We start from the raw sequence: 57,504 nt of genomic DNA on the forward strand, positions 1-57,504 counted from the left end.
AGGGGTTAAAAAAATTATGGAAGCTAAAAGAGTGATACTTTTAGCTTGGGGCGAAAGAAAATCCAATATTATAAAAGCATCTACCGAAGGCGAAGTAACAAGTAACGTGCCCGCATCTTATTTGCAAGAGCATAATAATGCAACTTTCGTATTAGATCAAGCGGCAGCTTCAAAACTAACAAGAGTCAACACACCTTGGTTGGTTGAAAAAATTGTTTGGACTGATAAATTAATCAGAAAAGCGGTTTTAAGTCTGGCACTTCATCTAAAGAAACCGATTTTAATGCTTACCGATGCTGATTATATTGAAAACGGCATGAGCGATTTATTGGCAGATTCTGGCCCCGCCTATGATATTAACATCAAAATATTTAACAAATTACAAAATACCATTACGGGGTGGCCAGGGGGCAAACCCAATGCAGATGATAGTAAAAGACCAGAACGTGCAGAGCCTGCCAAAAAGCGTGTTATTATCTTTAGCCCACATCCTGATGATGACATCATTAGTATGGGTGGCACATTTAAAAGGTTGCACGAACAAGGGCATGAAGTTCATGTAGGCTATCAAACATCGGGTAACATTGCGGTTGCTGATGACGAGGCCTTACGGTTTGCAAGTTTTGTTCGCGATTATAACGATAAATTCGGTATCGATAACAAGGAAGCCGAAATCATCTACAAAAGAGCTGCTAAATTCTTAAAGAACAAAAAATCCAGTGAAATAGATACCCCAGAGGTTAGGTACATAAAAGGATTGATAAGAAAAGGGGAAGCAAGGGCTACTTGTCATTTCGTGGGCATTCCAGATGAACAAATCCACTTTATGGAATTGCCGTTTTATGAGACAGGTACTATAGAGAAAAATCCTTTAGAAGAAAAGGATATTAAAATAACCATGGACTTGATAGAAAAAGTGAAACCACATCAAATATATGCTGCGGGCGATCTGGCAGATCCGCATGGAACCCATAAAGTATGTTTAGATTCTGTTTTTGCCGCAGTTAAAGAGCTAAAACCTAAAAAATTTATGAAAGATTGCTGGGTTTGGTTGTACAGAGGGGCTTGGCAAGAATGGGGAATTGACGAGATTGAAATGGCGGTTCCCATGGGTCCAGATCAAGTAATGGAAAAGCGTAAAGGTATCTTTAAACATCAATCGCAAAAAGACGGTGTGGTTTTTCAAGGTTCTGATAGCAGGGAGTTTTGGCAACGTGCTGAGGACAGGAACAAAGAAACAGCTGATTTATATGACGCTCTAGGTTTGTCCCATTATGCAGCTATGGAAGCTTTTGTCAGATACCATTTTTAATAGATTGTTTTTTGGTGTTATATTCAATAAACAATTTGACCGTATATTAATTTAGCGTTAAAATTGCAAATATTATTAGCTGAAGAATTTAATGCTGACAATAAACTCTATCAATTGGCAGAGACACTAGTGATCAAGAAAGTATTGAGCATAGCTTAAATAACAATATTGGGGTCGGTTTGGTTGAATTTTGCTATCTTCACGTTATCTATAAATCCAATGAATGGAATCAACTATTTTAACCGAAATATACAAACATCCTCTTATTAGTCCCGAAGAATTAAAAACTATCTGCTTAGCACACAAAAAGATAACTTTAAGCAAAGGAATAGACTGGCTAAAAGAAAATCAAATTTCCAATAGTTACCTAATTCTCGGCAAAGGACTAATGCGTTCGTATGTTTATAATTACGAGGGTGACGAAATAACAACCAATTTTTTTTCTAATACAGAAATTGTTATTGAAGTAGCCTCACTTTTTCAGCGAATTCCTTCACAAGAAAATATTGAGGCTATTACAGATTGTGATTGTTGGCAAATTGATTTTGATGTTTTTCAGCAATTATTTCATTCCATAGAAGGTTTTAGAGAGTGGGGCAGATCGTGGATGGCTCAAAGTTTATTCGAACTCAAACTACGCTCAATTTCTACCCTTACGGATGATGCCACTACTCGCTATCAAAAACTGACAACAGAAAAACCCCTTGTGTTACAACACGCACCCTTAAAACAAATTGCTTCTTTTTTAGGGATTACCAATTCCTCACTTAGTAGAATTCGGAAAGAAATACTCTCCAAATAAAATTAATTGTCATAAGGCATTTTTATTTTTTACTGTTAACTTGCATTCATAATTTTAAAACTAGAATAATTATGAAAAATTTTAATTCAGTCGTATGGTTTGAAATCTATGTTAACAATATGGACAGGGCCACAAAATTTTATGAAACGGTATTTGATATTAAACTTGAATCTTTACCCAATCCCACCGATGATCCAATGGAAATGAAAACCTTTCCGGGCGATATGGAAAATCATGGGTCGAACGGAGCATTAGTTAAAATGGAAGGTTTTGAAGCGGGCGGAAACGGTACACTGGTTTATTTTGGAAGCAAAGATTGTACTACCGAAGAAAGTAGAGTTGAAAAAGCTGGAGGTAAAATTGTTAAGCCTAAAATGTCTATTGGGGAATATGGATTTATCACCTTGTTTTTCGATACCGAAGGGAATATGGTAGGGTTGCATTCTATGGAATAATGCCTGAATAATCAAAAAAAGTAAATTCCAAATCCCAAAAATTTCAGCAATAATAAAGTTTTATCTCATATTTTATACAACCGCGAAGGTACCCTTAATTTTTGTGGCGAATTTTGTATCAATTGTATGGTGAATTTTAATGAAAATCAATAAAAAATGAAACAAAATTTTAAACCCGAAGGTTACAATTCCGTATCACCCTATTTTGTAGTTGATGGTGCAAACAAACTTATTGATCTGTTAACTAAAATATTTGATGCCATACCATTAAGAAAATACGATATGCCCGATGGCACTATTTTGCATGCGGAAATTAAAATTGACGATTCCGTTTTGATGTTCGGAAATTCCTCTGACCAATTTCCGCCCAATAAATTATTGACCCATATTTACGTAAATGATGTCGATTCCATTTTTAAAAAAGCAATTGATCTTGGCTGTAAACCTTTAGAAAAACCAAAAGAAAGAGAAGGTGACCCAGATAGGAGGGGTAGTTTTAAGGATTTTGCAGGAAATATTTGGTCAATTGGAACACAAATTAAACCAGAGGAATGATATGACAAAAATTAAGGTACAAACCGATTGCGGCAATTCTCCAAAAATGGAATTTTTAAAGGATTTTAATACCGCGTTTGGAACTGGAAACACCAAATTTCTAATAGATAATGTAACGGATGATATTGTTTGGAATATGATTGGTGATAAAACTATAAAAGGTAAAGAAAACTATGCCAAAACCATCAATGGAATGAAAGATAAAGATGTTTCTGAATTTATCATTGACAACGTGCTAACACATGGTACATTAGGTGCTGCAAATGGAGTGGTAAAAATGAAAAACGGTAAAAACTACGCTTTTTCAGATATTTATGAATTTAAGAGTGCTAGTTCAAAAATATTAAAGACTATCACGTCTTATGTGATTGAAATTTAGAAAAGTGTTACTTCCTTATATAAACATTCTTAACAAAAGGACACCAGGTTTTGCCTTTATCTTTTGTGTAACCTACCACCAATTCGTTTTCTGAAGCTGATAACGCTTTGTATATCAATTTAAACGAAACTTCTTCGCCAGATTTGCTTTTAGCTTTAGTATCGGAATCTAAATTTGTAAAAATCAACGTGTCATTTTCAATTTTACCTTTGTAAACGTCTATACTTCCTAACGGAATATCTAAAGACAACAAACGAAAGCTATCATCGAGTAAGTCGCAACCAATAGTATTGCTTAGGTTAACAATGCAATTCTCTTTGTTCAATTTTACCTTTTCTGTAATAAAAGTATCCTTAATCAGACATTCGGAACTGCCTTCTCCAGATTTAACCCAACCTTCGGCAAGTGAGTAACTATAAACTTCAATAGTATAGCTACCAACTAAAAAACTGATTTTGCTAAAACGATTGGAGATTTCGTCATCGGTAAAGGTTGGCATGTACGATAGCATATTTTGGGCTTTGGTTTTTTTTAGTACAGAAACTGTCCTATTATTAAAAGACGACAACAATTATAATGTGTTACAAACTTTAACATTTATAATTATACTTATTTCAACTATAAATTAATTATGAAAAAATTCATACGCATTTATTGGCAAATGAAAATTATTAAAGCAGTTGATAAGTTAATACTGATAAGAATTTACCCTGAAATGAATGAATTAACAATCCTTTAACCTTTTAAACAAGAATCTAAATCTTCCCAAAAGCTGATATAAGATTTAGTAACCACATCGGCATCTTGAACCGTGAAAGGAACTTTTAATGCTAACGGTGCAAATGCCATTGCCATTCTATGGTCGTTGTAAGTTTTTACGGTTACATTTTTGGCAAACGTAGTATTTGAAGTTTTTAAATGCAAACTTTTATCTGTTATTTCAATGTTGGCACCAAATTTTTGAAGTTCATTTTGTAGAGCTACCAACCTGTCCGTTTCTTTAATTTTTAGCGTGTGTAAACCTGTTAAATCACAGCCAATTCCCAATCCGAAACAGGTTACGACTATGGTTTGAGCAATGTCGGGAGCGGATTTTAAGTTAAGAGTTATGCCCGCCTCCACCAACTGTCGTTGGTTACGGACGGGTAAAAGTTTAGAGTTATGAGTTTTTGCCTTCGTTATGGTTATTGAATTATTATTAAATTCGGTTATTACACCAAAATTTTCGTAAATGCTAACCAAACAACTATCTCCTTGCAAACTTTCTTTATAGTAAGAGGATAACGTGATACTTTTACCTACTTTACTTAACGCTACTAAACTATAAAAATACGAAGCGGAACTCCAATCAGATTCAACAGTTATAGTTTTGTCTTTTATAGATTTTTGAGGTTGTATCTTTATGATATTTTCTTCCCAACTTGTTGAAATTCCCAATTGATTTAGCAAATTCAACGTCATTTCTAAATAAGGACGCGAGGTAATTTCTTCTAACAATTCTATTTCCAATCCTTTTTCCAAACTTGTGGCAATCAATACCAATGCAGAAATATATTGGCTACTAACATTCCCGTTTATAGAAACTTTTTGTTTGGTAATTTTTTTCCCTTTTATCCTAAGCGGTGGATAACCTTCCTTCTCAACATATTCAATATCAGCACCTAGCATTCGCAACGCATCAACCAAAATTTTAATGGGTCTGTTTTGCATCCGTTCAGAGCCAGTTAAAATCACTTCCCTACTCTCTTTTACAGCAAAATAAGCGGTTAAAAAACGCATTGCTGTTCCGGCGTGACCGATATCAATCAATTCTTTAGTCGATTCTAAAGCGTGTGTTAAATGTACAGAATCATCAGAATCCGATACGTTTTTCAGTTTTAAATTAGGATAAAACTGTTGTAAAATTAAAAGACGGTTCGATTCACTTTTAGATCCAGAAATTTTAATGTCAGAAGTAACTATTTGTTTATCAGTATAATCTAAAAATAAATCCATTCAATGCGTTTATTAATTAACTTTTTATCCTTAATTTTAGCTACTTCAACAAACCTTAATTATGAAAAAAATTCTCTTCCTAGTAATTTGTTTACTATTTGCAACTGCCGACAAAGTTAACGCACAAAAAAGACAAAAAAAACAAAAAACGCAACAACCTCAATTTGCCGAAAAATATTACGATGCTATGCAATGGCGAAATATTGGTCCATTTCGTGGTGGCAGAAGTGCAGCAGTAACAGGTGTGCCAGGTAAAGCAAACCTCTATTATTTTGGTGCTACGGGCGGTGGTGTTTGGCGTACTACCGATGCGGGCAATACTTATGAAAATATTTCTGACGGATTTTTTGGAGGCTCGGTGGGTGCCGTAGCAGTTTCCGAATGGGACAACAACGTTATATATGTAGGTATGGGCGAAAAAACGGTCCGTGGCAATGTTTCTTCGGGTGATGGAATTTGGAAAAGTGTAGATGCCGGAAAAACTTGGGAGCATATTGGCCTAAAAAACTCAAGACATATTTCTCGGGTTAGAATTCATCCTAAAAATCCTGACATTGTCTACGTTGCCGTTATGGGCGATTTGTATAAATCTTCCGAAGAACGCGGTGTTTATAAATCTACTGATGGCGGTAAAAACTGGAAAAAAGTATTGTATGCGAATGCAGATGCTGGAGCGGTTGATTTAATCCTCGACCCTAATAATCCGCGTATAATGTATGTAACCACCTGGAATATAAGAAGAACGCCGTACAGTTTATCTAGTGGTGGAGAGGGCTCAGGATTATATAAAAGTACAGATGAAGGCGAAACTTGGGCGAACATTAGTACTAACGAAGGTTTACCCAAAGGCATTTGGGGCATTAGTGGTGTTACGGTTTCACCTGTAAATTCTGATATTGTTTATGCTTTAATAGAAAATAAAGATGGAGGCATTTATAAATCAACCGATGCAGGTAAAACTTGGAAGCTAATTAATAATGAACGGAAATTGCGTCAACGGGCTTGGTATTATACACGACTGTACGCTGATACCCAAGACGAAAATGGTTTGTATGTTTTAAATGTAAGTTACCATCAATCTAAAGATGGTGGAAAAACGTTTAAATCTTTTAACGCCCCTCATGGCGATCATCACGATTTATGGATTGACCCCAATGACAATCAACGCATGGCTATTGCCGATGATGGCGGTGCTCAAATCAGTTTTGATGCTGGTGAAAATTGGTCAACCTACCATAACCAGCCAACTTCACAGTTTTACAGAGTAGTAACGGACAACCATTTTCCTTATCGGATTTATGGTGCCCAACAGGATAATTCTACCGTTAGAATTTCCCACAGAACCGATGGCAGGTATATTACCGAAAGCGATTGGGAAAGTACTGCAGGTGGCGAAAGTGCACACATAGCTGTTGATCCCAATAATAACGACATTGTTTATGGAGGAAGTTACGGTGCTTTTTTAACACGGATTAATCACAAAACCAATGAGCGGAGAGCTATAAATGTTTGGCCAGATGACCCGATGGGGCATGGTGCAGAAGATATGAAATATCGTTTTCAATGGAATTTCCCAGTTCTGTTTTCACCAAATAATCCTAAAAAATTATATGCGGCTTCCAATCATTTACATGTAACTACGAATGAAGGTCAAACTTGGGAAGTTATAAGTCCCGACTTAACTAGAAACGATCCTAAAACTTTAGGACCATCTGGTGGGCCTATCACCAAAGACAATACGGGTGTTGAATATTACGCCACCATTTTTGCCATTGCGGAATCGCCTACTGAAAACGGATTGATTTGGACTGGTTCTGATGATGGATTGGTTCATATCACCAAAGATGGTGGTAAAACTTGGAACAACGTTACGCCAAAAATAATGCCCGAATGGATGATGATAAACTGCATAGAAATTGACCCGTTCAACAAAGGTGGTGCCTATATTGTAGGTACGAAATATAAGACAGGCGACTACAACCCTTACATTTATAAAACCACAGATTACGGTGCAACTTGGAAAAAAATAACCAACGGTATTCCAAACGAATATTTTACCAGAGCCTTACGTGCCGACCCAAAACGTAAAGGTTTATTATATGCTGGTACGGAACTTGGCATGTACATCAGTTTTGATGATGGTGCTAACTGGACAAAATTTCAGTTGAATTTACCCATTGTTCCCATAACTGATTTAACTATTATAAATAATAATCTAATTGCCGCCACACAAGGGCGTTCTTTTTGGATCATTGATGATTTAACCCCTTTACACCAATTAAATAATGACATTACGAGTAAAGATTTTTATTTGTACAAACCTATGGACAGTTACAAAATGGGTGGTGGCAGAGGAGCAACGTCTAAAACCAGTGGGCAAAATCATTATGGTGGTGTCGCCGTAAACTTTTATGTAAAAGATACCGCAAAAACGGATACGATATCACTTTCATTTTTGGATAAAAATAAAAAAGTAATCAAAAAATACAGTACACATCCGGACAAGGAAAAAAAGGAAGAGCAATTAAAAGTTAAACCCGGAAACAATATATTTAATTGGAATATGATGTACGCTGATGCCGAAAAAGTAGAAGGAATGATTTTATGGTGGGCATCTTTAAGCGGACCGCAAGCTATCCCAGGCAATTATTCTGTGGTGTTGACAAAAAACAACCAAAGCGAATCCAAGGATTTTGCCATTTTAAAAGACCCAAGAAGCGAATCGACACAAGAAGATTTACAAGCCCAATTTGATTTTATTATGGAAGTTAGGGATAAACTGACCGAAATACATAAAGCCCTAAAAAATGTTAAAAAAGTAAAAGACCAAATAGGTGTTTTAAAAAAATCGATTACGGATAAAGATAAGCACAAAGGACTGCTAGAATTTGCGGATAAAATATCGAAAGATGTTACCAAAATTGAAAATAATCTCTACCAGACCAAAAGCAAGAGCAACCAAGACCCATTAAACTTTCCTATTAAGTTGAACAATAAATTGGCCCACGTTAACGCCTTAACTTCAATGGGAGATTATAGACCAACGGATGCTGAAGTGGAGTTTAAAAACGAAATTACAGCTGAAATAGACAAGGAGTTATCAGCACTTTACAAGATTTTTAAAAGTGATGTTTCCCAACTCAACAACAAAGTAAAGGCAAGTGGAATTGATTTGATACAACTAGCCCCATCCCAACCATCCCCTCAGGGGAAGGAGTAAATCCGCTCGAAAATTATGAAATTCTGTCGATAATAATATCCTTTGACGGTATTTATTTTTAAACTCCTCAATTTTTACGCACAACGAACTCCCTCCCTTCGGGAGGGCTGGGGTGGGCTTCTATTTCACGTTCCTGCTCGTTATCCAAACACCGTATAATACACTTACCAATATTTTTGTTAAGAAGAAACGTTTCCATTTTCCTTGGGTAAAATTTTGCTCCATTACGGTTGCCATATCTGCTTCTATAATAGCGGAAAAACTATTAAACAATAAAGAAATAATTACCAATACTATAAAAAAAGGAATTATAATCATCAATGCCCTTTTCCAAAAGAATGCAGATTTTATTTTTTCTAAGAATGTCATTATTTTAATTTTTTATTATTATGATGGCGGTCATGGTCGCGTTCGGTCTTGATCTTCATCTTTTTGTCGAATGACTTTTGCAAATCGACTCCTGTTTGATTTGCCAAACACAAAACCACAAATAACACATCTGCTAGTTCTTCGCCTAAATCTTTGTCTTTATCCGATTCTTTTTCACTTTGTTCACCGTAACGCCTTGCAATAATCCGTGCAACTTCACCAACCTCTTCTGTAAGTTGTGCCATATTGGTCAACTCATTAAAATAGCGTACCCCATGTTCGTTTATCCAGTTATCGACCTCTTGTTGTGCGTTTTGAATATTCATAATAACTTACTAAGATTTATATCAAAGATACTTCAAAAATTCGGCTCTCGAAATTTCTTTTGCCCCGAAACTTTCCAAATGCTTATTATAGACCTGACAATCAATTAACTTATATTTTTCCTGTTGCAATTTTTCTACCAATTTAATTAAAGCAATCTTCGAAGTATTTGAAACCTTGCTAAACATACTTTCGCCACAAAAAACAGTTCCTAGGTCTATGCCGTAAAGACCACCGACCAGCTTGTCGTCTAACCAAACCTCAACCGATTTTGCATAGCCCAGTTCATGTAATTTAATGTAGGCTTCCTCCATTTCATCTGTTATCCATGTGCCACCCTGCCCTTCTCTATAAATGGTTTTGCAAGCTCTAATTACTTCTTTAAAATTCTGATTAAACGTAACCTTAAAGTTGTCCTTTTTAAGAACCTGTTGCATGCTTTTTGAAACTTTTAACTCGTCTGGAAACAACACCATTCTTTCACTAGGACTATACCATATTACTGGCTCACCTTGGTTAAACCACGGGAAAATCCCACTTTTGTAGGCTAACAGCAAACGTTCAGTTGACAAATCGCCACCAATAGCAACAATACCTTCTGGCGAAGCAGTTTCAACTGGTGGGAACCATAATTTGTCGGATAATAGTATCATTTTGGTAAAATAAAAAACCTTTTAGCAAGATACTAAAAGGTTGTTAAAATTGTAACTTTTTATTAATATGTCATTAAGAGCGAAGTAAAACGTAGCGAAGAATCTATTAAATAAAAGAATATTTCAAAAGATTCCTCGTACCTCGGAATAACAACAACAATTAAAACGGTAAATCATCTGGTTCTTCGTCAGAAACATTATCTGCCGGTTGAAAAGCATCAACTGCCTCAACTGGTGGAACCGCATTAGGTGCTTCAGACTGTAATTTTTCAATTCTCCAGCCTACAATAGAGTTAAAATATTTGGCTTCCCCTTCCGGATTTATCCACTCTCTACCACGTAAATTAATGTTAATTTTCACTTGATCGCCTTCATTATAAGCATCTAACAAATTAGTCTTATCTTGAACAAATTCTATCAGTATCATTTGAGGGTACTGCTCATCAGTAGTAACTACTACTTCACGTTTCCTAAAGCCACTTGCCCCATATGTTTTTGTTTCGTCAATTTTTTTGATTTTTCCTGTTACTTCCATTTTATTTTAATTATTTAATTAATAGCACTTTCCAAGCACTTAGCACATCGTTGTTCTCTAAAAATTCTTGTGCAAATTTATGTTTTTCTTCTGTTTTTAAACCTATATAATTCGGATTATCCTTTGCAAAGTTATCAACATCTTGAGTGTTGGGCATAGCTTCTACATTCGCTAACATCCCTAAATTATTTCCCGTAAGGATATTGCTTTTTTTAATTTCGTCAGGAATTTTATCTACCCCAATTCCCAATTTTTGCAAGGGTTTTGGTATTTCAAAAAAACCTTTTTTGGCTCTAGAATAATAACTACCTCCTGCCCTAGCTATTAAATCTAATTTTTCTTGATTTATAGTTCCATCTTCATCTAAAATGTTTTCATCTATGTGCATTTTCAATACTTCACAAATAATTAAATTCCCAGCTCCACCTTCCGTGCCCAGTTCAATGATTTCATTTACTTTGCACTCAAATTGTATTGGCGATTCCGCTACCCTAAAAGGTTTGATTTCTTCAGATGGCAACATGGTAAATCCCGCTTTTTCAAATTCGTTAATACCTTTTGCATATTCAGTACTTGATAAAGACATTTGTTGTGCAATGGCATAATTCACCACATTAATAACTACTTCTTTCACTTCTTTTATATTCTCAAAAGTATGTTTTGTGGTATTGTCCCTACCGCGTCTGGCCGGTGAAAAGATAAGGATTGGCGGATTGGCACTAAAAACATTAAAGAAACTGAATGGAGATAGATTCGGGTTACCATCTTTATCCATAGTGCTTGCAAAAGCAATAGGTCTTGGTGCTACCGCACTCAACAAATAAGAGTGCAATTTGGCTGTCGGTATATTTTTAGGATTAATCGTTATCATTACATTGTTAATAAAAAAACAAAAATACTCAATTCACAAACATAATATCGGATATTTTTTTTAGTTATATCGGCAGATAATTTTATCTTTGTTATAATGAATCTCCCCTTCAACAAGAATATCATTAGATGGATATTAATAACAGCAGCCTTTTTACTGGTTGCTCTTATTTTATGGAATACCAATACCTTCTTCAAAAATTTTAAACAAGAAGAACGTACCAAGATGGAGATTCTGGCTACTGCCCTTAAAAACATGAATTCTTTAGATTTAGATGATTTGGATGCAGACATCTCTTTGGAAGATCAAATAATTAAGAGCAATAAAAATATCCCAATGATTTTTACCACAGAAGATAATGTGATAAAAGGTTGGGCAAATTTAGATGTTGAGGATAAAAACACACAGTACAATGACCTGCCTGATAAAGATAGGATGTACCTAGCCAATCAATTGGCAGAAATGCGAAAAGAAAACAATCAATTGATAGTGCCAAGGGTCTCTAAAGATGGACCTACCACCGATTATATTTATTACAGAAATTCAGATCTTTTATATAAATTAAGATACTACCCGTTAGCTCTTTTGCTTATTTTATGCCTTTTTGCCATTGTAATTTATTTGGTTTTTAAATCTACCAAAGTAGCTGAACAGAACAAACTTTGGGCAGGTATGGCCAAAGAAACCGCCCATCAAATCGGCACGCCGTTATCCTCTTTATTGGGTTGGGTAGAAATACTCCGCATGGACAATACCGATGAAAATACGGTAATGGAAATTGAAAAAGACATTGAGCGTTTAAACACCATTGCCAACAGATTTTCTAAAATTGGCTCTGTGCCTAAATTAACCAGGCATAATATAGTTTTAGAAACTAAAAAATCTTTTGATTATTACTCTTCGAGAAGCTCAAAACTTATTGATTATCATTTTGATACGGATGAAGACGAGAAAATATATGCGATGATTAATCAACAATTATTCTCATGGGTAATTGAAAATTTAGTTAAAAATGCCATAGATGCTATGGAAGGAAAAGGGACTTTGAGAATTAAAGTTTTTTCCAAAGATGGCAAATTTGTTCAGGTTCAAGTTACTGATACGGGTAAGGGAATACCGAAAAACTTATATCGTAAAATATTTGAACCGGGTTATACTACCAAAAGACGTGGTTGGGGATTAGGGTTATCGCTCACCAAAAGAATTATGGAAGATTACCATGATGGAAAAATTCTAGTAGAAAAATCTGAAATTGGTGTAGGTACTACTATGAGTGTGTTGTTAAAAGAATTGTAAAATACTAGCCTAAATTCTTAGCTATTTTTGCCGCCACTTCTTCAAATTCCTCTTTACTTAAACTCACTTTTTGCTGAAAAGTAGCATCTTTCATTGAATTTAACGGGATCAAATGCACGTGTACATGTGGAACTTCCAATCCGATTACGGACATTCCAATTCGCTCACATGGAATAGCTTTCTCCATGGCAATGGCAATCTTTCTAGAAAATTGCATGAGTCCGTTGTAGGTTTTCTCGTCTAAATCGAAAATTTTATTCACTTCTTTTTTAGGTACAACCAAAGTATGTCCCTTAGCATTGGGATTGATGTCTAAAAAAGCAAAAAAATCATCATTTTCTGCTATTTTATAACTTGGTATTTCCCCATTGATTATTTTAGTGAATATAGACATTTTTGAAAGTTTGTTATTTTTCTGTTTGTAGTTTTTCTATTTTTTACCCTATGCAAAAGCTTCAGACAACGCAACGGCATTCATTTTTTCACTTCTCATACTAGATTCATTACTTTTTTCTCGTACTTTTCACCTCGTACCTCGTACTTTTTTTACCTTGTAATTTCTAAAATTTCAAATTTCATTATACCATTTGGTGCGTTTACTTCGGCAATTTCACCAACTTTTTTACCCAATAATCCTTTACCAATTGGAGAATCAACAGAAATTTTTGCTGCTTTGAAATCAGCTTCAGAATTTGCCACCAACGTATAACTCACCACCATATTATTAGCGGTATTTTTAATTTTAACGGTTGACAATGCCAACACTTTCGAAGTATCTAATTGCGATTCATCTATTAATCGGGCCGATGCCACCACATTTTTTAATTGTGCAATTTTATATTCCAACAAAGACTGCTCCTCTTTTGCCGCATGGTATTCCGCATTTTCACTTAAATCACCCTTGTCCCTTGCTTCAGAAATAGCATTGGTAACCCTTGGTCTTTCAACGTGCTCTAAATGCTCTAGTTCTTCTCTTAATTTTTTTAACCCCTCAGCTGTGTAATAAGAAACTTTACTCATAACTTCATCATTTTTATATAAATACAAAAATCCCAGCTCTATGTATATGGAGTTGAGATTCGGTCACAAAGATATGAAATATTTATTATTTCAACATAGTATGCCTTATATTTGTAACCTATAAAGAAAATGAAATGAAGAATATTGTTGTAGCTTTTTTAGCACTTTTTATCTTGGCAAACTGTTCTGACCCTGATGATAATAATCCGAATTTACCTAACGTAGCGGTTAATCAAACTGTATATTTGAACAACCCGTCCAATAACAATCTTTTATTTGTAAATGGTTATGTAGAAATTTCCGGAGGAATTAAAGGGATAGTTGTTTACCATGGTGCCAGCGATATTTATTATGCTTATGATTTGGCATGCCCCAATTCGCCACCGAGCGAATGCAGCAAAATGACCGTTGATGGGTTGAATATGATATGCTCTTGCGATGATTACAAATACGCATTATCTTTGGGTGGTGCCCCTCAAAACGGCGGAAAATATGCGGCTAAGAGTTATAAAGTTGTAAATAATGGTCAATCTTTACTAATCACAAATAATTAAATGCAAAATTACTTTTCTTCAGATTTTAAATTAGGTATTCTTGGCGGAGGGCAATTGGGTAAAATGTTATTGACCGAAACTCAAAAATTCGATATTTACACCTGTGTTTTAGATGCCGCAAAAGATGCACCCTGTGCCAATATCTGTGATGAATTTCATGTTGGGAGTTTACTTGATTTCGATACCGTATATAATTTCGGAAAAAAAGTAAACACACTGACTATAGAAATTGAAAATGTTAATGTTGACGCCTTAGAAAAATTAGAAGATGAAGACGTAAAAGTTTACCCAGCGTCAAAAACAATTAGAACTATTCAGAACAAAGCAAAGCAAAAGTTATTTTATGTGGACCATAATATTCCAACTGCTGAGTTTTCCCGTTTTGCTTATACTGATGAAATTAAAACTGCTCTAAAGCATGAAACTATAAACTTTCCGTTTGTTTGGAAAAGTGCAAGATTTGGTTATGATGGCACGGGCGTAAAAGTTGTAAAAAACCATGCCGATCTGGACACATTACCAAATGTGGAATGTATTACCGAAAAACTGATTCCTTTTAAAAATGAATTGGCGGTAATTGTAGCCAGAAATGTTAATGGTGACTTAAAAACATATCCGGTTGTTGAAATGGAGTTCCACCCAGAAGCCAATCAAGTGGAATATGTAATTTGCCCAGCAAGAATTCCTACTCAAATTGCCAAAAATGCCGAATTCATAGCTTTAAAAGTTGCACAGGCTTTTAAGCATGTTGGATTATTGGCAGTAGAATTATTTTTAACAAATGATGATAAAATTTTGGTCAACGAAGTGGCTCCAAGACCTCATAACAGCGGACATTACAGTATAGAAGCCGCTTACACGAGTCAATTTGAGCAACATATCAGAGCCATTTTAAATCTACCTTTGGGCGATACTTCTAGTAAAGTTGGTGGGGTAATGGTAAATTTAGTCGGAGAAGAAGACCATACAGGAAATGTGGTTTATGAAAATATGGAAAAAATTCTAAAGATGGATGGTGTTACGCCACATATTTATGGTAAAAAAGTAACAAAACCTTTTAGAAAAATGGGTCATGTAACTATTGTACATCAAGATTTAGATGAAGCGAGAAAAGTTGCTGAAAAAGTGAAGAAAACGATACGGGTAATTAGTGAAGAAGCATAACTAGCAAAAAGCAAATACCAAATTCCAAGATTGTCTATTTAGAATTTGGTTCTATAAAATTATGATTTACACAGGTGTTTTACAGAAAATGATAACCGAACTGACATCACCAGTTCAGTATTATATGCAATTGGAAAATGATTTTATAAATGTAAACCAACTGTTAAACAAAACATTGGAAATTACCTTTGTAAAATATGAATGTTTAAATTGCCATTTGGACAAACCTATCTACCGACAAGGATTTTGTAAAAGCTGTTTTTTTGACATTCCCCAAGCTGCAGATTGGATTATGCGTCCCGAGCTAAGTACAGCCCATTTAGATAAAGAAGACCGTGATCTGGAATACGAAAAAAAAGTACAACTGCAACCGCACATAGTTTACTTGGCAAATTCAAGCAATGTGAAAGTTGGGGTTACACGCAAGGCTCAAATTCCAACGCGATGGATAGACCAAGGAGCACACGAAGCCATTGAAATTGTTGAAGTGCCAAACAGATATTTAGCAGGTATTACAGAAATAGCCCTTAAGGAGCATGTTTCCGATAAAACCAATTGGCGTAAAATGCTGACCAATGATATTTTAGATCTTGATCTCCTTAAAGAAAAAGAAAAATTGGCACCGTTTATTCCCGAAGAGGCTAAACCTTATTATTTAGAAAATCACAGCAAAGAGACCAATATTGAATTTCCAGTATTGCAATATCCCACTAAGGTTAAAAGCTTAAGTTTAGATAAAACCCCAAACTACAAGGGTGTTTTAAAAGGCATCAAAGGTCAATATGTAATTTTCGAAGACAATACGGTTTTTAATATTAGAGGTAGCGAAGGGTATTATATACAGCTTAGCTTAAGTTAGTTATAAAACCAGAATCAATAATGAATTATTCTAACCAAAATGGAGCTTTTATTGAACTGCATAAAATAACTTCTAACAATTGCAATGTTTTAAAAGCTTCAAAAACCAGTGAACTATCCCTACTATGGTTTACCTCAGATAATAATCAGCTTATTATTGATGCTATACATTACACGTTTAACAAAAACGATATTATTAGCCTCACAGAGTTTCACAAAATTGAAGTCATAAAAATAAACGCACTTCAGCTTATTAGGTGGAACAGGTCTTTTTACTGTATTGTAGATCACGATAGTGAAGTTGGTTGTAAAGGAATATTATATTACGGAGCCTCTAACCTGCCCATTATAAAGCCCAACAATGAAGATATAGATATTTTGCAAACCGTTTTAAAAATGCTTAGAATAGAGTTTAAATCTAAAGACAATTTGCAATTGGAAATGTTACAAATGATGCTAAAAAGATTGCTGATTTTGTGCACGCGTATTTACAAAACTCAAGAAAGCTTTTCGCAACATGAAGATAGCGATATAGAAATTGTAAGAGAATATAATTATTTGGTTGAAACACATTTTAAAGAAAAGCACTCCGTTTCTCACTATGCAGATATGCTCAATAAATCTCCTAAAACATTAGCCAATCTTTTTAAAAAAGCCGGAAACAATACTCCTTCACATTACATAAAAAACAGAATTATGTTAGAAGCGAGACGCTTACTGACCTATACCGATAAAACAATATCAGAAATTGGTTACGAATTGGGTTTTACGGATGTACAAGTTTTTAGTCGCTTTTTTAAGAATATTGAATACATTTCACCCTCTGAATTTAGAAATAAACCTTAAAAAGGAAAAATTGCCAACTCATTAGGAATTATAGGTAATGCCATAGCCCCAACCTCGCCATACATTTGTACTGTTAAAATAATATAAATATAAAAAACAGTATAAAATGGAAACAAAAACAAATTACACAGTACCAACAAGAGAAGAAGTATCTTCTAACAATCAAGAAATTTTTGATACGCTTAAAAGCAATTTAGGCTTTGTCCCTAACCTTTATGCGTATTACGCTAAAAACGAAACAGCACTGCCCGATTATCTTGCTTTGCAAAACAGAAAATCTACATTAAAAGCAAAAGAGCGTGAGGTTATCAATTTAGTAGTAAGCCAATATAATGGTTGTAAATATTGTCAATCTGCACATACTGCTTTAGGAAAAATGAACGGTTTTAACGATGACCAAATTATCGAATTAAGAAAAGGATCTGCTTCGTTTGATGAAAAATTGAATGTATTAGCTGAATTTACTTTGGCTGCGGTATCCAACAAAGGCAATGTATCAGAAGAAGTTAAAAGTAATTTCTTTAATGCAGGTTACACTGAAGCAAACATGATAGATGTGGTTATTATTATCGGTGATAAAATTATCAGTAATTACATTCACAATTTAGCAGGATTTGAAATTGATTTCCCGTTAGCAAAAGAAATATAATATTAATTAAAAAAAGGTTATGAACACAGGTAATTTAGTTATTAGGATAGGAATCGCTCTTTTATTTATTTGGGGCGGGGTAGAAAAATTTATTGAAGGTTTTCTTGGCGGAGTTGGCTTGCAAAATATGGCAGACTTTCTAAAAAGCAGCGGACTTGCATTTTTAGGAGATGGCGGAACATATGCATTGGGAGCTTTATTAGCGGCTTTAGAATTAGTAGCTGGGATTTTGGTTTTACTAAATAAACAACTATTATATTCTTACGCTTTTTTAGCGTTTATTATGCTAATGGCCTTGGTTTTAGTACATATACCTTCGGGCAATTGGATGAATATAATGATTCACATTATGTTATTAACCACATTGGCTGGTTTAGCCATTAACGAAAGAAAAACTGCTTAAAAACAATGTTCTTTTATAAATGTAAAACTTGCATTCCCTTTTAAATTAAAGGACAATGCAAGTTTTTTTATATTTAGTAATTTGATGCTTCACTTAAAAAATAAAAAATTCTTAGACTGCAAATTATCTCTCTCCCGGTGCAAAATAATTCTAACCTACTAAACTTAGCCCAATTTTGCTGTTGTTAACTCAAATAATGTCAAACAATGGTTTTCATAGCAATTTTCCCATTCTAACATTTTCATAGCTCCTATCTTCATAGCAACTATTTTCATAGCAAGGAGAAAGATATATTTACTTTGTCTAAGAATTTTTCTTTCAACTATTTTTCTGTTACAAATGTGGGGCAATACTTAAAATGATACAAGAGGAAAAACCCTAAATTTATTAGGGGATTTTACCCCGATCAAAAAAGGGGAAAAATCCCCTTTTTACCGAATCATATTTATTTGTAATTTGCAGAAACATAATCTTAAACCACTAATTATGAAGTATCTCAAATTTTCAAACCTCAAAATCAAGTATTCTTTGTTGCTCTTTATAATCGTAGCAACATTATTAATTTCATGTAACGATAAAAAACCTCATCATGAAAATGAAGAGCCTACCAAAGAAATGTTGGCTCACATTATTAAAACAGAAAAAGCTGTTGAAATATATAAAAATTATGAAAAGGAGCGTCTTTCCATCCTAAAGGACACACTAAGCAGTTTGTATGGAGGCGATTTTAACGATACACGCCGTGTTTGGTTCGATCTGAAAACCTTAAAAAATTATATTTCCTATGTAGAAAAAAAATCTAAAGAAAATAAAATAACCCCAGAAGGGCTTCAATTTTACTTTAGTGTTTATGGAAATAACGAAGAAGGAGATGAAAAAAATCATCAAACCTTTTTTATTGCACCAACAACAAAGCAAGATGGTAAGCAATCGGGTTATACTTTACACGAAGTAGATGGAGAAACTCAACCACTATATTTAAAAACAATTTTAGGTGGTGGAAGATATACCCCTTCTCAGAACCAGCAAATGCAAAAAGCAGGGTTCTTCTCCTTAACCGCAGTTCAAGATGAAGTTGGATTGTTGTATAATGATGGATCTAGCTCTCCTCCAATGGATAACAATTAATTCGAAAAAGCAAATAAACTGATAAATCTTTATGTCTGACACCACCATATCGTTAATTAAAAACTCCATCAGGTACTTTGAGTTAATTTCTGCTATTGCGGGTACTGTCTATTTTTATAAATACAAACACACAGACTTAAAATATTTCCTCTATCTTTTATGGTATATCACAATTACTGAATTTTTAGGTTGGTATATTTGGCTTACAGGAAATATGGCACATATTGATGAAAATGGGTGGATATATAATTTATGGTTATATAATATTCTGAATTTGGTTATGTTTAATACAGTTTATTTTATTTATTATAATTATTTAAAAACACAATTATTTAAAAAGTGGACAAAACTGTTCATTATTATATTTACAATTGTTTATGCTTTAAACTGGATTTTTATTCAAAATTTTATAACCGAAAATGCTGTACTGCCCAGAATTATTGGTTCAATTTTCTTAATAATTACCATTATTTTCTTTTTCATTGAATTGCTTAGGTCTGAAAAAATAGTGGTATTTCATAAACTTCTATTGTTTTGGATTAGCGTGGGCCTACTTTTATTTTATACGGGAACAATTCCTTTTATGTTAAAATGGAACGGATATATGTTAATACCTGGTATTCACGAATTATTTTTAATCGTCTACATTTTAGCCATAATTATGTATTCAATTTTTACTTTCGGTTTTATATGGAGCAAGAAAGAATAATCATATTGGCAAGTACACTTGTGGTATTAATAGCTATAATAGCTATGATATTGCTATTCAGTATTTTTCAGCATAAAAAAAATAAATTACTGGAAGATAATGACACGTTGCGAAATGTAATTAAAAATAAATTGTCCATTTACAAAGAAGAACCGTAAATTTATACGATAAGAGAATGGAATTATTATGGATGGCGATTCAACAACATTAATATTAATAGCAAGCCTTACGGTGGTTTTATTAGTAGTCGTTATCATTATTATTTTTAGCATTTTTCAGAATAGAAAAATTAAGTTTTTGTTCGAGCAAAAGGAAACCAAACAACGATTTGACGAGGAATTAATAAAATCAAAATTAGAAACTCAAGAACAAACCTTACAAAATATCAGTTGGGAATTGCACGACAACATTGGTCAATTGTTATCGGTAGCTAGAATGCAATTAAATATTGTACAGCCCAATTTAACAGAAGAACAAAAATCAGTTGTACAAGAAACTGGTGAGATTATTTCGAAAAGTTTGCAGGAAATAAGATCATTGTCAAAATTATTGAATCCTGAGGTTGTAAAAAACATTGGCTTACATGAAGCCATACAATTGGAAATTGATCGGTTCAATAGGCTTAATTTTATAAATGCGGAATTTAATATTGAGGGTAAAGTTGTTCCTATTAATCAAAAAGATGAAATAATTTTATTTAGAATTATTCAAGAATTTTTGTCAAATTCAGTAAAGCATTCCAAGACCAACAGCATGGAGATTAGTGCAAATTATAACAAAGATACTTTGGCAATTAAAATACAGGATTTTGGTATTGGTTTTGACGGTGCATCTGTTGAAAAGGGTTCTGGATTACTTAATATGAAAAGCCGAGCAAAATTAATTAATACGGAATTTGACTTAAAATCTGGAAAAGATAAAGGAGTTTCACTAACTTTAACCTATCCGATAAGAAAAAAAGATGCCTAAACATACCATAGCCATAATTGACGATCACCTTCTTTTTGCACAATCGTTAAAAAGTTTAATCAACACTTTTGAAGATTTTGAGGTAACGCAACACGCTTTAAACGGAAAGATTTTTATCGACGATCTTAAGAAAAAATCTAAACTACCGGATATAGCTTTAATGGATTTGAATATGCCCATAATGGATGGTTTGGAAACTACACTCTTTTTAAGGGAGAATTATCCCAGTATAAAAGTATTGGCATTATCTATGGATGACGAGGAGCGTTCTATCCTAAAAATGATTAAAAATGGGGCTAAGGGATATCTACTTAAAGATATCCATCCTAACATTTTAAAAGAAGCTTTGAACAGTTTAATTAATGAAGGTTATTATCATTCAAAAAGGGTTTCTGACAGCTTAGTGCATTCCTTACATCCAGATACTGAAAAAGAAATAAAACTTCTTGAAAGAGAATTGGAATTCCTGAAACTAGCCAGTACTGAAATGACCTATAAAGAAATTGCCGATGTTATGAATTTAAGCCCCAAAACTATTGACGGATACCGTGAACAACTCTTTAAAAAGTTAGAAGTAAAAAATAGAATTGGATTGGTAGTTTATGCCCTCAAAAATGGTTTTGCCTAAGTATCCAAATCAATTTCCTCATCAACTTTTAAATTAAATAATTTTCTAAAATAATGTACCGCTATATATAAAATTGGTGTGTCTAAAAACGCAACCATTACTTTAAAGAGAAAGCCATTAAGCAATAATTTCCCAAATAAATCCCATTCAATAATACCAAAAGAACACAATAAAAATAAAACCGAAAAAGTATCTAAAAATTGAGAAGTTACGGTCGAAAAATTATTACGCAGCCACAAATGTCTTCCTTTGGTCAATTTTTTCCAATAATGATAAATCCGAATATCAACGAATTGAGCTAACAAATAAGCTATCATTGAAGAAAACACCGCTAGTACAGACAAACCAAAGACGTTGGTAAATACAGTATTGTCCACAGGAGACCAAGAAGTGGCGGGTACAACATCAGCAACATAAATAATAAGCAACGAAAAAAACGAGGCGAATATACCGGCAATTACTACTTGATTGGCTTTTTTCTTTCCGTATATTTCTGAAATTAAATCAGTTACTAAAAAAGTTATTGGATAAGGTAATATACCTACCGAAATTTCAAAAGTATAAACGCCAAGGAAATCCCAAGAGAAAAACTTTTGAAAAATTAAATTGGAAACTACTAAAGAAGTAATAAATAGTGCGGCCAGCACCATATAAATTTTATACGCCAGTAATTTTTTTGAGTTTTGCATAGTGTATTTTACGAAAGTATAAAATATTTGTCAATACTTTTAGGTTCAAATTTTCTATTTTTGTAGAACAACTTTTAAAACCAACTTATGCACGCATATATCTTTCCAGGGCAAGGAGCACAGTTTTCAGGAATGGGATTGGACATTTATGAAAAATCTAACATCGCTCAAGAACTTTTTGAACAAGCCAATGACATATTAGGGTTTTCATTAACCGACGTTATGTTTGAAGGGACAGACGAACAACTCAAAGAAACCAAAGTTACCCAACCCGCCATTTTTTTACATTCGGCTGCTTTAGCTAAAACCTTGGGAGATAAATTCAAACCTCAAATGGTAGCTGGACATTCGCTTGGCGAATTTTCCGCTCTGGTTGCCAATGGTGTTTTATCTTTTGAAGATGGACTAAAACTGTTGTCACAACGTGCATTAGCCATGCAAAAGGCTTGTGAATTACAACCCTCAACCATGGCGGCCGTATTAGGTTTAGAGGATGAAATTGTTGAAAATATTTGTGCCAAAACCGAAGGTGTTGTCGTTGCGGCAAATTACAATTGCCCAGGGCAATTGGTTATTTCTGGTGAAGTTGCAGCTATAAATTTAGCCTGTGAAGCCTTAACAGCAGCTGGGGCAAGAAGAGCATTGGTTTTGCCAGTTGGCGGTGCTTTTCACTCCCCATTAATGGAACCCGCCCGCGAAGAATTGGCCGCTGCAATCGAAAATACAACATTTAGTGAACCTAACTGTCCTATTTATCAAAATGTAACCGCTTCTGCGGTTAACAATGCCAATGATATTAAGAAAAACTTGATGGTTCAGTTGACAGCACCTGTGCGTTGGACACAGTCCATCCAGCAAATGATTAAAGATGGTGCCACTGAATTTACCGAAGTTGGACCAGGCAGTGTTTTACAAGGTTTAATGCGAAAAATTGACAGATCTGTTACTACAAACGGTGCAAAACTAGAAGAAGATAACTAATGGAAGGTACTGTACTTACAAGCATTAGAGAAAATATTGCCACCATAACTTTTGGCCACCCGGCAAGTAATTCTTTTCCGTCTGAATTATTAAAACGACTAATTGAAAATATTAACAATATAAGTGATGATGATACTATTCAGGTAATTATTTTACAAAGTGAAGGTGATAAAGCTTTTTGTGCTGGTGCATCTTTTGATGAATTGGTAGCCATAAGAAATTTAGAAGAAGGTAAACAATTCTTTTCAGGATTTGCCAATTTGATTAACGCAATGCGAACCTGTAACAAACTGATAATTGGTCGCGTTCAAGGAAAAGCTGTGGGTGGAGGAGTTGGTATCATTGCCGCCACCGACTACTGTTTTGCCACAGAAAAAGCCGACATTAAGTTATCAGAACTGACTATAGGTATTGGTCCTTTCGTAATTGAACCTGCCATTACCCGTAAAGCAGGAATTACAGCGTTTAGCAAACTTTCATTAGATGCCACGGAATGGCACTCTGCCTATTGGGCAAAAGATAATAATTTATATTCCAGGGTTTTTACAACTACCAGAGATATGGACGAATTTGTAGAAAGTCTTTCAAAAAAATTAGCTAGTTACAATCCTGATGCGTTAAAAGCCATGAAAAAAGTATTATGGCAAGGCACAGAAAACTGGAATACATTATTAATTGAAAGAGCAGAAACAAGCGGACAATTGGTGTTGTCAGATTTTACGAAAAAGGCACTTCATAAATTTAAACAGAGATAGACAATTAAATAATTATAAAATTGAAAATATGAATTATTTATTTTTACAATCTAGTGCTGAAAAAGTCGGCGAATCAGTAGGTCAATACATATGGTATGTAGTTCTAATAGTGGCAATCTATTTTTTAGTTCGAAGATTCAGAAAGAAAAAATAAAATGAACTTTCTAGCACTTTTACAACAAGTTGACATTGAACAAAAAATCAAGGAAGCACCCAATAGCGGTTATGAAATTGGTGTTTTTATTGGTACGTTTTTACCTTTTGTTGTCTTAATTGCAATTGCTTATTATATGTATTATAGGGCTAAGAAAAGGAAGGAGTGAGTTCTAAGTTTAGAATTTAGATAACCCATTAATTGCTTAAAATTTAATAACTTGTGCAACTAAATAAAAATTATGCTAAAAGAAAGAATTGATATAGAAAACATTGACGGACAACTATTTGAAATAAAAGTAGTTGCTCCTGATGATTCTAAACCTGCTTCTTTTACACACTATTTACACAATTATAAAAACGGAGTTTCTCAATTTTACAAAAAGGATGCACTTTCTTATGTGAAAGAAATTTTGGAAAAGGAATATCCAACAGAAAAAGTAACTAATAAAGTTGCAGAAGAAGCTCTACAATATCTAATATTCGACCTTAATAAATCAGTTCCATTTCCCGCACCTGAAAAACCAAAATTCAAATTCATAGACCTTTTTGCTGGTATTGGTGGATTTCGCTTAGCTTTGCAAAACTTAAAAGGCAAATGCGTATTCACAAGCGAATGGGACAAATATTCAAAACAAACTTACAAAGCGAACTTTGGCGAAATACCATTTGGAGATATTACAAAACCCAAAACAAAAAATTATATTCCTGACAATTTTGATGTGCTTTGTGCAGGTTTTCCCTGTCAAGCATTTTCGATAGCTGGGAGACGTGGTGGATTTGAAGACACAAGAGGAACATTGTTTTTTGATGTTGCAGAAATCATAAAAAAGAAACAGCCAAAGGCAATTTTTCTTGAAAACGTAAAAGGATTAAGAAATCACGACAAAGGAAAAACCTTAGCCACAATTTTAAATGTACTTCGAGAAGATTTAAACTATGATGTTCCCGAACCTCAAATTTTAAATGCTAAAGAATTTGGAGTTCCTCAAAATCGCGAAAGGATTTTCATTGTAGGTTTCAGAAAAGATTTAGGAATTAGTGACTTTCAGTATCCAGAACCAACAAACAAAGATTCGATTTTAGAAGATATTTTGGAAAAAAATGAAGTCTCTGTAAAATACTACCTTTCAACAACTTACGTTCAAACCTTAAAAAATCACAGAGAGAGACACGAAAGTAAAGGTAACGGTTTTGGCTATGAAATAATCCCAAATGACGGAACTGCAAATGCCGTAGTTTGTGGAGGAATGGGAAGAGAAAGGAATTTAGTATTGGATGATAGATTGACAAATTTTGTTCCTGTTACCCATATTACAGGAGAAGTAAACAGAGATGGAATAAGAAAAATGACACCAAGAGAATGGGCAAGACTTCAAGGCTTTCCTGACAATTTTAAAATTGTAGTTTCAGACACACAAGCATATAAACAATTTGGAAATTCGGTGGCAGTTCCAGCAATTCAGGCAACAGCGGAAAAAATAATAGAAAAACTTTACCGCAAATGATTACAGGAAATAAAGGTGAATGGAGTGAAATTTATGCTCTTTTCAAATTATTGGGAGATAAAGAATTATTTCTAGGGGACAAAGACATTGAAAAGTTAGAAGGTTTAGTTTATCCAATAATCAAAATACTTCGTACAGAAAACAATGGAAATTTTGAATATTCTATCAAAGATGAAATAATTTTAGTTTCTGGGAATGAAAAAGTCTTAAAAATTCCTATTTCAGATTTTAAGCAGAAAGCCATTTTTTTATTAAATGCGATAAAAGCAAATAATGAAAGAACATTTTCTGTCCCTTTAATTGAAGAATTTATGAAGTCCATAAATTGCTTTTCTCTAAAGGCAAGTTCCTCTGCAAAAACTGATATTACTATTATAGTTCACGACCAAAGAACAAATCAGGAACCAGTTCTTGGGTTTAGCATAAAATCCCAACTTGGCAGTCCCTCTACACTACTTAATGCGGGAAAAACGACAAACTTCATTTACAAAATTATTGGTGTTAATTTAGCAGAAAATGACATTAAGCAAATTAATTCAATAGATTCGAGAAGTAAAATAATGGACCGAATCGTTAAAATTCAAAGCAAAAGTGGAAAATTTGAATTTGTGAAAACCGAAAGACAAATATTTTCAAATAATCTAGTTTTAATAGATAGTTTACTTCCTGAAATTCTATCACAAATCGTGTTTGGTTTTTATTCAAGTCAATTTTCAAATTTAACTGATTTAGTCAACATAGTGGCGGATAAAAATCCTTTGAATTTCGATATTGAAAACGAACATAAATTTTACGAATACAAAATCAAACGATTTTTAACTGATGTAGCACTTGGAATGATGCCATCCAAAGTTTGGACTGGGAAATATGATGCGACTGGTGGATATTTGATTGTAAAAGAAAATGGTGGTGTTCTGTGTTACCACATTTATAACCGAAATGAATTTGAAGATTACCTGTTAAATAACACGAAACTCGATACGGCTAGTTCCTCTCGACACGGGTTTGGAATAATTTACAAAGAGAATGGAGAATTATATTTTAATCTTAATTTACAAATAAGATTTACGAAATAAGTAATACCAAAAAATTTCTGGAAAAAAGGGGTAGTAATTACCAAGTAACCAACTTAAGAAAGTATAAACAAATCAGGGATATATTTCACCTAACTCAACTTCATATCCATCAAAATAGAAAAGGTTTGTTTTATATCCGTTTCTTTAACTACAATAGTAATTTCATGCGTAGTGGAAATCACTTCTTGCACAGGTATATTTGCCCAAGCTAATTGTTTTAAAATAAAGTAATAAATTCCAGATTGTTCTATGTTTGATTTGGGCAATTTTATGGTTAAAGATGCCAAATTTGAAGCAGACCACAGCAGTTCTTCATCTTTAAAATTATTCTCTATTTTGGATTCTATTTTTTTACTGATAACAATACTGGTTTCAAACACACCTTGTGAAATGGTAAAGAAATTATCACTGTCATTACCTATATCATTTAATAATTTTGTGATTTTAGAAACCAACGTTGGTGTGTTTTTATAGGTATAATCGCAAAGGTCTGAACGCATAATAAAATCTCCAGAAGACAAGGCAATTTTCTTTATATTTTTTCTAACTTTCAACACACTTGAGGGCGATAATCTGTTAATTGCCATCATAATAGCTCCTTCTTTTATGTCCTTTCTTAGTAATTTCTCAACCTCTGGTTTAATAACTCTTGCCAAAGAGGATACGTTTATTAATTTATCGTAAAGGGCTTCTTCAATAAAAGGTGTTTTATTAATAATTGCCGTTACAGCCTCTTGAATGGTCTTCATTTGTTTAAAATTGAACTATTTGTTATAATTTGTAAAAATAAATGAAAAAGTTGCATAACAAAACGAACTAGGCAATTTTTGTAAAAAATTTTAAATTTATGATCGTTTTTAAATTTGGTGGAACATCCGTTGGTAGTGCAGAGAATATAAAGAAGGTATCTGCAATAATAAATGGTTGCAACGAAAGGAAAATAGTTGTGTTGTCAGCAGTTTCTGGAACCACAAATACTCTTGTTCAAATCAATGAAAGCTTAGCTCTTGGCAAAAGGGAAGAAGCAATGGCATTAATAAACCAACTTGAATCTAGTTACCATCAACTAATAAAGGAACTTTATAGCGTTGAAAAGTATCATTCAGAAGCTCAAACTTTTATCAATGATAAATTTGAGGCATTAAGGTCTTTTACCAACGAACCTACTAAAAATGAAAAGATATTTTTGGCTCAAGGGGAAATAATATCTACCAACTTATTTCAAATCTATCAGGCGGAGTTAGGTAATGATACTTTGCTGATTTCTGCATTGGATTTTATGTCTATTGATACAAATGAAGAACCTGAACCCGAGAAAATCAGAACAAAATTAAATGCAATTTTATCCAAAAACACTAATCAAAAAACCTTTATTACACAAGGTTTTATCTGCTTAAATTCTGAAAATGAAATTGTCAACTTAAAAAGAGGTGGTAGCGATTATAGTGCATCATTAATAGGTGCTGCGGTGGGAGCTGCAGAAATCCAAATCTGGACGGATATTGACGGTATGCACAATAGCGACCCTAGGTTTGTAGAAAACACCTTCCCAATTGGTGAAATTACTTTTGACGAAGCTGCGGAGCTGGCCTATTTCGGTGCAAAAATTTTACATCCGCAAAGTATAATTCCCGCTCAAAGAAATAATATTCCCGTTTTATTAAAAAACACCTTTAATCCTAACGCGAAAGGCACATTGATTAAAAATTGTAAAAACAGTACTGGTGTTAGGGCCATTGCGGCCAAAGACGGTATTATTGCTATTAAAATAAAATCGTATAGAATGTTAATGGCATATGGTTTTCTGAAAAATGTATTTGAGGTATTTGAAAAATACCATACTCCTATAGACATGATTACCACTTCTGAAATTGCCGTTTCTCTAACTATTGACAATCCGAAATATCTAAAGGAAATTATTGAGGAACTAAATACTTTTGGAAAAGTAGAATATGATACAGATATGAGTATTATTTGTTTGGCAGGTAATTTTTCCCATAGCGGAAAAGGTATTAGTGCTTCCGTTTTAAATTGCGTAACGGATGTACCCATTAGAATGATTTCTTATGGAGGTAGTCAATATAATATGTCGCTGTTGGTTGAAAAGGGCGATAAGGTTAAAGCGTTGAATCTGTTGAACGAAGGTCTGTTCGTTGAGAATAGTGTTAAGTATTAAAATAAATTTGATTGTTAAAACCCCGAACGGGCTTGAGGCTCTTTCGGGTTAATTGGAATTTCCAATATGCTAGTCTAAAATATCGGTCAGTTTAACAAATTCCTTTTTTGGATCTTTGTTCTCATAAAGAATTCTATAAACGGTATCAATTATTGGTGTTTTAGCCCCGTTTTCGTCTTTAATTTTATAAGCACTTTTAGTAGCATAATAACCTTCGGCGATCATACTCATTTCTAACATCGCCGATTTTACGGTGTAACCTTTGCCAATCATGTTACCAAACATTCTATTTCTACTGAATACCGAATAGCCGGTAACCAACAAATCGCCCAAATAAGCTGAATTATTGATGTTTCGTTTCATTTTATGTACTTTTTTAATGAAGCGTTTCATTTCCCTAATAGCATTGGACATTAAAACCGCTTGAAAATTATCTCCATAGCCAACACCGTGGGCAATACCAGCGGCAATGGCATAAATATTTTTTAAAACAGCAGCGTATTCTGTACCCACAATATCATCTGAAGTTTTCGTTTTTATATACCTGCTAGCCACTAAGTTGCTCATTACCCCGGCTTTTTTCTCATCACTACAGGCTAAAGTTAAATAGGATAAACGTTCTAAAGCAACCTCTTCGGCATGGCAAGGCCCCGTAATTACACCAATATTTTCGTAAGGAATTTGATACTTTTCGTGAAAATGTTCTCCAACAATCAAACCTGATTCTGGAATTATCCCTTTTATTGCGGAAAAAATAATTTTACCCTCTAACGGAGTTGTTAGCTTTTCTAATTCTTCATTTAGAAATGCAGAAGGAATGGCAAAAATTAAATAGTCCGCATAATTGACCATTTCGTTAATATCATTGCTCAATATCAATTGATCGATATCAAATTCAACAGAACTAATATATTTGGGGTTGTGATAATTTAGCCTAAGGTGCTCTACGATATATGCACTACGCATATACCAGCCTATTTCATCAACATTTTCGCTCAGCATTTTTACGATAGCGGTTGCCCAACTACCTCCGCCAAAAACCGCTATTTTTAAGTTGTTCTTTTTCATTTATAAATGATTCTCGTTCTCGGAAAGTTTTCTTTCTAACTCTGCTTGAAACTCTTCCATTACGGGTTTTACCGTACTTTCCGGTAAATCTGCTATTCTAATATACATTAAACCGTCAATAGCATTATTAAATTTAGGGTCAACATTAAACGCCACCAATTTTGCATTTTGTTTTACGTATTTTTTCAATAATACAGGTAAACGTAAGGCTCCAGGTTCCAACTCATCAATAATTTTATCAAATTTCTGCATGTCTGATTTGCTTTCGTCAAAAACAAAATCTTTATCAACATCGTTTAATTTTACCTTGTATTCCTTTTTAGGGTGGATATATTGGGCCAAATATGGATCATAATAATTAGATTTCATAAACTCGATCATTAAAGATTTAGAGAAATTTGAAAACTGATTGCTGATACTAACACCACCCATCAAATATTTATGCTCTGGAAATCTCAAGGTAACATGCACAATACCTTTCCATAATAAGAATAGAGGCATAGGTTTCTGTTGGTAATCTTTTATGATAAAAGCCCTGCCCATTTCAATAGTTTGTTCCATCATATTAAACAACTCCGGCTCCATTCTAAATAACGTGCTGATGTAAAACCCTTTTATACCATGCTTTTTATAAATTTCTTTTCCCAAACCCATTCTGTAAGCCCCAACGACCATATCTATGGAATTGTCCCACAAAAACATATGTTGGTAGTATTTATCATAAATATCAACATCAATCGCATTGTTTGTGCCTTCGCCCACTTCTCTAAAAGTAATTTCTCTTAACCTGCCTATTTCGCGTAAAATATTAGGTATTCTATCGCTTTCAGCCAAAAAAACTTCATAATTTTTACTTTCTAATAATCGAGCATCAACAGATCTTAAATTTTCAATTTCTTTATTAATTTTCTCCTTAGAAACTGGTGGAATTACCTCTTTAGGCTGTTTGGGTATTTTTAAAGATGGTGTTTTTATCAACCTATTGTTCACCTCAAAAGGGTTTGCCAGCATATAGGTTTTCTTACGCAAAAAGTTGTGAAAATCACTAATATCTTCGTGCTCTTTTTGGTCTTGTACTGAAATTACTTTACCTATTCTGACCTTAATTGTTCTGCTTTTTTGAGTCAACAATTCCGAAGGTAATTTAGCTGTTCTTAATGTATCGTTTATTTTAGACAGAAAATAGAACAATCGGCTATTTTTAGCATGAAAATAAATTGGAATAACAGGAACATTGGCTTTATGGATTAATTTTATAGCACCTTCTTCCCAAGGCTTATCTACAATTAATTTACCGTCCTTATACGTTGATACTTCACCAGCTGGGAAAATCCCTAATGGATATCCATCCTTTAAATGTTGTAAAGCGTTTTTTATACCCGTAACGCTAGATTTGGCGTCCTTTCTATCCTCAAAAGGATTTACAGGCATCACATATGGTTTTAGCGGTTCAATTCTGTGCAATAAAAAATTGGCAACAATTTTATAGTCAGGTCTTTTTTCTACCAAAAGTTTTAACAATAAAATGCCATCAATACCGCCTAATGGATGATTGGAAACACTTATAAATGCTCCTTCTTTTGGAATGCGTTTTAAATCTTCTTCCGGTATTTCAAATTTAATTTGAACCTCATCTAAAATCGCATTTAGAAATTCAACATCGTTTTTGTCCTTATGTTTATTATAAATCCTATTGAGCTTTGATATGCGGAGTGTTTTTAGTAAAATCCAACCCATAAAAGTACCCACAAAACCATACTTGTCTAGGTGTACTACTTTGGCAATTTCTTTAGAAGATACTAATTCCATTGTGGGTTTTTGTCAGCCTTCAAAGATAGAAAATTTATTGAACTACTATCTGTGTAGTTTCTTTAGTTGATTGTTTTAACAATACTTTATTGTTTAGTTCCATTTCCTTAATAGCTTCTTCGTTAAAATGTCTAATGGTATATAAAGAAACACCTTTTAAATAAACTACTTTATATTTATTGCTCAATTCAGTTAACAACTCTTGAAACATATTATAATTATCTTCCATACAAATTGAAAAACTAATGGCCGAGTTTTGAATCAAATTTACCTTTATTTTATATAGATGAAGTAGACCGAATATTTCGCTAATATTTTGCTCTACGACAAAAGAAAAATCTATAGAAGAAATTGAAAGCAATAACTGATTTTTCTTAACGATAAAACATGGTATTTCAGGTACAATGTGTTTCCCCCTACTTACATACGTACCCTTATTTTTTGGATTGAAAAATGACTTTACATACAAAGGAATTTCCTTTTTTTGCAAAGGTTGTAATGTTTTAGGGTGAATTACCGAGGCTCCGTAAAAAGCTAATTCTATAGCTTCGGTATATGATATTTGTTCAAGTAATTGTGTTTTCTTAAAATAACGAGGATCTGCATTTAACACACCGTCAACATCTTTCCAAATGGTTAAACTCTTAGCGTTTAGACAATACGCAAAAATACCCGCCGTATAGTCTGAACCTTCTCTGCCCAATGTGGTAGTATTGCCATAACTATCTTGCGATATAAACCCTTGTGTAACATAAAGTTTTTTGGGATTAATTTTCTTAGCAATTATTTGTTCCGTTAGCTGCCAATTTACTTTAGCGTCTCTATAATCACTATTTGTTTTGATGAGTTCTCTAACATCAACCCAAGTATTTTCAATTTGCAATTCATTTAAATAATTGCTTACAATTTTTGTAGAAATCAGTTCTGCAACGCTCACAATTTGGTCATAAACAAAATTACGATCCGTTGATTTATTTTGAATCATAAAACCGGACATCCTTATAAAAAGCATTTCTATTTCGGAAAAAACAGTATGATTTCTATTTTTAAATAACTCGTTTGCAATTGAATAATGGTAATCTCTTACCTCTTTTATCAATAAGGGTAATTCTTCTTTTTTATAAAAATAAGCATCTGCTATTTTTTCAAAAGCATTGGTCATTTTACCCATGGCAGAAATTACTATTAGCACATTTTGGTAACCGACCTGATTTAATACCCGAACTAAATTTTTAACCCCTGCTGTGTCTTTAATTGATGCCCCTCCAAATTTAAATATCTTCATTTAATAAAAGTGATATGCTATTTCAATAAATATTCTTCAATCTTTTTTCGTGGCATTTGGCAGATGTTCCACTCTTCAAATACGGTAGCACCAGTACTTTTATAAAAATCTACAGCTGGTGTGTTCCAATCTAAAACCACCCACTCTACTCTATTAATATCGTTTTCAACTGCAAAATTCAATACCTTGTCATATAAGGCTTTTCCAATTCCTTTTTGTCTGTATTGTTGCGTTACGATTAAATCTTCAAGGTGAAGTGAAATGCCCGCCCAAGTCGAAAATCTGTAATAAAAAAGAGCCATCCCCACAATTTCGCCGTCCATTTCCGCCACATATATGTAAAAAGCGGGATTTTCCTTAAAACCGTTTTCCAGCAAATCTTCTACTGATATTTCTACGGCATCTGGTTCTTTTTCAAAAACCGCCAATTCGGTAATCAGTTTTAGTACCGATTCCATGTCTTTTGGTTGTGCTTCTCTAATTTTAAAACTCATAATTTGATAATGTTTGCACAAATTTAACGTTATTTGTATATATTCTGACCAAATCAATTAAAATGCAACAACACAGCACCTTAGGAGAGTTTATTATTGAAAACCAAAAACAGTTTAAATATTCTTCCGGTGAGCTTTCTAGGCTCATAAATTCACTGCGTTTAGCTGCAAAGGTTGTCAATCACGAAGTAAATAAAGCGGGGTTGGTAGATATTTTGGGAGCCGCAGGTGATACCAATATTCAGGGGGAAGACCAACAGAAATTGGATGTTTATGCCAATACCATTTTTATGGAAACCCTTACCAACCGACAAATTGTTTGTGGCATTGCCAGTGAAGAGGAAGATGATTTTGTAACAATTTCAGGCAATGATAAAGCCAATAATAATAAATATGTTGTACTTATAGACCCACTTGACGGTTCTTCAAATGTTGATGTAAACGTATCGGTAGGAACTATTTTTTCGATTTATAGAAGAGTTACCCCAGAAGGAACTCCTGTTCAGTTAGAAGATTTTTTACAAGAAGGCCACAAGCAAGTTGCCGCTGGTTATATTGTTTATGGCACCTCAACCATGTTGGTATATACCTCTGGCCATGGCGTAAACGGATTTACGTTGAATCCCGCAATCGGTACTTTTTATTTATCGCATCCTAATTTGACATTTCCAAAAAACGGCATTATTTATTCGATAAATGAAGGCAACTATGTTCATTTTCCACAAGGTGTAAAAGATTATCTAAAATATTGTCAAATGGAGGAGGGTGATAGACCATATACTTCGCGTTATATTGGTTCTTTAGTTTCTGATTTTCACAGAAATATGATTAAAGGTGGAATTTACATCTACCCCACAAGTTCTAAAGCACCAAAAGGAAAATTGCGTTTGTTGTACGAATGTAACCCCATGGCATTTTTAGCAGAACAAGCGGGTGGTAAAGCCTCTGATGGCTATAGGCGAATCATGGATATTAAACCTACTGAGCTGCACCAACGTGTACCCTTTTTCTGTGGCAGTATAAACATGGTTGAAACGGCAGAAAAATTTATGAATAATTATCCTGAGGATGCTAACTATTCATAGTTACATTATCCTAGTCAGCTCAAAAAACTTTTTATAACTTTCCGGTACGGTATCGAAATTGAGCAAACATCCTTCTTCAATAGGTGGATATATCTCATCGTACGTCAATACGTTATACATCCCTACACGTTTGTTTATATGCTTTCGTTCCAGATCATAAGGCCCGTCTAAACCAGCTGCGGCAATTAATTCTAAAAAACTGTGAATGGTCGTTTCATGATAATTTTTAGCTCTAATGGCTTTGTCATCAACAACCAACCCCTTGACTAAAGATTTATTTTGTGTTGCTACACCGACCGGACAAGTATTATTGTTACACTGCAAGGCTTGAATACAGCCAATCGATAACATCATGGCCCTGGCACTATTGCATCCGTCTGCTCCCAGAGCAATAGCTCTCGCTATATGAAAACCAGTTATAATTTTACCCGCAACAATGACTTTGATATCTTTTCGTAATCCAAAACCCCTTAAGGTGTCATGCACAAAAACCAATCCTTCACGCAAAGGCATTCCGATGGAATTTGCAAATTCGACCGGAGCTGCACCTGTACCACCTTCGCCACCATCAACAGTAATAAAGTCGGGTTTTATTCCAGTACAGATCATAGCTTCGCAAAAATCCATAAACTCCTGTTTTCTACCAAGACATAATTTGAATCCGATTGGTTTACCATCGGATAAATCACGCAACTTTTTAATCCAGTGCATAAACGCTATTGGGTTCCCAAAAGCAGAATGCGATGGTGGTGAATGGACAGCTACCCCTGGTTTTACATGTCTTATTGCCGCAATTTCTGGTGTGTTTTTTGAAGCTGGCAATATACCTCCATGACCTGGTTTTGCACCTTGAGATAATTTGATCTCAATCATTTTTACCTCGGGTTTTAGAGCATTTTCTCTAAAGGTATTTTCGTTAAAAGTGCCATCATCGTTTCTACAACCAAAATATCCTGTACCGACTTGCCAAATTAAATCGCCTCCATGTTTTAAATGATAAGGACTTATACCGCCCTCACCCGTATTATGTGCAAAATTGCCCATTTTCGCTCCCTTGTTCAATGCCATGACTGCATTGGTGCTCAAAGAACCAAAACTCATTGCCGAAATATTCAATAAGCTTGAACTATAAGGTTGTTTACATTCTGATCCGCCAATTGTAAGCCTTGGAAATTTTCCTATCTCTTTCGGGTTGTTTTTGGCATACATGGAATGTTCCATCCACTCATATCCCGAGTGGTACAAATTCATTTGTGTACCGAAAGGTTCGGTATCGTTTACTTTTTTTGCCCGTCTATATACCAATGATCTTAAAATTCTATTCAAAGGTCTTCCTTCTGTATCTGTCTCAACAAAATATTGCATTATTTCAGGTCTGATAGATTCCAGAACATATCTAAATCTGCCAATTAATGGAAAATTTCTTCTTATGGTATGATGCTTTTGCAGCATATCAAAAACTCCCATTAAAATTAATGGCCCTATAAGGATAAAACTCCATAAAATTGGTGTCCAAAAAAACGAAATACCTACAACAGTAATTACCACTATTGTACTTATTGTTATAAAGAGTTCACGAGCTTTCATAGATAGTTGATTTTACTATTGAACAAGAAACAATAATAATTTATATTTACCAAAATATTTTAAATATGGGAATCATAAAAATAAGGAGTATCAGATTATATGCTTACCACGGTTGTTTAGATGAAGAAGGAAAAATAGGTTCTGAATACAGGGTTGATCTGGCCGTTAAAACGGACCTCTCTAAATCCGCCAAAAGCGACAATCTTACTGATACTGTTGATTATGTGCATCTTAATAAGATTATAAAAGAAGAAATGGCAATCAGAACCAAGCTACTGGAAACCGTTGCCGATAAAATATTAAATAGAATTTTTAAAGAAATACCCACAGTAAAAAAAGCTACTGTCGAAGTTTCTAAAGTCAACCCGCCAATAGGTGGAAATGTAGCATTGGTGACTATTAAAATGTCCAAGAAAAAATAGTTGTTATTTTATGATTTACCTATTAATTTGTTTAAATTTGTAGCCTTTAAAACAAAAGGCGTTGTGGCCGAGTGGCTAGGCAGAGCTCTGCAAAAGCTTGTACAGCGGTTCGAATCCGCTCGACGCCTCTTTTTTATGTAGATATTAAATTTTAGATGTAAGACTTTTTGTTACTAAGTTTTTTATGCGAAAATTCAAAAACCTCGCTTTCGTCTTGCAGTTTGTTAATCATCAATAGTTATTTGCTAAGAGTACGTTGCACCTCCTCTCAAAAACTCATAACTCCGAACCCATAACTCTGAACTTTTTCTCATATATTTAACAATTATTTAGCTAATTTTAAGGATATTTGTAACCTTTTAACAAAAAAATGAAGGTTTACCCTATAGAAACAGGCAATTTTAAGCTAGATGGCGGAGCCATGTTCGGTGTAGTACCTAAGGTATTGTGGCAAAAAACAAATCCTGCCGACGCTAACAATCTTATTGAAATGTGCATGCGTTGCCTTTTGATCGAAGATGGCGATAGATTAATTCTTATTGATACCGGTCTAGGCAATAAACAATCCGATAAATTTTTCGGCCATTATCACCTGTATGGAGATGCTACCCTTGAAAATTCTTTGATTAAATTAGGCTTTAATCCAAATGATATTACCGATGTTTTTTTAACACATTTGCACTTTGATCATTGTGGCGGCAGCATCCAATTCAACAAAGAAAAAACAGGATTTGAACCCGTTTTTAAAAATGCAAAATTTTGGAGCAATAAAAATCATTGGCAATGGGCAACCGAACCCAATGCCAGGGAAAAGGCATCCTTTTTAAAGGAAAATATAAATCCCATTAAAGAAAGTGGTCAATTAGAATTTGTAAATCTACCCAATGATAATTACATTAAAAATTCTGAATTAAATTTTGGCATTTTATTTGTAGATGGTCATACCGATAAACAAATGATTCCACATATAAATTACAAAGGACAAACATTGGTTTTTATGGCCGACTTATTACCAACTGTTGGACACATTCCGTTACCTTATGTTATGGGATATGACACCAGACCTTTATTAACTTTAGATGAAAAACAGACCTTTTTAAATTTAGCGGCAGAGAAAAATTTCATGCTCTTTTTAGAACATGATGCCCACAACGAAATCTGTACCGTTAAACATACAGAAAAAGGAGTACGATTAAATAAAACCTATACTTTTAACGAAATTTTTAATTAATTTACTAAATATGAGAATTTTAAAACCATTTTTTGCTGTTGCCCTAACAGCACTTTTTATAACAAGTTGTGGCACAACTAAAAATACCACAAGTGCTACATCTACTTCAGTTAATAATGATGTGAAAGAAATAACCATCATTACAGCTGACAGTGTAATACCCAAACTGGGTGAAATGACTAAGGCCGAAATACAGGCTTGGCCCCACATGGATATTTTTGCAGATTCAATACCAGGAATTAGTTTAAATAAAGCCTATGATTTTGTAAAAAACAAAAAAGGCGAAACGGTTATTGTTGGTGTAATTGATTCAGGTATAGACATTGAACACGAAGATCTGGACGATGTAGTTTGGGTAAACGAGGATGAAATTGCAGGTAATAAAAAAGATGATGACAACAATGGCTATATTGATGATATACATGGGTGGAATTTCTTAGGTGGCGAAAAAGGCACAACCAACCCGGAACAATTGGAAATGACCAGAATGGTAAAGAAATGGATGCCGAAATTTGATGGTAAATCTGCTGAAGATATTACCGAAGCCGATAAAGCTGATTTTGAATTATTTACCAAGCTAAAGAAAATTATTGATGAGAAAAATAAAAATGCTGAAGCTCAGGTCAATCAATATAAAGCCATTAAAGAAATGGTTATAAAAGCTAATGATACAGTTACTAAAATATTGGCTGGTAAGGAAATGAACGTTGACAATCTTAATGCCATAAAATTTGACGATCAAATGTTGCAACAAGGTAAATTTACTATGATGAGAATTTTAAGTAGTGGAGATTCCGTTGATGGTGCATTCAAACAATTAGATGGTATTATAGATCATTACAGCAATCAACTGAATTCTCAATATAAAATTGATTTTAACGGTAGGGTTGCAGGAGATGATCCTTATGATATTAATGATGTTGGCTATGGCAACCCTTATGTAATTGGTTCTAAAGATGGAGAAATGCACGGTACTCATGTTGCCGGTATCATAGCTGCTGAACGCAATAACGGTATTGGTATGAACGGTGTTGCCCATAATGTTAAAATTATGGCAATTAGAGCAGTGCCAGATGGTGATGAATATGATAAAGATGTAGCTTTAGCCATAAGATATGCTGTTGACAATGGGGCAAAAGTGATAAATATGAGCTTTGGGAAAAGCTATTCGCCAAATGCAGAATGGGTGTATGATGCTATAAAATATGCTGAAGAAAAAGATGTACTTTTAGTACATGCCGCTGGTAATGACGGTAGCGATATTGACAGTGCAGAAAATTTTCCTAATGACTCCAAAGATAAAATAACAGAATTTGCCGATAATGTAATTACTGTTGGTGCTATGACCCGTCATTTTGATGATAAATTAGTAGCTTCTTTTTCCAATTATGGCAAAAAGAATGTAGATATTTTTGCTCCTGGATTAGAAATTTATTCTACCGTGCCTAAAAATGAATACGAATCTATTCAGGGCACCTCTATGGCAGCTCCTGAAGTTGCTGGTGTAGCTGCTTTGATACGCTCTTATTATCCAGATTTAACTGCTGGTCAGGTCAAAAAAATTATCATGGACTCGGGTATTGAATTTAAAAAACAGGTCATTAGACCAGGTAGCGATTCCAGCAAAGCAATGTTTGTAGATTTATCAATTTCCGGCAAAATTTTAAATGCTTACAATGCATTGGTTATGGCGGAGAAAATGTCTGTGAAATAAGACGTATAGTTAGTTTAGGTTATGAGCTCGGTATGAACCGTGTCTTGTCCTTAAATAGGTTGACAACTTATTAATCTAAAAACAAAAAACGTAGATTAAAAGCCCAAAAAATTAATTTTTTGGGCTTTTCTTTTTTTTGGTATCAAACTTGCTATTAGTATCTTGCACATTTTAAAAACACATTTTATAATGAGAAAAATTACCTCTTTTTTAGCTTTAATAATTACCTTTTCCTTAACTGCCCAAAATACTGGTTATTGGCAACAACATGTTGACTACACCATGGAAATTGATATGAATGTTGAAAATTATCAATATGATGGCACTCAAAAGTTAGTCTATACCAATAATAGTCCCGATACATTAGATAAAGTTTTTTATCACTTGCAGTTTAATGCTTTTCAACCAGGTAGCGATATGGATATTAGATTGCAGAATATTGCAGATCCGGATGGAAGAATGGTCAAGAATATTGGCACAAAAGAAGCCCCTATTTACGAAAGCAGAATCGCAAAATTAAAACCTGATGAAATTGGTTTTATTAAAGTTAATTCTTTAAAACAGGATGGAAAGGATGTTAAACACGAGGTAATAGGTACTATTTTAAAAGTAACTTTAAATACTCCAATTCTTCCTGGTGCAAAAACAGTTTTCGATATGAACTTTAAAGGCCAAGTACCTTTGCAAATTAGGCGTTCTGGAAGAAATAGTGAAGAAGGCGTGGCTCTATCAATGGCACAGTGGTATCCTAAATTAGCTGAATACGATTTTGAGGGATGGCAAGCAAATCAGTACATAGCGAGAGAATTTCACGGTGTTTGGGGAAATTTTGATGTGAAAATCACCATAGATAAAAATTATACCATTGGCGGCTCGGGCTATTTGCAAAATCCTGATGAAATAGGTCATGGTTATTCTGAAAATGAAGTAATACATAAAAAGAAAACAAAAAAATTAACTTGGCATTTTAAAGCACCGAACGTTCATGATTTTACTTGGGCAGCTGACCCGGATTATATTCATGATAAGATTAAGGGCGAAAATGATGTAACCCTACATTTTCTTTATAAAAATGATAAAGAAATAATTGAAAACTGGAAAAAGTTACAACCTAAAACAGCAGAATTACTATCCTACTTTAACAAACACATTGGGCAATATCCATATAAACAATATTCTGTAATTCAAGGTGGTGATGGTGGTATGGAATACGCTATGTGTACATTAATTACCGGTGGACGTAATTTTGGCTCATTGGTTGGAGTTACCGCTCATGAATTAGCACATAGTTGGTTTCAATTTTTGTTGGCAACCAATGAAATTAAGCACGAATGGATGGACGAAGGTTTTACTTCGTACTTCTCTAGCCTTGCAATGAACGACATATTAAATCAAAATAAAGAAAACCCAAGTGCGGGTTCTTATAGAGGCTATCTAAGGTTGGCTAAATCTGGAATAGAGGAACCGTTAACAACATATGCCGACCATTACACCTATAATTACGCATATAGCAATTCGGCTTACAGTAAAGGTGCGGTATTTTTGGCCCAATTGGGCTATATTATTGGTGAAGAAAATCTTCAAAAAACGATTAAAAAATATTATAACGATTTTAAGTTTAAACACCCAACCCCTAATGATATAAAACGAACCGCCGAAAAAGTTTCTGGGTTGCAATTAGACTGGTATTTGAATTATTTCGCACAAACTACAGCAACAATAGATTATGCGATTGATAGTGTAAAAACAAATGAAGTTCATTTAAAGCGAATCGGAAAAATGCCCATGCCCATTGATCTAAAAGTGGTTTATACCGATGGTACTGAAGAAAATTTTTATATCCCTCTACGGATGATGTTGGGCGGAAAACCAACAACAGCTACTATTTTAAATGATTGGTCGTGGGTTGCCCCTACTTATACTTTTAGCACAAAAAAAACAATCAAATCGGTTGAGATCAATCCATCAAAATTAATGGCGGATGTGGATGATACCAATAATAGTTTTAGTTTAGAAAAAGAATAGTATTCACTATCTACAAAACTTTAATAACCTGTCCTTTAATTCATTTAAAAGGGCAGGTTTTTACTTTTACCCCAATTTTCAGGGGACTCATTTTAGCCAAATTCGGTTGGTATCACTTTTCAAAAACTATTCATCTTTGTATCAAATAAAATATTTAACAGTTCGTTAAAAAAAGATATCAATTTAATAACCTACCAAATTATGAACAATGTACTTCCGAAATTTCAACGTCCTTTAAAAGACTCCCACGATCCTAAAACGAGTGTTTCTTATTGGGACAAAGCCTTAGATGCGTTTGATGAAAAAAAATACAAAGAGGCCTTAATCCACACTTTAAACTATATGAACAGTACACTTTTAGAAGGTGTTGATACAAGCGGTAATTTTACCATTGAAAGAGGTCAAGGTTCGGCTTTAGTAAATCTAGAAGTTACTGAAAAAGAATTTAAAGTAAAAGCTCCTTTTCTTAAGATTACAGATAACACCAATAAAATAGCTCTCTTGAGAAAAGTTGGAGAGGTTAATTTTAGTCCACTTACGTTGGCTCAAATCCATTTAAAGGATGATACTTTATGGTTTGGTTATGACATGCCATTAAGTTTGTGCCAACCTTATAAAGTATATGATGTTTTACGTGATGTCTGCGTATATGCCGATGATTACGACGATGAATTTGTAGAAAAATACAAAGCCGATTTTTATCAAGAACCTAAAGTAACCCCGTTAACACCTGAAAACCAAGAAAGGGCATGGCAACAAATTGAAGATGTTTTAAAAGACTATCAAAATTATAGTGCATTTTTCAAAGAAAAGAGATGGGATAATTTCCAGTGGGACATTATTGTAATTTCAATTCTAAAAATTGTAAACATGCCTTATGTACACGGTACCTTAAGAACAAAACTACAGGAATATGTAAGCAATATGTTCAATGGCGATATTGATTTTCAATTTAGAATAGACAAAGGCACCAATTTTATGAAAAAATTATGTGCAATGACCAAAGAAGAATATTTTAAAAATATCTATAATGCCGATGCATTGGTTTCTCTAAAATGGCGTAGTTCTACTGAAATTATTCAGGATAATATGAAAAATAGAGAGAATATTGTAAATAACTATGTAAAAGATCGCGACAATTTTTCGTTGTGCTATTATTTGCAATTTTCATTTCTACATGTAATTTATAGTTACAATTTAGAAGAAGGTCAACTCAATGCTATTTACGATGTGCTAGAAAATGTCTCTGGTTTAGATCCTGTTGCAGCAGCACCAAAATTATTGGCAACTTATAATGGTTTGTTAAATGGAACGGCCATACCCACCAGAAAATCAGCCAAAAAAGGAATCTTTTCAAAACTTTTCAGTTAAATAAAATTTATGAAGTTATAATTAAAAGGAATACTAAATTTTATTTTAACCTCACCCAGAATTACTGAAAATAGTAATTCTGACCTCTCCCAAGGAGAGGTAAATCGGAAAAAATATTTAATTAAAAACAAGAAATCATGCAAAATATAGAAAAATCAATATATAAAATAATTACAGGATCAGGTACGGGGAGTGGATTTACCATTGCTGGCAACAATCATATAATTACCAACTACCACGTCATTCAGGGCAATAAGGAAGTTGCCGTTGAAGATTTTAAAAAAGACCGATATGTGGCAAAAGTAGTCATGGTAAATCGTGATGTTGACTTGGCTTTTTTACACATAGACGGTTATGAAAACAAAGAAATAGGTATTACGCTAGACGAAAATATTGAAATTGTAAATACTCAAAAAATATTTATAAACGGTTATCCCTTCGGAATGCCTTATACCGTAACCGAAGGAATTGTGTCTTCCGTTAGCCAACCCATGGGTAACAGGCATTTTATACAAACGGATGCGGCCGTGAATCCAGGAAATTCTGGTGGCCCTATGTTAAATGAGGCTGGTAACTTAATGGGTGTAACTACTTCTAAATTTACCGATGCTGACAATGTAGGGTTCGGTATTAAACATTTGGATGTTATAAAAGAAATAAATGACTTTATAAGTACGGATATTGCATACCACGTCAAGTGTAATTCATGTGACAGCTATACCGTCCAAGAAACCGAATTTTGCGTAAACTGTGGTAGCGATATTGGTATTTCGTTGTTTGAAGAATTTGAAAAATCGCATTTTGCCAACTTCGTTGAATCTACTTTGGAAGAATTAGATATGAATCCTGTAATTGCTAGGGCAGGAAGGGATTTTTGGGAGTTCCACCAAGGAAGTGCTCAAATACGGATTTTTGTGTATAACCGAAATTATCTTTTTGCCACGTCACCGTTGAACAAATTACCTAAACAAAATTTACAGGAAATTTTAGATTATCTTTTAAAGGACAATGTTAGCCCTTATTCTCTGGGCATATATGACAATACCATTTTCCTATCATATCGCACACATTTATCCGATATTTACTCGGATCATGCTGATGAAATAAAAGAAAATATTAAGAACTTGGCACTAAAAGCAGATGATTTAGATGACTTTTTTGTAGATACTTATGGATGCGAAATGTCCATCTCCGCTAAAGTTTAAAACATATTAATTTTCAAATGCCTTCACGAAATTGAAGGCATTTTTTATTTTATAATTATTATTAACTGCACCCCAATTTTCAGGGGCTTCAAATAACCTTGTTTCGGGCTAAAAAAAATTTCCTACGCATAGCATCTTTGTATAAAAATAATCAGTTAATCAAATTAAAACTAAAATTATGAAAACAATGAAACAAATTTTATTTATTGCCGTATGTACCTTAACTTTAATAAGTTGCGGACGAGAAATTCCTTCAGATTTTGACTATGGAAAAATAGAAAACAACAAATACACCAATGACTTTTTTGGTCATACCATGGATATTCCCGAAGGTTGGTTTATACAAGATGAGCAAACTCAAAAACAGCTGAGCGAAGAAGGTGCAAAAGCACTTGGTGGCGAAAAACTGGCAAAAACAGTAAAGGCAGCAGAAATTACTTCTGCAAATTTATTAATGGCCTCACAATTTGATATTGCTACACATTCTGACCCAAATGTTATGAACGCCAACTTTACGTTAGTTGCCGAAAATTTAGGTATAGCCGGTATTTCCGTAAATGATGGAAATGCTTATTTAGAAGCCAGTAAAAAACAATTTACCAAGAACAATGTTCCCATAGTTGTAAATGGCGACACCAAAACAATGGACGTTGATGGTAAGACATTTCACTATTTTGATGCTGTTATGACCATGCAAGGTATGAAAATTAACCAACGCTATATGGCTACGGTAATCAACGGGTTTGCTCTACTTTATGTAGCCACCTATGGTACCGATGACCAACTGGAAAAGTTGATGGATGTCTTAAAAACTTCTGATTTTAAATAATTCTATCCATATATATCATAAAAAAATCCGCCCCGATTACTTGGGGCGGATTTTTGTTTCTATTATCTAACCCAGAAAGGATTTTATTTGTCCGTCCGTAGCTTGAAAAGCAAAGGCGAAAACCCTTTCTGGGTTCTACTATTTCAATTTCTTTTTAACTGCTACTTCTTGGTAAGCTTCAATAACATCGAGTTCTTTTATATCATTAAAATTCTTGATTTGGATACCACAATCGTAACCCTTAGCTACCTCTTTTGCATCATCTTTAAATCGTTTTAATGAGGCTAATTCACCATCATGAATTACAACGCTATCTCTTATAATTCTAATGCTAGAATTTCTGAATATTTTACCGTCCGTAACCATACATCCGGCAATTGTACCCACTTTAGAAATTTTATAGGTCTCCCTAACTTCGGCGTTACCGGTAATTTCCTCTTTCATTTCTGGAGAAAGCATACCTTCCATAGCATCTTTAATTTCGTCAATTACTTTATAAATAATAGAATAATTTCTGATGTCTATTTCTTCCTTATCCGCTAACTGACGTGCATTTCCAGAAGGCCTTACGTTAAACCCGATAACGATAGCGTCAGAAGCCGAGGCCAATAACACATCAGATTCCGTTATGGCACCAACGCCTTTATGGATTATATTTACTTGAATCTCTTCTGTTGATAGTTTCTGTAACGAATCTGTTAAGGCCTCTACAGAACCATCCACATCTCCTTTAAGGATTATGTTAAGCTCTTTAAAGTCGCCCAATGCAATTCTTCGTCCAATTTCATCTAATGTAATATGGCGTTGTGTTCTAACAGATTGCTCACGTTGTAATTGATCTCGTTTAGAAGCAATTTGCTTGGCCTCGCGTTCATCATCGAACACCCTAAATTTATCACCTGCTTGCGGGGCACCATCCAGACCTAAAATAGAAACTGGGGTTGATGGTCCTGCCTTTTTAACACTTTTACCACGTTCATCATGCATGGCCTTTACTTTACCACTGTGCTTACCTGCTAAAAGATAATCACCAATTTTTAACGTACCTGCTTCGACTAAGATTGTTGAAACATACCCTTTACCTTTATCCAACAGTGCTTCAACAACTGTTCCTATGGCATTCTTATTAGGGTTTGCCTTTAACTCTAGCAATTCCGCTTCAAGCATTACTTTTTCCAACAAATCATCTACACCAGTACCCACTTTAGCCGAAATATCATGAGACTGCACTTTACCGCCCCAATCCTCAACTAAAATATTCATTTGAGCCAACTCTTCCTTCACTTTGTCAGGATTAGCATCAGGTTTATCAATTTTATTTATGGCAAAAACCAATGGAACTCCCGCCGCTTGGGCATGGCTAATCGCTTCTTTTGTTTGAGGCATTATAGAATCATCTGCAGCAATTACAATAATTACAATATCCGTTACTTGAGCACCACGTGCACGCATGGCGGTAAACGCCTCGTGACCTGGCGTATCTAAAAATGTTATTTTTTGTTTGTTAGGTAAAGTTACGCTATAAGCACCGATGTGCTGGGTTATACCTCCTGACTCTCCACCAATAACATTTGCATTTCTAATATAATCTAATAAAGATGTTTTTCCGTGATCTACGTGACCCATTACCGTTACTATTGGAGCTCTAGGCTCTAGGTCTTCAGGTCTGTCTTCAACTTCCTCCACGGCTTCTTCAACTTCTGCACTTACAAATTCTACTTCATGTCCGAATTCTTCGGCAACAATAGTAAGTGTTTCAGCATCTAAACGCTGGTTCATCGTTACCATCATTCCTAAAGACATACATGCAGAAATAATATCGGTAACCGATACATTCATCATTGTTGCCAATTCACTTGCCGTTACAAACTCGGTAACTTTTATTGTTTTACTTTCTGCGGCTGCAATTTCTTGATCGATTTCCGTTTGTTGACGGTGTTGATCTCGTTTTTCTCTTCGGTACTTAGCACCCTTTCCTTTTTTAGATTTACCCTGAAGTTTTTCTAAGGTTTCTCTAATTTGCTTTTGAACATCTTCTTCTGATGGCTCTTCTTTTGTTACATTTTTTCTTCCTCTGCCTTTACCGTTAGATTTAAAGCCACTACCGTTTCCTGATCGTAAACTGCCACTACCACTTACAGGTTTATTTATTCTTTTTCGTTTTCTTCTACTTGTTTCGCTTTTATCTTTTTTCTCAGAACTATCTTTTTTCTCAGTTTTCTTTTTAGTCTTTTCAAACTGTTTTAAATCTATCTTTTCACCAACTTGTTTAGGTCCAGATAATTTTTGATATTTCGTTTCTATTTTTTCTGGTTCCTCTACCGTTTCCTCAACTACATCTTCTACCTTCTCTTCAGGTTTTGATTCAGTCTTTTTATCAGTTTTCTTTTTATCTTTCTTGTCTAAATCTATTTTACCAACTTGCTTAAGTCCTGATAGTTTTTCTCTTTTAATAACCTCTGGTTTTGCAACTTCTTTTTTAGCTGGTTTTTCTGCTTCTACCTTTGGTTTTACTTCCTCTTTAGTAGCTTTTTTACCATCAATATCTATTTTACCAACGGTTTTGACACCAGCCAGTTTTTCAGATTCGGTTTTATAGATTTCCTTTTTAGCCTCTTGCTTTAAGCGTTTTTTCTCTTGCTCTTCTTCTTGGGCTATACGCAATGCTTCCTTCTCTTTACGTTTTTCTTCTCCTACTTCTTTAGAAGCTACCTTTTTACTTTTATCAGTTTGAAATTCATCCAACAGCACAGCATAAACCTCACTAGAAATTTTGGTTGTAGGTCTTGCATCTACGTCAAAGCCTTTATTGGCAAGATGCTCTACAGCTCTATCTAATGAGATGTTTAATTCCCTTAAAACTTTATTAAGCCTCAATGTTTTACTTTCAGCCATATACTTATTTAAATTACTACTTTACGTTCTTTCTTTACCGATTACAAGGTTTCAAAAACATTAATCTTCAAACTCTTCTCTTAATATTTTTTGAACATCGATTATGGTTTCCTCTTCTAAGTCAGTTCTTTTAACCAGCTCATTTACATCCAATTCAAGGACACTTCTTGCCGTATCCAAACCAATATTTTTAAACTCGGCAATTACCCATGCTTCTATTTCATCAGAAAATTCTGTTAATTCTACATCTTCATCCGCAATTCCTTCACGTTGTACATCAAGCTCATAACCCGTTAATTGACTCGCCAAACGAATATTTACACCACCTTTACCAATAGCTTTGGAAACCTGATCTGGCATTAAAAATACATCAACTCTTGGTTTTTCACCTTCTACGGCTTCTTTAATTTCCATAGAGGTTACTTTAGCAGGACTTAATGCTCTTGCAATAAATATTTGATCGTTTTTTGTATAATTAATAACATCAATATTTTCGTTGCCCAACTCACGTACAATACCGTGGATTCTAGACCCTTTCATACCTACACAAGCCCCGACTGGGTCTATTCTATCATCGTAAGAATCAACGGCTACTTTAGCTTTTTCACCAGGAATTCTTGCTACACGCTCAATGGTAATTAAACCATCAAATACTTCTGGAATTTCTTGTTCAAATAATTTTACCAAAAATTCTGGTGCGGTTCTGGACATTAAAATAGTTGGTTTATTACCCCGTAATTCAACCGACTTTATAATACCACGAACAGATTCTCCTTTTCTAAAATAATCAGATTTTATTTGCTCGCTTTTTGGCAATACGATCTCATTACCTTCATCATCCAATAAAATTACGGCATTATGCCTAATATGATGTACTTCTGCACTATAAATTTCGCCTTCTAGATCTTTAAATTGCTTAAAGACATTTGTATTATCGTGTTCATGGATTTTAGAAATCAGATTTTGACGCAATGCCAAAATCGCTCTTCTGCCCAAGTCTTCTAATTTTACCTCTTCTGACACATCTTCACCAACTTCAAAATCCGGCTCAATTTTACGAGCATCGGATAATGATATCTCTTCGTTAGGTTCTTCTACTTCACCATCATTTACCACTACTCTATTTCTCCATATTTCTAAATCGCCTTTATCGGGATTTATAATAATATCAAAATTATCATCAGAACCGTACTTTCTTTTTAATGCAGCTCTGAATACATCCTCCAGTATCGCCATAAGCGTTACTCTATCAATACTCTTATCATCTTTAAACTCAGAAAAAGACTCTATTAACGCGATGTTTTCCATTCTCTTTCAATTAAAATTTTAATTTCACTTTTGCTTGTTTTATACTATCAAATTGTAATTCTGCCTTTTTAACGACAGTTATTTTTCCTTTACCTACTGGTTTTGGTTCCCTAACTTTCCATTCTAAGACTATACCTTCGTCATTTACTTCTAAAAGTTTCCCTTCAAAAGTATCGGTTTCTGTTTTAACCTTTAAAGTTTTACCTAAATTTTTATTGAACTGTCTATTGTTAACTATTGGTTCTGACAGTCCTGGTGAAGATACTTCTAAAGAAAAATCAGTAGTTTCCCTATCTAAATTATGCTCAATGTTTCGACTAATCCTTATACACTCCTTTATAGAAATACCTTCGTCTCCATCAACAACAACATTAATACTATTACTTGGTGAGATTTTTAGATCGATTAAAAACAATTTAGGATTTTCTGCTAAAGCCTCTTCAACTAATTTTTCTACTTGCTCCCTCACTTTTTTTATATAAAAAGAGGGGACTTTGCGTCCCCTCCATTCTTTAATATCTTTGTTTTCGTGTGCAAATATATAAATTCTATTTTACAATGACAAGAATCATTGTTTTTTATCGTTATATATAATACCTTTAGGCTAAACATACTTAAAAACCCGAAATCATGAAAAAAATATTAGTCCCGATCGACTTTTCCGATGAAGCCATGTATGCTTGTAAAGTGGCGGCTTCTATTGCTAAAAAAACAGGTGGTGAAATTATTTTACTGCACATGTTAGACATTCCTACCGATGCTATTGATCCAATAGAATCGGATATTTCCAGAGGTGGAGCTCAAACCATTCTTTTTATGAAAGGCATTCATAAGCGTTTTGAAAAATTAAAGAAACAACCTTTTTTTGATGGTATAAAATTAAACGAAAATGTAAAATTCCATAAAGCTTTTGAAGGTGTTATCGAAGAAAGCAGGACCAATGACGTTGATTTAATCGTAATGGGATCACAAGGAGCTACTGGGCTAAAAGAAATGTTAGTAGGCTCAAATACCGAAAAAGTGGTAAGGCAATCGCATATACCCGTACTGGTCATTAAACAAGATGTTGAAAACTTTAAGATAGACGATATAATTTTCGCTTCCGATTTTAGTGAAGAAAGTAAAAAATCTTTTCAGGACGTAATTGATTTTGCAAATACTTTTAATGCAAAATTGCATTTGCTATTTATCAATACTGCCAGAAATTTTGAGCCTACCGAAGTAACCAATGCTAAATTAAAATATTTTATTGGCGATTTTGATCTTAAAAATTATACCTTAAATACGTATAATGATGTAACTATTGAAGAAGGCATTTTAAATTTCGGCAAAAAAATAGATGCAGACATTATTGCCATTAATACCCATGGCAGAAGTGGTTTAGCTCAATTGTTTAACGAAAGTATCAGTAAAGATTTAGCAAACCACGCCTTGCGACCAGTGGTAACATTTAAAATTTAAAATAACAATTATATAATTGTTGATTGAAATAATAAATTAAGAACTGATTTAAACTTTTCGCGTTTAAGCGAAAATTAGTGATTTTTTAGCAAATGGAAAAAGTTTAAATCCGTTCTAAACAAAGCTCTTTTTTAAAAGGGCTTTTTTTGTTAAAAAAAATGATTATTTTAGAGGAATTTAAACTATGCCTTATGAAAACCATACTCGTACCCATTGATTTTTCTGACGAAGCAAAATATGCCTGTAAAGTTGCAGCCTCCATAGCAAAAAAAACAAATAGTGAAATTATTTTACTGCACATGTTAGACATCCCCTCAACTTCGGTTGACCCTATGATCGATGGTAATTTAGGTGGTGGTGCACAGACCATATTTTATATGAAAACAATCCATAAAAAGTTTGGTGAGTTTAAAGCATTTCCTTTTTTCGATGGTATTAACGTGATTGAGTCAGTAATTTTTAAAAAAGCTTTTCAAGGTGTTATTGAAGAAAGTAGCAAAAACAATGTAGGGCTTATTGTTATGGGCTCGCAAGGAGCTACTGGCATTAAAGAAATGTTAGTGGGATCCAATACCGAAAAAGTAGTACGGCAATCTGATATTCCCGTATTGGTTATTAAACAAGATATTGATAATTTTGACATTAAAGACATGATTTTTGCTTCTGATTTCGGTGAGGACAGCAAAAATAATTTTCATAAAGTAATAGATTTTGCAAAACTTTTCGGTGCCAAAATCCATTTTCTGTACATAAATACCATTCATAATTTTGAACCTACACGAGATTCCAAAGAAAAACTCGATAATTTTATCTCTGCATTTAACCTTGACGATTATTCTGTCAACATTTATAATGATACTAGCATAGAGGAGGGTATTTTAAATTACGGTAAAGAAATTAATGCAGATGTTATTGCCATAAATACACATGGCAGAAGTGGCCTATCACAATTGTTTAATGAAAGTATTAGTAAAGAATTGGCCAATCATGCATTGAGGCCTGTTGTGACGTTTAAGATTTAAAAAGGTTCGACATATAATCTATTGTTTTTAAATATTGGTTTATAAAAGATTGTCCGTTCGAGCGGAGTCGAGAACTTATAAATTATTAACTCTATTAGGTGGGTTATGACTCCCTTCAACCTGACACCGAAATAAAATTTGAAATAATTATATAGATAGATTCATCTCTACTTAGAATAGAGCTTTTCTTCAAAGTCCATCAAATTTGACAATTTAAGTACAAAAATGCTTCTGATTCATTATTTTTGGATCAAATTACTAAGCTAGTATATCTTTTATGAGCAACCAAGTTACTTTAAAACAACTCGCTAAAGAACTTAATTTATCCATTTCTACAGTTTCAAAAGCATTGAAAAATAGTTATGAAATAAATGAGAATACTATTATAAGGGTACAAGCATTAGCCAAAAAACTCAATTACCGTCCCAATAGAATGGCATTGAGCCTAAAAAATAGTCAGACCAAAACCATTGGTGTAATTATCCCTAATATTTTAAATTATTTTTTCTCTAAAGTATTGTTGGGCATTGAAGATGAAGCCAATAAGAACGGTTATCAAATTATTATTTGTCTTTCTAATAACAAATATCAAAAAGAACTACAAAGCTTAGAGCTGCTGAGCGATGGTAGTGTAGATGGTTTTATCCTTTCCATTGCCCGCGAAACTCAACGTGAAAAACACCATTCTCATTTTAAAAAAATTATTGATGAAGGTTACCCGATTGTAATGTTTGATCGCGTTTCAGAAAATGTAGATTGTGACAAGGTAATTATCGATGATTTTGAAGCGGCTTTCAACGCCACAAATTACTTGTTGAACCAAGGTCGGAAAAAAATAGCATTAATTAGTACAGTTAGTAAACTAGATATTGGAAAGCAAAGAACAAATGGATACAAAGATGCCCTGAAAAAACACTCTAATTATAAAAACGAACCGATTATTATAAAAATTACCGATAAAGCCGATTATGATAGTGCAATAAAAGCACTATTTGATAAATATGATAACATTGATGGTGTGCTAACCACAAATAATGTTTCTGCGGTAACAGCAATAAAAATTGCACAACAAAACGATTGCTCTATTCCTAAAGATATTGCAATTATAGGCTTTTCTGACGATCAAATTTCGAGACTTTCTTACCCAAAATTAAGTACAATAGACCAAAATGCCTTTGAAATAGGCCAAAAAGCTGCTAAAACACTTATAGAGAGATTGGCTTTAAAAAATAAAGTTGAATATAGGACAGCTGTTGTAAAAACAAATTTATTGGTTAGGGAGACGAGTTGAAAGGCTCCTAATTAATCTGATCAACTATTTTATTTCTCTTCCACCGTTGCGGTATCCTTCTGGGTAAAAAATTCTTCAATTTCTTTATCGATACCATCCTCTACGACTACATCAGGATTTGTTTTTTTAAACTCATCAAGTCTAGTTTTAGTAATTTTTGTTTCTGTTACAAATAAACTTTTCAGATTATGAAAATTTTCGATTACAGCGATGCTCTTGTCAGTGATAGCAGTATTATATACTTTTAATATCTCTAATTTAGTTAAAGGTTTTAGTTTTTCAACTTCGACATCCGTAATAGGGGTTTTATCAAGCTCTAACCATTCTAGGTTTTTAAATTGAGCAATAATATTAATAGCAATTTCGCTTAAAGGTAGTTCGCTAGCATCTAACTGAACTGTATTTTTAGAAATAGGTTGCAAAAGCATAAATAGCGAGTCAGAATATGTTGGTGGTGAAAAAACAAGCACATTCAATGCATTACTTTTTGAAGCAATTCTTGTAATATTTATATAATCAGAATTTAATTTTTCAATAGTTTCGTCATCAACCTCTGGAAGGTCAGCCCAACTTTTCTTCTTTTTAGGATTTTTCAATTTGTTTATTATTGGGACTAAAATATCATTATTTGAGAGCTGATTCAATTGCAAAGTGTCGGAAGCTCCTAAGGCAACCCATCGTTCAATAATGATAAGTTCATCTTCGTTTAATTGGGGTTTCCCTTCAGGTGGCATATGGTCTTCGTCCTTTAGTGGAAGGTGCAATCTATTTAGCAATTCACTATTATTCAAATTTGTTTTATCTATAATTACTCCATTTTCACCTCCTTCTTGTAAGGCTAAAAAATCGGTAAGTAACAATTCTCCTTTCTTTTTATTGGGATTGTGACAAGAAACGCATTTATCATCCAAAATTGGCTGTACAATGTGTGAATAAATGAGTGGGTTTTCTGGAATTTCTATCTTTTTATTTTTTTTGTTAGGAATAGCTAAAAAATCTTCACCATGCGTAACCATACCGCCATAATGCCCTGCAAATATTACTGTTATCAATAAAAATACTTGAATTATTTTTTGCAGAATTGGCCTTTTTGCCACACTCGTAAAAATCCAATACCAAAGTACTGATAACAATGCCACAGCAGTACCCAACCATTGATGCCATTGTAATAAATCGCCTTTGCTGGACGCTTCTATGCCTAACATAAATCCGGTAACTGCAGTAATTAATGCCGATAATGTTGCCGCTGTTAGCAGTACATATGGAATGTTTTTACCTGTTAAACCTAAAAAAATGGCTATAAGTAAAAGTACGATTGGAAAATGAAGCACCAACGGATGCCATCTGCCTAGCCAAGCTACTAGATTGGGAAGTTGTAATTGCGATTCAAAAATTGAACAGAAAATAAGAAATACGGTAAGACCAAAAATTAGATAATCTAACCCACGAATTGAATTTGTACGATCCATATACTATGTTAAAATATCTTTGACCACATCTCCTGCAACATCTGTAAGCCTAAACCTTCTACCTTGATATTTGTAAGTGAGTTCTTCATGATTTATGCCCATGGCGTGCATTAGAGTAGCATGGAAGTCGTTAATGTGAACCGGATTTTCAACAACATTATAACCAAACTCATCTGTTTTGCCATAGGTAATTCCTGGTTTTATACCGCCACCTGCCATCCAAATACTAAATGCCCTAGGGTGATGATCACGACCGTAATTTTTAGGATCAAAGTTACCTTGACAATAATTGGTTCTGCCAAATTCGCCTCCCCAAACCACCAAAGTATCTTCTAACATACCGCGTTGTTTCAAGTCTAAAATTAAGGCTGCCGATGCCTGATCTACATCTTTTGCTTGTCCCGCCATTTCATGAGGAAGTCCTCCATGCTGATCCCATCCTTGATGATACAATTGTATAAAACGTACACCATTTTCCGCCAATCTTCTTGCTTGTAAAGCGTTGGCTGCATAAGTCCCTGGAACTTGGCAATCTTCGCCATATAATTTTATTATGTGTTCGGGTTCTTGTTTAATATCCATAACATCTGGCACAGACATTTGCATGCGATATGCCATTTCATATTGGGCAATTCTAGATTCTATTTCATCATCACCCGTATCAACATGATGTATTTTATTTAATGAGGACACATTGTCCAATAAATGCCTTTTATCTGAACGTGATAATCCGTCTGGGTCGTTCAAATACAAGACAGGATCTTTACCTGATCGCAACAACACACCTTGGTGCTTACTATCTAAAAAACCACTTGACCACAGTTTGGAGTACAACCCTTGGCTGTTGCCTTTTCCTCGGGAAGTTAACACCACAAAAGAAGGTAGGTTTTTATTTTCACTACCCAATCCATAACTCATCCAAGACCCCATACTTGGTCGGCCTGATTGCTGACTTCCTGTTTGAAAAAAGGTAATTGCCGGATCATGGTTTATAGCTTCTGTATGCATACTTTTTACAAAGCAAAGTTCATCTGCAATTTTTCCAATATGAGGGAAAAAATCACTTACCCAAGCACCACTTTTGCCGTACTGTTTAAAATTAACGGCAGAAGGCATTAATGGAAATTTATCTTGGCCCGAAGTCATCCCAGTTAAACGCTGTCCGTTACGTATAGAATCTGGCAAATCTTCACCCATACGTTTTTTTAACGTCGGCTTATAATCAAAAGATTCTAATTGAGAAGGGGCTCCCGCTTGAAAAAGATAAATAATACGCTTCGCTTTGGGTGCAAATTGCGGAATTCCCAATTGATGGGTAATCAACCCTGGATCTTTACTACTAAATAAATCTGGAATTAAAAGAGAACCCAATGCCAAAGAACCGATGCCCACACTTAATTGGGAAAAAAAATGCCTTCGGTTTATTTTCAAAGGATCTTCCGATTTTTTATTGTCATCATCCATATTTTTTATTCTTTAGTAATGGTTTCATCTAAATTATATATTACCTGAGCTGTAAGCATTAAAGCAGCTGTTTTAACCGGATCCGTTTCTAGCTGTTTATACTCTCCTTGAGCTATCAATTTTTCTGCATCTTCTATGGAAGATGAATACTTCATAAGCGTTTCGTTGTGGTATTTTTTTAATACTTCTAACTCTTTTTCTTTCGGGGTACGCAGTAAGATGCGTTTAAAAATTGTCTTTACAAGCTCTTCTGAGTCTTTATTGTTCAGTAAAGTTTTTTGTGCCAATACTCTGGCCGCTTCTAACATTTGTACATCATTTTGCAAAGCAAGTGCTTGTAAAGGTGTATTTGTTTTTTGTCGTCGTACTTCGCAATAATCTCGGGTTGGTGCGTCAAATATAGTCATACCAGGTGGCGGTAGTGTTCTTTTCCAAAAAGTATATAAAGACCTTCTGTACAATTTTTCATTGGTATCAGGTATGTATTTTGTCAGCGTACCTCTATTACCACCTGCGTTGGTTTCTTCCCAAAGTCCCGCTGGCTGGTAAGGTCGCACACTTGGCCCACCAATTTCTGGATTTAATAAACCGCTTGTTGTTAAAAAATAATCGCGAATCATTTCACCTGTCATTCTAAATCTGGGTGCCCTACCCAATAATTTATTTTCAGGATCGGCTTTTTTTTGTGCTTTTGATGCCACCGAAGTCTGCTGATATGTGGCGGAGAGCATTATCTTTTTGATGAGATACTTTATATCCCAATCATGTTCCATAAAATCTTTGGCAAGCCAATCTAATAATTTGGGATGCGTAGGCAAACTCCCTTGTACACCAAAATCCTCAACAGTCTCTACCAAACCTACTCCAAACAACATTTCCCAAGTTCTATTCACAAAAACCCTTGCGGTTAATGGATTGTTTTCATCGGTCATCCACATTGCCAGGCCTAATCTGTTTTTGGGATACTTATCTGTAAACGGAAGGATAATTTTAGGTGTGTTAAAAGTAACTTTCTCGGCAGGTTGATCATATTCGCCTCGATTGAAAACAAACGTTTCTCTGGACAAAGAATCGTTCATTACCATTACATTTACGGACTCAGCTTCTTTTTTATTGACAAAGGATAGTATATTCTCAGTATCTTCATCAGAAATGGTAATATAGGGAGCATCGGCAAAATAATTTCTATCGGCTGCTTCCACAGCATTCCACTGCAAACCTTTTTCTTTTACATTATTAAAAAAGGAATACATTTCGAAATAATTTTTCTGTGATAGAGGGTCGTATTTATGGTCATGACACTTGGCACACTCCAAAGTTATACCATTTCTGATTTAAAAATACTCAAAAAATGTTTTAGTGTATAATTGATAACTGGTGATAGATTTTATAAGTTCAGGAGTTAGTTGGTTTACCATCTCAGTAATTTTATCTTGT

At 34.0% G+C, this 57,504-nt stretch carries 57 protein-coding genes and 1 tRNA gene; 36 read left to right on the forward strand and 22 right to left on the reverse strand.

Annotated elements, in window-relative coordinates:
* The 5 genes from UMM65_RS14130 to UMM65_RS14150 form a co-directional block, all read left to right on the forward strand.
* The coding region (locus UMM65_RS14130; RefSeq protein ID WP_321977430.1) for a PIG-L family deacetylase at positions 1-1,312 on the forward strand (1,312 nt) is incomplete at its 5' end.
* A gap of 223 nt (positions 1,313-1,535) precedes the next feature.
* Entirely contained in the window at positions 1,536-2,114 is a 579-nt protein-coding gene (locus UMM65_RS14135; RefSeq protein WP_321977432.1) for a Crp/Fnr family transcriptional regulator, read from the forward strand.
* Positions 2,115-2,185: 71 nt separating this feature from the next.
* Positions 2,186-2,569, forward strand: coding sequence for a VOC family protein (locus UMM65_RS14140; protein ID WP_321977434.1), 384 nt, complete (start codon positions 2,186-2,188; stop codon positions 2,567-2,569).
* 156 nt (positions 2,570-2,725) lie between these two features.
* Positions 2,726-3,124, forward strand: coding sequence for a VOC family protein (locus tag UMM65_RS14145; protein ID WP_321977436.1), 399 nt, complete (start codon positions 2,726-2,728; stop codon positions 3,122-3,124).
* A gap of 1 nt (position 3,125) precedes the next feature.
* The gene (locus UMM65_RS14150; protein WP_321977437.1) at positions 3,126-3,503 is read left to right on the forward strand and encodes a nuclear transport factor 2 family protein; all 378 of its coding nucleotides are present in this window, start codon (positions 3,126-3,128) and stop codon (positions 3,501-3,503) included.
* Positions 3,504-3,510: 7 nt separating this feature from the next.
* Here UMM65_RS14150 and UMM65_RS14155 read toward each other — a convergent pair whose 3' ends face one another.
* Together UMM65_RS14155 and UMM65_RS14160 are read right to left on the reverse strand one after the other, a co-directional pair.
* Positions 3,511-4,014, reverse strand: coding sequence for a hypothetical protein (locus tag UMM65_RS14155; RefSeq protein WP_321977439.1), 504 nt, complete (start codon positions 4,012-4,014; stop codon positions 3,511-3,513).
* A 224-nt stretch (positions 4,015-4,238) separates the two neighbouring features.
* The gene (locus UMM65_RS14160; protein ID WP_321977441.1) at positions 4,239-5,498 is read right to left on the reverse strand and encodes a 3-phosphoshikimate 1-carboxyvinyltransferase; all 1,260 of its coding nucleotides are present in this window, start codon (positions 5,496-5,498) and stop codon (positions 4,239-4,241) included.
* A gap of 61 nt (positions 5,499-5,559) precedes the next feature.
* Here UMM65_RS14160 and UMM65_RS14165 point away from each other — a divergent pair, with 61 nt between their 5' ends.
* Positions 5,560-8,718 (forward strand): WD40/YVTN/BNR-like repeat-containing protein, encoded by a 3,159-nt coding sequence (locus UMM65_RS14165; RefSeq protein WP_321977442.1) that lies wholly within the window; start codon positions 5,560-5,562, stop codon positions 8,716-8,718.
* A gap of 120 nt (positions 8,719-8,838) precedes the next feature.
* Here the strand turns inward: UMM65_RS14165 and UMM65_RS14170 are convergent, their stop codons facing one another.
* From UMM65_RS14170 to UMM65_RS14190, 5 genes are all read right to left on the reverse strand, one after another.
* A complete protein-coding gene (locus UMM65_RS14170) occupies positions 8,839-9,087 on the reverse strand; it encodes a hypothetical protein (RefSeq protein ID WP_321977443.1) in 249 nt (82 codons plus the stop codon).
* Positions 9,087-9,413, reverse strand: coding sequence for a nucleotide pyrophosphohydrolase (locus tag UMM65_RS14175; RefSeq protein ID WP_321977444.1), 327 nt, complete (start codon positions 9,411-9,413; stop codon positions 9,087-9,089). The genes UMM65_RS14170 and UMM65_RS14175 overlap by 1 nt, the downstream gene beginning before the upstream one ends.
* 21 nt (positions 9,414-9,434) lie before the next feature.
* A complete protein-coding gene (gene aat, locus UMM65_RS14180; protein WP_321977446.1) occupies positions 9,435-10,064 on the reverse strand; it encodes a leucyl/phenylalanyl-tRNA--protein transferase in 630 nt (209 codons plus the stop codon).
* A 160-nt stretch (positions 10,065-10,224) separates the two neighbouring features.
* On the reverse strand, positions 10,225-10,599 hold the full coding sequence (locus UMM65_RS14185) for a DUF3127 domain-containing protein (protein ID WP_321977447.1): 375 nt from the start codon (positions 10,597-10,599) through the stop codon (positions 10,225-10,227).
* Positions 10,600-10,609: 10 nt separating this feature from the next.
* A complete protein-coding gene (locus UMM65_RS14190) occupies positions 10,610-11,470 on the reverse strand; it encodes a flavin reductase family protein (RefSeq protein WP_321977449.1) in 861 nt (286 codons plus the stop codon).
* Between the two features lie 96 nt (positions 11,471-11,566).
* Here UMM65_RS14190 and UMM65_RS14195 point away from each other — a divergent pair, with 96 nt between their 5' ends.
* The gene (locus UMM65_RS14195) at positions 11,567-12,766 is read left to right on the forward strand and encodes a sensor histidine kinase (RefSeq protein WP_321977451.1); all 1,200 of its coding nucleotides are present in this window, start codon (positions 11,567-11,569) and stop codon (positions 12,764-12,766) included.
* Positions 12,767-12,770: 4 nt separating this feature from the next.
* Here the strand turns inward: UMM65_RS14195 and UMM65_RS14200 are convergent, their stop codons facing one another.
* Positions 12,771-13,160, reverse strand: a complete 390-nt coding sequence (locus UMM65_RS14200; protein WP_321977453.1) for an HIT family protein — start codon at positions 13,158-13,160, stop codon at positions 12,771-12,773.
* A 152-nt stretch (positions 13,161-13,312) separates the two neighbouring features.
* On the reverse strand, positions 13,313-13,786 hold the full coding sequence (greA, locus tag UMM65_RS14205) for a transcription elongation factor GreA (protein WP_321977455.1): 474 nt from the start codon (positions 13,784-13,786) through the stop codon (positions 13,313-13,315).
* A 134-nt stretch (positions 13,787-13,920) separates the two neighbouring features.
* Between greA and UMM65_RS14210 the strand changes: the two genes are divergently transcribed.
* The 11 genes from UMM65_RS14210 to UMM65_RS14260 all read left to right on the forward strand — a co-directional run bounded on the left by UMM65_RS14210 (position 13,921) and on the right by UMM65_RS14260 (position 21,694).
* Positions 13,921-14,340, forward strand: a complete 420-nt coding sequence (locus UMM65_RS14210; RefSeq protein WP_321977456.1) for a hypothetical protein — start codon at positions 13,921-13,923, stop codon at positions 14,338-14,340.
* Positions 14,341-15,504, forward strand: coding sequence for a 5-(carboxyamino)imidazole ribonucleotide synthase (locus UMM65_RS14215; protein WP_321977458.1), 1,164 nt, complete (start codon positions 14,341-14,343; stop codon positions 15,502-15,504). It begins immediately after the preceding gene.
* A gap of 61 nt (positions 15,505-15,565) precedes the next feature.
* Positions 15,566-16,363, forward strand: a complete 798-nt coding sequence (locus tag UMM65_RS14220) for a DUF2797 domain-containing protein (protein WP_321977460.1) — start codon at positions 15,566-15,568, stop codon at positions 16,361-16,363.
* A 20-nt stretch (positions 16,364-16,383) separates the two neighbouring features.
* On the forward strand, positions 16,384-17,208 hold the full coding sequence (locus UMM65_RS14225) for a helix-turn-helix domain-containing protein (RefSeq protein WP_321977462.1): 825 nt from the start codon (positions 16,384-16,386) through the stop codon (positions 17,206-17,208).
* Positions 17,209-17,314: 106 nt separating this feature from the next.
* Entirely contained in the window at positions 17,315-17,857 is a 543-nt protein-coding gene (locus UMM65_RS14230) for a carboxymuconolactone decarboxylase family protein (RefSeq protein ID WP_321977464.1), read from the forward strand.
* Between the two features lie 19 nt (positions 17,858-17,876).
* Entirely contained in the window at positions 17,877-18,260 is a 384-nt protein-coding gene (locus tag UMM65_RS14235) for a DoxX family membrane protein (protein WP_321977466.1), read from the forward strand.
* 486 nt (positions 18,261-18,746) lie between these two features.
* A complete protein-coding gene (locus tag UMM65_RS14240) occupies positions 18,747-19,388 on the forward strand; it encodes a hypothetical protein (protein ID WP_321977468.1) in 642 nt (213 codons plus the stop codon).
* A gap of 31 nt (positions 19,389-19,419) precedes the next feature.
* A complete protein-coding gene (locus UMM65_RS14245) occupies positions 19,420-20,097 on the forward strand; it encodes a hypothetical protein (RefSeq protein WP_321977470.1) in 678 nt (225 codons plus the stop codon).
* On the forward strand, positions 20,079-20,255 hold the full coding sequence (locus UMM65_RS14250) for a hypothetical protein (RefSeq protein ID WP_321977472.1): 177 nt from the start codon (positions 20,079-20,081) through the stop codon (positions 20,253-20,255). The genes UMM65_RS14245 and UMM65_RS14250 overlap by 19 nt, the downstream gene beginning before the upstream one ends.
* Positions 20,256-20,283: 28 nt before the next feature.
* A complete protein-coding gene (locus UMM65_RS14255) occupies positions 20,284-21,066 on the forward strand; it encodes a sensor histidine kinase (protein ID WP_321977473.1) in 783 nt (260 codons plus the stop codon).
* Positions 21,059-21,694 (forward strand): response regulator transcription factor, encoded by a 636-nt coding sequence (locus UMM65_RS14260; protein WP_321977474.1) that lies wholly within the window; start codon positions 21,059-21,061, stop codon positions 21,692-21,694. The genes UMM65_RS14255 and UMM65_RS14260 overlap by 8 nt, the downstream gene beginning before the upstream one ends.
* Here UMM65_RS14260 and UMM65_RS14265 read toward each other — a convergent pair.
* The gene (locus UMM65_RS14265) at positions 21,691-22,383 is read right to left on the reverse strand and encodes a queuosine precursor transporter (RefSeq protein WP_321977475.1); all 693 of its coding nucleotides are present in this window, start codon (positions 22,381-22,383) and stop codon (positions 21,691-21,693) included. The two genes, UMM65_RS14260 and UMM65_RS14265, sit on opposite strands and share 4 nt — an antisense overlap.
* Before the next feature lie 87 nt (positions 22,384-22,470).
* Between UMM65_RS14265 and fabD the strand changes: the two genes are divergently transcribed.
* The 5 genes from fabD (at position 22,471) to UMM65_RS14290 (ending at position 26,856) form a co-directional block, all read left to right on the forward strand.
* On the forward strand, positions 22,471-23,364 hold the full coding sequence (gene fabD, locus UMM65_RS14270) for an ACP S-malonyltransferase (RefSeq protein ID WP_321977476.1): 894 nt from the start codon (positions 22,471-22,473) through the stop codon (positions 23,362-23,364).
* On the forward strand, positions 23,364-24,119 hold the full coding sequence (locus UMM65_RS14275) for an enoyl-CoA hydratase/isomerase family protein (RefSeq protein ID WP_321977477.1): 756 nt from the start codon (positions 23,364-23,366) through the stop codon (positions 24,117-24,119). Before fabD ends, UMM65_RS14275 begins: the two co-directional genes overlap by 1 nt.
* A 155-nt stretch (positions 24,120-24,274) precedes the next feature.
* Positions 24,275-24,442 carry a hypothetical protein gene (locus tag UMM65_RS14280; RefSeq protein ID WP_321977478.1) on the forward strand — a complete coding sequence of 56 codons (168 nt, stop codon included), beginning with the start codon at positions 24,275-24,277 and terminating at the stop codon, positions 24,440-24,442.
* Positions 24,443-24,514: 72 nt separating this feature from the next.
* Entirely contained in the window at positions 24,515-25,780 is a 1,266-nt protein-coding gene (locus tag UMM65_RS14285; RefSeq protein WP_321977480.1) for a DNA cytosine methyltransferase, read from the forward strand.
* A complete protein-coding gene (locus UMM65_RS14290) occupies positions 25,777-26,856 on the forward strand; it encodes an HpaII family restriction endonuclease (RefSeq protein WP_321977481.1) in 1,080 nt (359 codons plus the stop codon). Before UMM65_RS14285 ends, UMM65_RS14290 begins: the two co-directional genes overlap by 4 nt.
* Before the next feature lie 89 nt (positions 26,857-26,945).
* On the opposite strand, the gene UMM65_RS14295 is transcribed toward UMM65_RS14290, so the two are convergent.
* Positions 26,946-27,605 (reverse strand): hypothetical protein, encoded by a 660-nt coding sequence (locus tag UMM65_RS14295; protein ID WP_321977482.1) that lies wholly within the window; start codon positions 27,603-27,605, stop codon positions 26,946-26,948.
* A 98-nt stretch (positions 27,606-27,703) separates the two neighbouring features.
* Between UMM65_RS14295 and UMM65_RS14300 the strand changes: the two genes are divergently transcribed.
* Entirely contained in the window at positions 27,704-29,032 is a 1,329-nt protein-coding gene (locus tag UMM65_RS14300) for an aspartate kinase (RefSeq protein ID WP_321977483.1), read from the forward strand.
* 69 nt (positions 29,033-29,101) lie between these two features.
* On the opposite strand, the gene UMM65_RS14305 is transcribed toward UMM65_RS14300, so the two are convergent.
* Genes UMM65_RS14305 through UMM65_RS14320 form a run of 4 tightly spaced genes read right to left on the reverse strand, consistent with a single transcriptional unit; the run spans position 29,102 to position 33,688 of the window.
* Positions 29,102-30,100, reverse strand: a complete 999-nt coding sequence (locus tag UMM65_RS14305) for an NAD(P)H-dependent glycerol-3-phosphate dehydrogenase (protein WP_321977484.1) — start codon at positions 30,098-30,100, stop codon at positions 29,102-29,104.
* A complete protein-coding gene (locus tag UMM65_RS14310; RefSeq protein ID WP_321977486.1) occupies positions 30,101-31,909 on the reverse strand; it encodes a lysophospholipid acyltransferase family protein in 1,809 nt (602 codons plus the stop codon).
* A 34-nt stretch (positions 31,910-31,943) separates the two neighbouring features.
* Positions 31,944-33,194 (reverse strand): aspartate kinase, encoded by a 1,251-nt coding sequence (locus UMM65_RS14315; RefSeq protein ID WP_321977488.1) that lies wholly within the window; start codon positions 33,192-33,194, stop codon positions 31,944-31,946.
* 17 nt (positions 33,195-33,211) lie between these two features.
* The gene (locus UMM65_RS14320) at positions 33,212-33,688 is read right to left on the reverse strand and encodes a GNAT family N-acetyltransferase (protein WP_321977490.1); all 477 of its coding nucleotides are present in this window, start codon (positions 33,686-33,688) and stop codon (positions 33,212-33,214) included.
* A 62-nt stretch (positions 33,689-33,750) separates the two neighbouring features.
* Here UMM65_RS14320 and fbp point away from each other — a divergent pair, with 62 nt between their 5' ends.
* Positions 33,751-34,773: a class 1 fructose-bisphosphatase gene (fbp, locus tag UMM65_RS14325; protein WP_321977492.1), complete on the forward strand. Its 1,023-nt coding sequence runs from the start codon at positions 33,751-33,753 to the stop codon at positions 34,771-34,773.
* On the opposite strand, the gene UMM65_RS14330 is transcribed toward fbp, so the two are convergent.
* Entirely contained in the window at positions 34,774-36,360 is a 1,587-nt protein-coding gene (locus tag UMM65_RS14330) for an FMN-binding glutamate synthase family protein (protein ID WP_321977494.1), read from the reverse strand.
* A 65-nt stretch (positions 36,361-36,425) separates the two neighbouring features.
* On the opposite strand from UMM65_RS14330, the gene folB reads away from it, so the two are divergent.
* The 8 genes from folB to UMM65_RS14370 all read left to right on the forward strand — a co-directional run bounded on the left by folB (position 36,426) and on the right by UMM65_RS14370 (position 45,157).
* On the forward strand, positions 36,426-36,782 hold the full coding sequence (folB, locus tag UMM65_RS14335) for a dihydroneopterin aldolase (protein ID WP_321977496.1): 357 nt from the start codon (positions 36,426-36,428) through the stop codon (positions 36,780-36,782).
* Between the two features lie 57 nt (positions 36,783-36,839).
* Positions 36,840-36,910 (forward strand) — tRNA-Cys (locus UMM65_RS14340).
* Between the two features lie 242 nt (positions 36,911-37,152).
* Positions 37,153-38,013, forward strand: a complete 861-nt coding sequence (locus UMM65_RS14345) for an MBL fold metallo-hydrolase (protein ID WP_321977498.1) — start codon at positions 37,153-37,155, stop codon at positions 38,011-38,013.
* A 10-nt stretch (positions 38,014-38,023) separates the two neighbouring features.
* Complete coding sequence (locus tag UMM65_RS14350) at positions 38,024-39,727, forward strand: S8 family peptidase (protein ID WP_321977499.1); 1,704 nt, start codon at positions 38,024-38,026, stop codon at positions 39,725-39,727.
* Positions 39,728-39,916: 189 nt separating this feature from the next.
* Positions 39,917-41,752, forward strand: a complete 1,836-nt coding sequence (locus UMM65_RS14355; protein ID WP_321977501.1) for a M1 family metallopeptidase — start codon at positions 39,917-39,919, stop codon at positions 41,750-41,752.
* A 201-nt stretch (positions 41,753-41,953) separates the two neighbouring features.
* On the forward strand, positions 41,954-43,123 hold the full coding sequence (locus UMM65_RS14360; RefSeq protein WP_321977503.1) for a type III secretion system chaperone family protein: 1,170 nt from the start codon (positions 41,954-41,956) through the stop codon (positions 43,121-43,123).
* A 137-nt stretch (positions 43,124-43,260) separates the two neighbouring features.
* Positions 43,261-44,328, forward strand: coding sequence for a trypsin-like peptidase domain-containing protein (locus UMM65_RS14365; RefSeq protein WP_321977505.1), 1,068 nt, complete (start codon positions 43,261-43,263; stop codon positions 44,326-44,328).
* A gap of 187 nt (positions 44,329-44,515) precedes the next feature.
* Positions 44,516-45,157, forward strand: coding sequence for a hypothetical protein (locus UMM65_RS14370; protein WP_321977507.1), 642 nt, complete (start codon positions 44,516-44,518; stop codon positions 45,155-45,157).
* Between the two features lie 138 nt (positions 45,158-45,295).
* Here the strand turns inward: UMM65_RS14370 and infB are convergent, their stop codons facing one another.
* From infB to rimP, 3 genes are read right to left on the reverse strand one after another with little or no spacing between them, the layout of a single operon-like run.
* Positions 45,296-48,052, reverse strand: coding sequence for a translation initiation factor IF-2 (gene infB / locus UMM65_RS14375; RefSeq protein ID WP_321977509.1), 2,757 nt, complete (start codon positions 48,050-48,052; stop codon positions 45,296-45,298).
* Between the two features lie 60 nt (positions 48,053-48,112).
* Complete coding sequence (gene nusA / locus UMM65_RS14380; RefSeq protein ID WP_321977510.1) at positions 48,113-49,360, reverse strand: transcription termination factor NusA; 1,248 nt, start codon at positions 49,358-49,360, stop codon at positions 48,113-48,115.
* 10 nt (positions 49,361-49,370) lie between these two features.
* Positions 49,371-49,829 carry a ribosome assembly cofactor RimP gene (gene rimP / locus UMM65_RS14385; protein ID WP_321977512.1) on the reverse strand — a complete coding sequence of 153 codons (459 nt, stop codon included), beginning with the start codon at positions 49,827-49,829 and terminating at the stop codon, positions 49,371-49,373.
* A gap of 161 nt (positions 49,830-49,990) precedes the next feature.
* On the opposite strand from rimP, the gene UMM65_RS14390 reads away from it, so the two are divergent.
* From UMM65_RS14390 to UMM65_RS14400, 3 genes are all read left to right on the forward strand, one after another.
* A complete protein-coding gene (locus UMM65_RS14390; protein WP_321977514.1) occupies positions 49,991-50,821 on the forward strand; it encodes a universal stress protein in 831 nt (276 codons plus the stop codon).
* A 191-nt stretch (positions 50,822-51,012) separates the two neighbouring features.
* Positions 51,013-51,843, forward strand: a complete 831-nt coding sequence (locus tag UMM65_RS14395; protein ID WP_321977515.1) for a universal stress protein — start codon at positions 51,013-51,015, stop codon at positions 51,841-51,843.
* Positions 51,844-52,120: 277 nt separating this feature from the next.
* Positions 52,121-53,134, forward strand: a complete 1,014-nt coding sequence (locus UMM65_RS14400) for a LacI family DNA-binding transcriptional regulator (protein WP_321977516.1) — start codon at positions 52,121-52,123, stop codon at positions 53,132-53,134.
* A 29-nt stretch (positions 53,135-53,163) separates the two neighbouring features.
* Here UMM65_RS14400 and UMM65_RS14405 read toward each other — a convergent pair whose 3' ends face one another.
* Genes UMM65_RS14405 through UMM65_RS14415 form a run of 3 tightly spaced genes read right to left on the reverse strand, consistent with a single transcriptional unit; the run spans position 53,164 to position 57,383 of the window.
* Positions 53,164-54,603 carry a c-type cytochrome domain-containing protein gene (locus tag UMM65_RS14405; protein ID WP_321977517.1) on the reverse strand — a complete coding sequence of 480 codons (1,440 nt, stop codon included), beginning with the start codon at positions 54,601-54,603 and terminating at the stop codon, positions 53,164-53,166.
* Between the two features lie 3 nt (positions 54,604-54,606).
* Positions 54,607-56,067, reverse strand: a complete 1,461-nt coding sequence (locus UMM65_RS14410; RefSeq protein ID WP_321977518.1) for a DUF1501 domain-containing protein — start codon at positions 56,065-56,067, stop codon at positions 54,607-54,609.
* Between the two features lie 5 nt (positions 56,068-56,072).
* Positions 56,073-57,383, reverse strand: coding sequence for a DUF1553 domain-containing protein (locus UMM65_RS14415; protein ID WP_321977519.1), 1,311 nt, complete (start codon positions 57,381-57,383; stop codon positions 56,073-56,075).
* Positions 57,384-57,504 lie beyond the last annotated feature (121 nt).

This window comes from Aureibaculum koreense (assembly GCF_034296135.1).
Taxonomy (GTDB): Bacteria; Bacteroidota; Bacteroidia; order Flavobacteriales; family Flavobacteriaceae; genus Aureibaculum.

Coding starts and splice junctions, on each gene's coding strand:
- UMM65_RS14210 (WP_321977456.1), top strand. CDS start 13,921: ATGAAGAATATTGTTGTAGCTTTTTTAGCACTTTTTATCTTGGCAAAC.
- UMM65_RS14370 (WP_321977507.1), top strand. CDS start 44,516: ATGAAACAAATTTTATTTATTGCCGTATGTACCTTAACTTTAATAAGT.
- aat (WP_321977446.1), bottom strand. CDS start 10,064: ATGATACTATTATCCGACAAATTATGGTTCCCACCAGTTGAAACTGCT.
- UMM65_RS14390 (WP_321977514.1), top strand. CDS start 49,991: ATGAAAAAAATATTAGTCCCGATCGACTTTTCCGATGAAGCCATGTAT.
- UMM65_RS14345 (WP_321977498.1), top strand. CDS start 37,153: ATGAAGGTTTACCCTATAGAAACAGGCAATTTTAAGCTAGATGGCGGA.
- UMM65_RS14240 (WP_321977468.1), top strand. CDS start 18,747: ATGAAGTATCTCAAATTTTCAAACCTCAAAATCAAGTATTCTTTGTTG.
- UMM65_RS14260 (WP_321977474.1), top strand. CDS start 21,059: ATGCCTAAACATACCATAGCCATAATTGACGATCACCTTCTTTTTGCA.
- UMM65_RS14400 (WP_321977516.1), top strand. CDS start 52,121: ATGAGCAACCAAGTTACTTTAAAACAACTCGCTAAAGAACTTAATTTA.
- UMM65_RS14165 (WP_321977442.1), top strand. CDS start 5,560: ATGAAAAAAATTCTCTTCCTAGTAATTTGTTTACTATTTGCAACTGCC.
- folB (WP_321977496.1), top strand. CDS start 36,426: ATGGGAATCATAAAAATAAGGAGTATCAGATTATATGCTTACCACGGT.
- UMM65_RS14320 (WP_321977490.1), bottom strand. CDS start 33,688: ATGAGTTTTAAAATTAGAGAAGCACAACCAAAAGACATGGAATCGGTA.
- UMM65_RS14235 (WP_321977466.1), top strand. CDS start 17,877: ATGAACACAGGTAATTTAGTTATTAGGATAGGAATCGCTCTTTTATTT.
- UMM65_RS14175 (WP_321977444.1), bottom strand. CDS start 9,413: ATGAATATTCAAAACGCACAACAAGAGGTCGATAACTGGATAAACGAA.
- UMM65_RS14190 (WP_321977449.1), bottom strand. CDS start 11,470: ATGATAACGATTAATCCTAAAAATATACCGACAGCCAAATTGCACTCT.
- UMM65_RS14160 (WP_321977441.1), bottom strand. CDS start 5,498: ATGGATTTATTTTTAGATTATACTGATAAACAAATAGTTACTTCTGAC.
- UMM65_RS14220 (WP_321977460.1), top strand. CDS start 15,566: ATGATTTACACAGGTGTTTTACAGAAAATGATAACCGAACTGACATCA.
- UMM65_RS14315 (WP_321977488.1), bottom strand. CDS start 33,194: ATGAAGATATTTAAATTTGGAGGGGCATCAATTAAAGACACAGCAGGG.
- infB (WP_321977509.1), bottom strand. CDS start 48,052: ATGGCTGAAAGTAAAACATTGAGGCTTAATAAAGTTTTAAGGGAATTA.
- UMM65_RS14230 (WP_321977464.1), top strand. CDS start 17,315: ATGGAAACAAAAACAAATTACACAGTACCAACAAGAGAAGAAGTATCT.
- UMM65_RS14135 (WP_321977432.1), top strand. CDS start 1,536: ATGGAATCAACTATTTTAACCGAAATATACAAACATCCTCTTATTAGT.
- greA (WP_321977455.1), bottom strand. CDS start 13,786: ATGAGTAAAGTTTCTTATTACACAGCTGAGGGGTTAAAAAAATTAAGA.
- UMM65_RS14170 (WP_321977443.1), bottom strand. CDS start 9,087: ATGACATTCTTAGAAAAAATAAAATCTGCATTCTTTTGGAAAAGGGCA.
- UMM65_RS14365 (WP_321977505.1), top strand. CDS start 43,261: ATGCAAAATATAGAAAAATCAATATATAAAATAATTACAGGATCAGGT.
- UMM65_RS14200 (WP_321977453.1), bottom strand. CDS start 13,160: ATGTCTATATTCACTAAAATAATCAATGGGGAAATACCAAGTTATAAA.
- UMM65_RS14330 (WP_321977494.1), bottom strand. CDS start 36,360: ATGAAAGCTCGTGAACTCTTTATAACAATAAGTACAATAGTGGTAATT.
- UMM65_RS14355 (WP_321977501.1), top strand. CDS start 39,917: ATGAGAAAAATTACCTCTTTTTTAGCTTTAATAATTACCTTTTCCTTA.
- UMM65_RS14225 (WP_321977462.1), top strand. CDS start 16,384: ATGAATTATTCTAACCAAAATGGAGCTTTTATTGAACTGCATAAAATA.
- fbp (WP_321977492.1), top strand. CDS start 33,751: ATGCAACAACACAGCACCTTAGGAGAGTTTATTATTGAAAACCAAAAA.
- UMM65_RS14285 (WP_321977480.1), top strand. CDS start 24,515: ATGCTAAAAGAAAGAATTGATATAGAAAACATTGACGGACAACTATTT.
- UMM65_RS14410 (WP_321977518.1), bottom strand. CDS start 56,067: ATGGATGATGACAATAAAAAATCGGAAGATCCTTTGAAAATAAACCGA.
- UMM65_RS14250 (WP_321977472.1), top strand. CDS start 20,079: ATGGAGCAAGAAAGAATAATCATATTGGCAAGTACACTTGTGGTATTA.
- nusA (WP_321977510.1), bottom strand. CDS start 49,360: ATGGAAAACATCGCGTTAATAGAGTCTTTTTCTGAGTTTAAAGATGAT.
- UMM65_RS14265 (WP_321977475.1), bottom strand. CDS start 22,383: ATGCAAAACTCAAAAAAATTACTGGCGTATAAAATTTATATGGTGCTG.
- UMM65_RS14155 (WP_321977439.1), bottom strand. CDS start 4,014: ATGCTATCGTACATGCCAACCTTTACCGATGACGAAATCTCCAATCGT.
- UMM65_RS14195 (WP_321977451.1), top strand. CDS start 11,567: ATGAATCTCCCCTTCAACAAGAATATCATTAGATGGATATTAATAACA.
- fabD (WP_321977476.1), top strand. CDS start 22,471: ATGCACGCATATATCTTTCCAGGGCAAGGAGCACAGTTTTCAGGAATG.
- UMM65_RS14275 (WP_321977477.1), top strand. CDS start 23,364: ATGGAAGGTACTGTACTTACAAGCATTAGAGAAAATATTGCCACCATA.
- UMM65_RS14140 (WP_321977434.1), top strand. CDS start 2,186: ATGAAAAATTTTAATTCAGTCGTATGGTTTGAAATCTATGTTAACAAT.
- UMM65_RS14350 (WP_321977499.1), top strand. CDS start 38,024: ATGAGAATTTTAAAACCATTTTTTGCTGTTGCCCTAACAGCACTTTTT.
- UMM65_RS14215 (WP_321977458.1), top strand. CDS start 14,341: ATGCAAAATTACTTTTCTTCAGATTTTAAATTAGGTATTCTTGGCGGA.
- UMM65_RS14395 (WP_321977515.1), top strand. CDS start 51,013: ATGAAAACCATACTCGTACCCATTGATTTTTCTGACGAAGCAAAATAT.
- UMM65_RS14360 (WP_321977503.1), top strand. CDS start 41,954: ATGAACAATGTACTTCCGAAATTTCAACGTCCTTTAAAAGACTCCCAC.
- UMM65_RS14305 (WP_321977484.1), bottom strand. CDS start 30,100: ATGAAAAAGAACAACTTAAAAATAGCGGTTTTTGGCGGAGGTAGTTGG.
- UMM65_RS14150 (WP_321977437.1), top strand. CDS start 3,126: ATGACAAAAATTAAGGTACAAACCGATTGCGGCAATTCTCCAAAAATG.
- UMM65_RS14405 (WP_321977517.1), bottom strand. CDS start 54,603: ATGGATCGTACAAATTCAATTCGTGGGTTAGATTATCTAATTTTTGGT.
- UMM65_RS14245 (WP_321977470.1), top strand. CDS start 19,420: ATGTCTGACACCACCATATCGTTAATTAAAAACTCCATCAGGTACTTT.
- UMM65_RS14290 (WP_321977481.1), top strand. CDS start 25,777: ATGATTACAGGAAATAAAGGTGAATGGAGTGAAATTTATGCTCTTTTC.
- UMM65_RS14185 (WP_321977447.1), bottom strand. CDS start 10,599: ATGGAAGTAACAGGAAAAATCAAAAAAATTGACGAAACAAAAACATAT.
- UMM65_RS14310 (WP_321977486.1), bottom strand. CDS start 31,909: ATGGAATTAGTATCTTCTAAAGAAATTGCCAAAGTAGTACACCTAGAC.
- UMM65_RS14145 (WP_321977436.1), top strand. CDS start 2,726: ATGAAACAAAATTTTAAACCCGAAGGTTACAATTCCGTATCACCCTAT.
- UMM65_RS14255 (WP_321977473.1), top strand. CDS start 20,284: ATGGATGGCGATTCAACAACATTAATATTAATAGCAAGCCTTACGGTG.
- UMM65_RS14295 (WP_321977482.1), bottom strand. CDS start 27,605: ATGAAGACCATTCAAGAGGCTGTAACGGCAATTATTAATAAAACACCT.
- UMM65_RS14280 (WP_321977478.1), top strand. CDS start 24,275: ATGAACTTTCTAGCACTTTTACAACAAGTTGACATTGAACAAAAAATC.
- UMM65_RS14300 (WP_321977483.1), top strand. CDS start 27,704: ATGATCGTTTTTAAATTTGGTGGAACATCCGTTGGTAGTGCAGAGAAT.